Below are 57,475 nucleotides of genomic sequence, written 5' to 3' on the forward strand. Positions count from 1 at the left end.
CCTACTGAAGGTTTAGGACAAATATACGTATGTTTATAATGCGTTTTTTCCCCGCGCGTGCTGAGTTCGGCAGCCGATGATCGATCTTGCACACGCTATCATGCGGACCCAAGTGTTCAAGATTGCCTCATTTTTGCCTAAAATGCTATAGCTCTCCCGCCGGATAACAGGCCGGACGGTCTCAAAATGTATAGGATCAGCAGTTTCAAACGTTCAGCCCCTCAGTTGACCTTGGGCAGCATAGCGCTAGCCGCGGTTACACTGACTTGCGTGTACTTTCAGGCGCATTTCGCCGCCGCGGCGTTCGCCTATTTGTTAGTAGTCTTACTATTTTCGTTGATGGGCAGCTTCATTGCTTCATCAGCGCTTTGCATCGTCGCAATCGCTGCTCTCGCATACTACTTTGCGCCGCCGGCGTTTAGTTTACGAATCGATGATCCCCGCGATGTTCCTGTGGTTGTTGCATTTCTTATTGTCTCTGTTGTCGGAACGTACCTGATTGGAAAACTCCGCCAGGAAAGAGAGGCTGCACGTGTGGCTGCGGCCAAGCTTCAGCGGAGTGCCTCGGATTTGGAGGATCGTGAAAAACGGTGGCGCGCAATTTTCGAGCACAATCCAGCCATGTACTTCATGGTCGATGAGGCCGGCATTGTCCTCAACGTCAATACGTTGGGCGCGACACAACTGGGATTTGCTTGTGCAGAACTATTGGGCCAATCCGTGCTCGACGTATTTCTGGAGGAGGATCGCGCATTCGTCCGCAAATGCATTCAGACGTGTCTTGAGGATGTTGGACAATCGCGCACTTGGGACGTCCGGAAAGTCAGGAAGGACGGTTCTGTATTGTGGGTGCGTGAAAACGCCAAGGCCATGCTTTGGGCCGGCGACCGCCCCGTCATCCTCATGGCGTGCGAAGATATTACGGAGCGCAAGCAGACCGAGCTTGCGCTGCAGCGGAGCGAAGCGCATTTGGCTCACGCGCAGGAGTTGAGTCATACAGGCAGCTTCAGCTGGAACGCCTCTACCGGCGAGGCCTTCTGGTCTAAGGAGACATTTCGGATTTTCCAAATCGATCTTCAGACGACACCGGCGCCACAACTCGTCATTGAGCGCACGCACCCAGATGATAGGGCTTCTGTCAAAGAGATTATCGATGAAGCGATGCGAGACCTGAGGGATTTCGAGCACGAGTACCGGCTGCTGCTACCTGACGGCTCCGTGAAGCACATCCATGCGCAGGCACGAGTCACGCGAACCGCCTCTGGTGAAATTGAGTTTGTTGGGGCAGCCACCGATATTACGGCAGCTAGGCGAGCAGAACAGCAGTTGCGCCGAAGCGAGGCCTATCTGGCCGAGGCTCAGCATCTCACTCACACAGGCAGCTGGTCCTGGGACGTCCACACACGAGATTTCGTTTATCGCTCCGCTGAGGTCGACCGCCTGTTTGGCTTTAACCCACAAGAGCCGGTTTCGCTAGAGACTATTCGATCGCGCATCCATCCGGAAGACTTGCCAGGGTTGCAGGAGGTGCAGCGTCAGGCGATTGACCAGGAGCACGAACGGTTCGAATATGATTTCCGTGTTATTCTGCCAGATGGCGGGATAAGGCGCATACACTCCGTTGCACACGTTGTCGTCGGCAGCGATGGTAATGTCAGCGAGCTGATCGGAACACATATGGATGTTACCGAGCAACACGCAGCTAGGGAACGCTTGGAAAACACGCTTGTAGCGCTGCGCGAGAGCGAACAGCGCTTTCGCGACTATGCCGAGACTGCTTCCGACTGGCTCTGGGAAACCGGGCCAGATCATCGGGTCACTCACTTGTCCGAGCACACCAGCGCTGCGGGAATTTTGGCGACAGGGTTAACGGGCCTGCTTCGCTGGGACATCGCGTGCGACATGGAAGAAGAACCGGAGAAGTGGCGTCAGCATCGGGCGACGTTGCAGGCACACCTGCCGTTCCGGGATCTCATCTACCGTACCGTAAATAGGATGGGATCTCCGATCTACGTCCGCACTAGTGGCAAGCCCTTCTTCGACGGAAACGGAAATTTTTTGGGCTATCGCGGCGTCAGCACTGACATCACCGCTACCATTCGCGCTGATCAGGCCGAACAAGAGCTGCGAAAGGCACAGGCGGAGCTTGCACATGTGACGCGTGTAACGACCTTGGGAGAAATGACAACTTCTATCGCCCACGAGATAACCCAACCACTCGCCGCTATCCTCAGCAACGCCGATGCGTGCCTCGGCTGGATGGCTCGCGATGTTCCCAATCTTGCAGCCGCGCGCTCTTCAGTCGAATGGATCATAGAAGATGCAATCCGGGCAAGCGAGGTGATCCGTAGTATTCGCGCACTCGCGAAAAAGGGCGAGATCGAGATGGTGCCGCTCGACATTAATCAGGTGGTTAGGGACGTCAGCGCGCTGGTAACACGAGAGCTGGTGAGCCACCAAGTGACGTTGCGAAGCGAGTTGGCGTCTGCGCTGCCTAGGGTCCTCGGTGATCGAATTCAGCTACAACAAGTGATCATCAATCTGGTGATGAACGGAATCGAGGCCATGGACGCAGTTACAGACCGGCCGCGTGAACTTCTGATTCAATCATCTACGGACGATCTGGGGTACGTGCAGCTTTCCGTGACCGATTGCGGCGTCGGGATCGCCGAGAATGACGCGGACCGCGTCTTGGACCCCTTCTTCACCACCAAATCGAGCGGCCTAGGAATGGGCCTTTCGATCTGCCGGTCGATCGTGGAAGTTCACGGAGGACGAATTTCAGTGGTTCAGAAAAATGGACCGGGCGCGACGTTCCAGTTTGCCCTTCCGCTGCATAAGGAGGCCATCTCGTGACAGGACGATTTGACTGGAGAGGCCAAGGCGGACATACCGAGGCTTCGACGAAGGCAATCGTCTTTGTCGTCGAGGATGACATCTCTATGCGTCGCTCGCTTACGAACCTTTTTCGATCGGTAGGCTTGGAGGTCGTGGCGTTCGGATCGGCCCGTGAAATGCTGCAGAGCACAATGCCGGACGTCACAAGCTGTCTAGTTCTTGATGTCCGGCTGCCGGGCCTGAGCGGCCTTGACTACCAGACCGAGCTCGCCAGGTTGAACATACACATCCCAATCATCTTCATTACCGGCCATGGCGACATTCCCATGACCGTCAGGGCCATGAAGGGAGGCGCGGTCGATTTCCTCAGCAAGCCCTTCCGCGATCAGGAACTGCTTGATGCCGTCGTTGCGGCGACCGAACGCGATCGCAAAAGACGAGAAGCTCAGCGAACCGTGGCGAACCTGAAATCTCTATTTGAGACCCTAAGCCCGCGAGAACAGGCAGTGATGAAACTGGTCGCGACGGGGCTGATGAACAAGCAGGTAGCCGCCGAACTTGGGCTCGCCGAGATCACCGTCAAGATCTACCGGGGACACGTAATGAAAAAGATGCGTGCCCGCTCGCTGGCTGACTTGATCAGAATGAGCGAGACGCTCGGAATTAGCGCCAATCACACTGAACAAACCCAAGTATGATTTTACAATTCCATCACTTAAGCCCACTTTCGCGAAAGTGGCTGACGGTTTGGCAGCCGCTGTACTGCGTCGGGAGGGCTCATCTTGTCCACGCCTTTGATTTCCGTCGTTGACGACGACCCCTCGGTCCGTGCGGCGACAGAAAACCTTTTGAAATCGCGTGGCTACGTCGTGCAGATATTTGCCTCGGCCGAGGCGCTCCTGCGGTCGCCGCGGTTGAACGAGATATCCTGCGTCATAACTGATGTGCAGATGGCAGCGATGAGCGGGCTGGAGCTGCTGGCAGAGATGCGGACGCGTGGTTACCAAGCACCCTTCATTTTCATTACAGCTTTCCCCAACGAGCGCGTACGCGCGTCAGCCTTGGACGCCGGAGCGATCGGCTTCCTCGCCAAACCATTCGGCGTACAAGAGTTACTCAAGTGTCTCGACAGCGCACTGCAGGCATATGGCGACCGAGGCCGCATCTGATTCGATCAACTGCGCGTTCTTGTCCGATCTAACGACGATCACGCACCGGGCAACCTCTTTGCGGCCGGAACCGCGACCTGCCCTAACGTTATTAGGAGCTAATTCTTGCCCGCCAAAGCATTACCGGCTACTGTCGGCTGCAAAACAACCTTTGACCTTGCGAGAGACGGAGGGTACGCCGGCTCGATTCATTCCAGGTCGTGATCAAAGTAATGCCGGCCCAGAGCGATCAGCGCCCCTAGCATTTAACTCCACCTGGAGCGAAGCTATATGCTCCATTGCAGAGCGGTTCCCGAGAGCGCTCGGCAAGCACGAGATTGGTTGTGCTCAGCCCAGCCGCGGTGACGACGAAATGGAGCTTCGCCAGGACGCCCCTCATGTCTTGGTCACCGCTTTTCCGGTGAAAGCGCTTTGAACGATGCCCAGCCCAAGGAATTGTTACGTCCGCTGACGCGTGCGGGTTGGACTTGTCTATAGGGCCGCCGCTTCGTTATCGATTCCCAGCGCTCCGGCTATCGTCAAGCTCCCACATCATGTGTGGCAGACCTCTGGTCCAACCCGTCAAACGTGCTCGGCGCAACACGTCCCCACCACGGCCGGGCTATCACACAGGTGTCCTCGCCGCAGCGAGCATCGGCAGCAACTGGTTTGTACTGTAGCCCCCAATTTCTTAGGGCAAACAAATCAGTCAGCAACTGCTAAGCTAAGGAGGACCGAGGAGACAGCATTGATGTCTCCTGTGTCAGAACGTAACCTAAGTTCGTCTGAGCTATGCGGGATTTTGGGTGACGAGGCGATCAGGCGGCGTGGTTTTCCGGCACTTGGATGACCTCGATGCCGTTTTCGAATCTGACACCTGCGCTGACGTTCGGCAACTGATTTGTGCCTTTCAGCCGCCGCCAGGTCTTTGATGCGGCGCAGAGCAGCTTGAACACCATCAACTTGGCAGTCGTTGACGATAACGAACCTTTCGTGCGCACCGTTCTGTGCCGGACCGTCGCGAACACGCTTTCGATGGGATTCGTCGTCCGCAAGTGGTCCCAATGCTCGGCGGGGAATTCGTAGAACGCAAGCATTGCGTCGCGATCTTTCGTCAGGCACTCGACCGCCTTGTCGTACTTCGCTCCGTATTTCTCGGCAAAGACATCGATCGCCACTTCGGCCGAAGCTCGGTTGGACGCCAAATAGACCTCGCGCAGATCCTTCTTCATGCTGGCCTGTACCGACACTGCGACTTTGTTCAAGATATTCGCGGTTTTGTGCACCCAGCACCGCTGATGTCGCGTGGCGGGAAAGACCTCGTCGAGCGCCTTCCAGAAGCCGAGCGCGCCGTCACCGACGGCGATTTCCGGGGCGATCTTCAGCCCACGGGTTTTCGCCTCGACGAGCAGTTCGTGCCAGCTCTGCGTGCTCTCGCGCACGCCGACCTGGAAGCCGATGAGTTCCTTCTTGCCTTCCGGCGTCGCGCCGATCAGCACCAGCATGCATTCGCTGTGGTCTTCCATGCGAGCCTGCAGGAAGACGCCGTCCGCCCACACGTATACGTACCGGCGCGCCGACAGATCGCGCTTCTGCCAACGCTCGTACTCGAGCTGCCACTCCGTCGTCAGTCTGGAAACCACCGCCGGAGAAAGATTCGGCGCATCCTTGCCCAGGAGCGCCGCCAGCGCCTCCTGGAAGTCGCCCGTCGAGATGCCTCGCAGGTACAGAACCGGCAAAAGTGCATCCAAGCTCTTCGTGCGCCGTGCCCACAACGGCAGGATCGCCGAGGTGAAGCGGATCCGCTCGCCATCGCTGGTCACCGCGCGATCGCGAATCTTTACCCGGGCGACTTCGACGGCGCCGATCCCCGTCTGGATCGTCCGCACTGGACCATGGCCGTGCCGCACGAGGCGGTCGCGGCCATCGGGACGCTTCAAGCCCTTCATCGCGGCGAGAAACGCCTCGGCTTCCATCTCGACAGCCTGCGCAAGCAGCTGCCGAGCACCAGATCGCAAAATATTCGTCAGTGGATCGTCGATCTCATCGGGCTGACGCAGTGGGACAATGTTGCTATGCTCGTTCATGGCGTATCGCTCTCCTTGAGGTTCTGGCAGGCTCGACACCCGCCTCGATACGCCGCCTATCTCATTCCGTCATCACCCAGTTTCCCGCATAGCTCGTCTGCTGGGTTGAGCTGGCCGCTTCCGGAGGGAATGACCGATGAAGACCTGGAGCTTTTGCTTTTCCCGGCCCCACGACCAGCGTCTCAGAGCCCGCAGCGGCCGGTGCCCGACTGGAGCTACATCGATAAAGAGCTCCGCCGGCGCAACGTAACCCGTCGCCTGCTCTGGGAGGAGTATCGCGCCGTTAATCCCGACGGTTTCGGGTACACGTGGTTCTGCACTACCTACGAGGCCTGGAAGGGGCGGGTCCGACCTTCGATGCGGCAGATTCATCTGGGCGGCGAGAAGGTGTTCGTGGATTTCGCCGGCGACACCATCGACATCGTCGATCCCCTGACCGGGGAAGTGCAGCCGATGAAGCTGTTCGTCGCGGCGATGGGCGCTTCGAACTACACCTACGCCGAGGCCTGCCCCAGCGAGAGCTTGGCCGACTGGATCCGGGCCCACGTCAACTTGTTCACGTTTTTGAGCGGAACGCCGACGTTCGTGGTCTGCGACAACCTCAAAGCCGCCGTCAGCAACCCCGACCGCTACGATCCCGGCCTCAATCGCACTTATGCCGAGATGGCGAGCCATTACGGCACCGCCATTCTCGCCGCACGGCCGCGGCGCCCAAAAGACAAGGCGAAGGTCGAGGTCGCGGTGCAAATCGCCCAGCGCTGGATTCTGGCCCGGCTGCGCAATCAGCGCTTCTTTTCCCGGGCCGAGCTCAACGCCGCCATCAAGACACTCGTCGACGAACTCAATGCTCGTCAAATGCGTGGCTTCGGCTCAAGCCGCGCCGAACTGTTTGCCGAACTCGACAAACCCAAGCTAACCCCGCTGCCAGATCAGCCTTATGCCTTCGCACGCTGGAAGCGCTGCCGCCTCGCTCCCGATTATCATGTCGAGGTCGACGGCCATTGGTACTCCGCGCCGTATCGTCTGATTGGCGAGCTGGTCGATGCCCGTATCGACGATCGGACGGTCGAGATCTTCCACAAGGGCCAGCGGATCGCCAGCCATGCCCGCGCGCCCAACCGACGCGGACACACCACCATCGCCGACCACATGCCCAGCGCCCATCGCCGCTACGGCAAATGGACCCCCGCCGCGGTGATCGCCGCCGGCGAGCGGATCGGTCCTTCGACAGCAGCGTTTTTCCAGGCCGTGATCGACGCCCGGCCCCATCCAGAACAAGGCTTTCGAACCTGCCTTGGCATTCTGGCGCTCGTCAAAAGCTACGGCGCCGACTGACCGGAATGGCCAAGGCCTTCGAGGAGCAGCGCCGATCGCCCGATCTCGAAGCCCTGCCGTTCGAAGATCGCATCGGCCTGTTGGTCGACCGCGAAGCCGCCGAACGCGACACCAGGCGGCTCACCACGCGCCTCAAGATCGCCGCACTGCGCCAGACTGCTTGCGTCGAGGACGTCGATCTGCGCACCCCGCGGGGCATCGACCGCGCCGTTTTCGCCAAACTCGTCGAAGGTCGCTGGATCGATCGCCACGAGAATTTGCTCGTCACCGGGGCAACCGGCCTGGGCAAAAGTTGGTTAGCCTGCGCGCTCGGCCACAAGGCCTGCCGCGACAACCGATCAGTCCTCTATCATCGCGTTCCAAGGCTGTTCGAGGCGCTCGCGCTCGCGCGCGGAGACGGACGCTACGCCCGGCTCCTCAAAAGCCTCGGCCGCGCTCAGCTTCTGATTTTGGATGATTGGGGACTATCGGTGCTCACCGCCGCGGAACGCCGCGATCTGCTCGAAATCCTCGAGGACCGACATGGCCGCGCATCCACCATCGTCACAAGTCAGCTCCCCGTGGACACCTGGCATGGAGCCATTGGGGACCCCACGGTCGCCGACGCCATTCTCGATCGCCTCGTCCACAACGCCCACCGCCTCCAGCTCACCGGAGAAAGCATGCGAAAACGCAGCGCCAAAACCATCACCCTTGACGGCAACCAGAACACTGACTCTATCTCCCATCGGCCGTAGCGGGCTGCTCACGATCGTCTGAATTCAGTGCTCACGATCGCGCGAAATCGATGCTCACGATCCGTGAAATCCGCAGTCTGCTGGGCGATCGCCTGCTCGCGCGTCAGGCGGGCCATTTCGACCGTCGAGACGCTGCCCGATTTGATCAGTGACGAGGCCCGCTCGACGGCGGCCACTGCCTTCTCCCGTCGCGCGGCCGCGGCCTCGATCGCCGACTGGATTTCGGCAATGCGCGCCTGGAGCTGGAGGATGCGACCGTCGCGGAACTGGGCCGCCTGGCGGGCGAGGTCCTGTTGCGCCGTCTCGGCGGCCGCAAGCTTGGCGGCGAAACTCGGGCGCTCATTTTCCATCCGGGACATCTGCCGCCGAAGATCGTCGAGCCGCACGCGATCGCCACGCGCGTTGACGACATGAAGGATCGCGTCGCCCTCATGGACCACGCTGAGTTGCGTCGAGCCTTGCGGCGGCTTCGCGCTCACGGTGCCGTCAATCGGCGAGCGCAACGTCACGATCCTGGCATTGACCACGGCCGCAACGCTCGAGGTCTGCAGCACGGCCTTCAGCGGCAACCATCCGAAGACGGCCACAATCGCAAGGCCAATGCCGACCTTGAGCAGGCGGCGAACCGGCGCGAGCCTGCAGGTACTTCGGGATGGGAAGCACTATCGCTGACGGGCTCGCTCACCGGCTCGTCGTGCGCCGGCTGCAACCGATCCTGCAAATCGCGCTGCAACCCTCGTGCGCCCGATTCCTCGTCCTTGCTGACGGACGTATGATCTTCGGGAACGGGCTTCTGCTGTTCCTGATTCTCTCCTTTTGTGAGACGTCAAGCCCAACATATTGCTTCATAGCCCCTCCGATTCGTGTGATTGCGTGCAGGCTTGAAGATAGCGGACCTTTCGTCCCGCGGGCGCCGACCGCAATTATGTCATCGTGTGGGGTCCGGACGCCGATCGGCGTCCCAAGTACTTGATTGACTTCGCGCGTACGGGGGTCAATGTTCAGCGTCGATTCACAGCCAACTCTATCTCGCCCACGGCGACATCAGCCCCTGAGTCGGTTTTGCAGTGCCTGCCGATCGACGACGAGCTGGTCCAGGTGGACTGTCTGCCCTCCTTGCTCCAATTGCCTAACCAGCGCCCGCGTCCCGTCCACGACAAAGACGCCGCAATCATAAGTGTTCTGCTGCTGGGCCATGCCGGCTGGCTCCAGGCGGAGGTGCAGCCTACTTGCGAGATGCTCTGCATGCTTTTTGTTGAGTCCCCTGTAGGAATCGTAGTGGTAGGCGACCGGCTGCCCCCGGTCACTGCGATCAACGAACAGCAGCGACCAATGGTTGCCGAGGTTATTAGGATCTTCAGGGTTGGCATTAATCACGGGCAGGAACAGGAAGTCGGCTGTATCATTAAATTCATCATCATGGACGATGCGCTGGAACTCGGTTTGCACGACGCCATCGTCGTTAGAGCCCAGATAATTTAGGACGATGAGGGGATTCACGAACCGCGTCCGGGCGGCGAGATCCGGATCGTTCCTCTGCAAATCCTGCTCCTGGAGCCGGTAATCCCTGTCGATATGCTCGTCGCCCAGCCATTCCGTGTCCTCGAGCACCAGCCCGTGGCCGTGAGACGAGACTGTCGGATCTAAAGCCCCGATCTGAGCGTTGGCGGAGGTGATCGGAAACGGCCGTACAGAATTAGCATCGTCGCGTGATTCGGACGGCGTGGGCGCAGTCAGATCAACCAATGGAAAACCGCGGTAGGTGTCCGAGCGCGCCCTGGCAGCGGGCGCCGGCGCAAAGTGAGCATCGTCGCGCAATTCCCACGGCGTGGGCGCATCCAGATGCACCAATGACTCAAGGCCGCCGTAGATGTCTGAGGGAGCCCTGCCGGTTGATGGTGAGGCCGGTTCTTGCATCTGCCGTCGCGCCAGCTCCTCGCGCAACCACGCCAAAGCTTCATCATCCGAGAAGGCTGGCGCCGGAGAAAGCCCCTGCGGCGAGCCGGGCTGTCGAGCGCCCTGGTGATGCCCCGGTACTGGCCCGGCAAACAGCGGCCGAAAGTCAGGCGCCGGGGCCCAAGCATTGTCACGCAACTCGAATGGTGTGCGCGGATTCGGATTAACCGCTGCCTCAAGACCGGCGTAGGTGTCTGAGCGAGCCCTGGCAGGATGCGCTGGCGCAAAATGAGCATCGTCGCGCAACTCGGACGGCGTCGGCGCATTCAGATCAACAAATGGCTCAAGACCAGCGTAGGTGTCTGAACGAGCCCTGGCAGGATGCGCCGGCGCAAAGTGAGCATCGTCGCGCAACTCGGACGGCGTCGGCGCATTCAGATCAACAAATGGCTCAAGACCAGCGTAGGTGTCTGAACGGGCCCTGGCAGGATGCGCTGGCGCAAAATGAGCATCGTCGCGCAACTCGGACGGCGTCGGCGCATTCAGATCAACAGATGGCTCAAGCCTGCCCTTAGCATGTGACGGGGGCCTGGATGGTGATGCTGGTTCGTGCAGCTGTTCACCCAACCAAACCCAAGCTCCCGCGCTTGGGCTTGCCGGCGTTGAGGGAAGATCCTGCGCCGAGCCGGGATGCCGATCGCCCCACGCGGCCGGCGAGCTCGGCTGCTCAGGGCCTGGCAGCCCCAGCTCTCGGTTCGCCTCGATGAGTTTTAAGTAGCTGCGAAGATGCGACAAATCGGGACGGTATCTTGCGCCTCCGGTCCGTTGGAACGCCAGCACATCGTTGTCCAGCGTTAACTGCTCCTTGCTAGAGCCGTTAAGTCGCCCGATGATGCTCCCTTTGCGATTCCCTTTAAGCCACGCACTCAGCGCGCGAAGACGTGTCGCCCGCTTTTGCGCAGACCCCTTATCCTTCGCAGTTTTAACATGTTTCAGAGCTTGGCTCAGCGCGCCCTCGATGAGGGGCGCATCTTCTGGATGAGGAACCAGGCGACGTGGGGCACCGAGGACGCGGGGTTCGGGAGCTTCGGCTTCTTCACCCCCACGCAAGAGCCGCCGGAGAACATCCAGGGCCGATGTAATGCGGTGCTGGGGGTCACGGCCCAATCTCCGGTACGCCGCAATTTCCTCATCCAGCGGTGTACCTTTTCGTAGCCGAGAAGCTACGGACCCCCCATGCTCTGCGTTGACCCAGCGAACAAATCTCCCAAGCCCGGAAACACTGTTATTGATGGCGCCTGGGGTGAGCTTGCGCCGCTTGGCGTCTACACGAAACCTCGCCAAGAGCTCCGCGTCTTCCCCCGAGAGCGGCTCGCCGATCAGCTCGTTTTGCGACAGCATCGGAGCCTGCATCTGCGATGGGGACGCCGCCAGTTGATGGGATGGCGTCTGCATCAGCTGCCGCTCAACGGCGACGCCCTGCGGATTGCTTAGCGTCTTCTGCCTCTTCGCTGATCTCAACTCCCCTATATCATGCTCATTGATGACGAGAACCTGCTCGCCTGGCCCGAGCGGGTTCCTGTGACGTTTATCCGTCAGTTCGTCGTCATGGTGGCGCCAGTTCAGGGACCCTGCAGCATCCAATGCCAGGCCATGCGGCGGTGAAACCCCATGGTCGGCGCGGGGCAAGTTCAAGTCACGAAAAGACCCTCCTGCATCCGCTGCTTGTTGATGGTGCGCAATTGTCTCGATAGGCGGCGAGGAGCTGGGTCCGTCCATCGTCTCCAAAAGCAGATCCTGCTGGTTCGCAGGCAGAGTCTCCGGCCAGCTGATAGCTCCGCTCGAGCTGTGCTGTGCAGTCGCGGCCCGGGTCCGGCTCGGCTCAGCGCGAACCGCGCCTTCGAAATCAGGAACGGGGCGAATATGAGGCCGGAGCTCGATCGCTCTAGCACCCGCCGGCGACCTCAGGAGATGAGCCAGTGCGGCCCCGGCTTTTCTGCGGCCACGGGGGTCCGCCTCCTTATACTGGCTGACATCATTATCCAGCGAGCCGTCGCCAAGTCGAGCAGCAATGCCGGGCTTATCGTTCTCACGGAGGTAATCACTGAAATCGATAAGAAGAGTTGCATACTTCCTGACGGTGTTGGCGGTGCCTGACGCTGCATCTTCCTTGTACCCTTTGATGAGATCCGCATCTTGGGAATAGGGATTCAGCTCAACCCGGCTTGCAATCGGCGCGATGCCGCCCGGCGATTGGGAGGCTCGAAGATGAACCAGTGGCGTAGCGATGGCCTGCCCCTCCTGCTTGCCGAACTCCAGGGCATCCTCGACCAGCGACTCTTCGGAAAGCCGGGCAGCAATGCCCGGCTTTCCGTTCTTTACGAGCCAATGCCCCAATCCGAGAAGACAACGTACATTGCGCCTGACGGTGCGCTCGGAGGCCCCAGCCTTGAAGAGTGCCGGCCCGAGCCCCTCAATAAGAGACGCATCGTCGGAATAAACAGGATCCATGCCGCTTCCTGCGAAAACCAAATTTGCATGGCCGAGCGGCAGCGCCGACGCATTCAGCGTCGTTCCACCGCCTTCACCGTGCGGAGCCGGCGTATATGGTTGCCCGCTCGCCCGCACGATGGGTCGCGCCTCAGATCGCGATGCATCCGCTTGATAGGCGCGGACCTGCATGAGCACGGGAGCGGACAGGACAGCGACCTCGCTCAGCTGCCGCTGAAAGGCCGCCGCCTCTGCCGACGAGTCGGCTGGAGAGGCATCTTGCGCGTCCACGCTATCCGTTTGTTGCCCCCCCCGATTCATTGAGACGAATTTCATGTGTACTCACTTTCGAAGATGAAGAGCCTGGAGCGCTGATCGCATGCGCCTGGACTTGAGACGACACATCGCCGGCATTTGACGGTTCAGCTGCCAAGGGAAAGGAAGTTGGGGTCACGACGCTCCCGATCGAATTTCAATCGGACCCTGTTGTCGATCTGTTCGAGGAAGCCCGCGCCGGCTTCGAGCTCATCGAGGATTTCCTCTCGGTGAGAAACGGTCCACTTGATCGTGTCACCACAGCGACGCTCTGGCGCGGGACACCCAGGTAACTACATCCCGAGGCGCGCGAACTGCATCGACGCGTGCTCCGCCTCGGGAAGGGGATGCCACGGCTGGCCGCCAGCTGCGGTGCGCAACAAGGACCTACAGAACGCCGGCGTGAGCTTGCCGCGGTGGATCACGACGTTCTCGCGCCCCGTCGCAGCTCGAGCGCTCTGCCAGTCCTGATTGTAGCCGCGCTGGTCATTTGACTTCACGTGGCAAGCGGCGAACCCGGCATCGCTCAGCGTTGCCAACTGCCTGGCATGTACCGGCCGCTTGGTATGGATGTGCACCCACATCGGGCTTGGCGTCGCGCCATTGCGCAGGGCCTTGGGCTGCAGCTTGATCTCGAACAGTGTCCCCGGATCATCCTTCAAGGCGCGCGGTGAATTCACAGCCGCCAACTCCCCGGCCGCTCGCAACTGTTCAAGATACTTCTGGGACGGAAACGCGTAGGTCTTCATGCAATCGATCGTGATCACCGCCTTTTGCGCCGTGAAAGAGTTTGCCTGTCCCTGCACCTCGGACAACATCGCCTTGAGCCGGGCTATTTTGTCGTGCACTTCCGGCACTTGCGCAGGCGTGAGTAGGACACGTCGGCGAGGCTCCTCCAGCGCGGCTACACTGGCCTCAATCTCGGAGGCCTGTGTCTGCAGGCGCTTAACGACGAGATCCACGGCGTGATCGGCGTCCTCGGGCTTCCCGTGGCGCGCTTGCGAGACCGCGCTTTGCTGAGCCGGCAGATCGAACTGCAAAAGTTCGTCCAATCGCTTGAGTAATCCGGTCAGTGCGTTCCTGGAGGGCGGAGCCTGCAATATCTCCAGGTGCCCGGTCGCCGACGATGACGCCCTCGCGAGTGCCGCCTCCTCCGCGCTCGCGAGTTTCTTCGTACCCAGATCCGAGAGTACGATCACCTTGACTGTCGGGGCCGTGGCAGCGTCGGGCGTGGCGAGCTGCGGCTCGCGCGGCCCGGCCGCCGAACTTCGCTCGCCTGCGGCCGGTGCGCGCTTGCCCTTCCCCGCCCTGCGGGCCGCGCCCCCCTCAACCACTACGGCAGTCCGGGCCGTCGGCTCAATCACGGCGGGCGTCTTTGGCTGCACGTCCAAAAGACGCGTGACGTCGTCCGCGGTGACCCATGCACCATCCGCGATCTGGCCCAACAGTTTTAATGGAAGGTCGGCATCCGTTCCGGCGTCCCTTAGCCTGGTAACGATTCCGTGCACCCCTGAGGCAAATTCCGAAAGCCGCTCCATGACTCCTTCCAGAACGGTGCAGTGGTCTGCGTCGAGTGCCGCTCCGTTGCTGCTCAGAACGGCTTCGGACGCCGAGTTAAATGCCGGAAAAACATCCTCGATAAAGGTCCCGAGCAGACGCACCCGCCCATCCTCACCCATGAGGGCGTCGCTTACAGCTGGTTCGAACGTGCTCGCCCGCGACTCAATTAGAAGCTGAGCAAGAGCAACCTGCGATTGCAGATACACGCACTTCGTATAAAGTGCCCAGCCGGTCTGCAGGCGTAGTGCGGCCTCTTCGGCCTGCCGCATCTCGGGCGTGGTGCTCGGCAAGTTGGCGGTGGCCGCGCAGACGGACTGCATCCGTTCCATGCGCAATGCCTTCTTTCCCCACCCCTCCATGCAGGCCTCGTAGTGCTTCGCCACGCTGGATACCGCTCGGCTCAGCTGGTCAGGCTGAGCGTTGGCAACTCGCATATTCTTGAGCAAGGCTGTTGCTTTCTTCCTGCTCTTCTCCAGGTCGCCGATAATCCAGGTGGCCACGATGTCGCATTCGTTTCCCGCAGCGATAGTTTCCTCGCGGAGTCGGCGAGCCCGACCGTCGGAAAGAAGCCCCCGCGCCATGTCCGGGGGGAGGCTCGCGTAATAGCCCAGAACTTCCGAGCCTGCCTTGACGACTTGATCGATCAGCTCTTGCGCCTCCGACGGGTTCGGGTTCCGGGCTCGTGTGGCTGCATTTTTAGAAGCATCAAGCCCCGCAAGCAGGCTGCGCATTTTTTGCTTCGCTGCCTTGATTCCGTCGCCACTTGAGGAAATCTGGACTGCCACCGCCGAAGCTGGTGGCAGGCTCACGAGCGGAGCCGTTCCATCTCGAGGCCCGGAGCGCATCCGCTCCACGACAGAGTCGAAAGATTGCCCGCCCTCCCCGGGGGCGGGACCGAGCTCCGGGCTCGAACTACTCGATCCCCATGCGCTGTCGGCTCCTGCGGGCCCAACGTGCGATTTACCAGCTCGGCCAATGCCTGTCATATTCCACCTCCGATAAAGTCGAGAGTGCGCAGCCAGTCTGCATAGACTGGCTGGCTGACGAGTAGCTGACGTAGGGCGCTTCTCCCCGATTCACAGGAAAACCCGGATCACCGTGGGGTGCAATTCCATCGCGCCTGGCGTGCTGCTGGAGGCAGCGGGGCATCGTCAACTTAATCGACCGCGAGCCGAAGGAGGCGCTTCTCAAAGGTTCGAGATTCGGCGATAGCGCTTGTCGCGGAGATCTCGCGCCAAGTCGCAAAGGCTCGCCCGCGCGAAGCACGACGGAAGTCGGCAGTGACGGCTCCAGAATAGGGGATGTGGAAAAGGTTCGCGACCTGATCGTGAACTGACAGAAACCGTTGAGCCTGACGGGACGATTTGAAACGCTCCATGATCCGCTCGCGCCGCCGCGTCGGCTGATGAGAATTCTCGGCCCAATTGTTGAGAGCTTTGTGCTGGCGATGTTCGACGTGAAAGCCCATCTTCGCCCTCGCAGCGCCGTACGAACGGAGCTTGTCCGTGATTGTCCGTCGTCAGATGGTCGTTCAGCCGCCGGCGGCATACAACGCGCCGGATTCGAGCGAATGGTGGCGGAGGTTTGCCTCGGCAGGGTTGGTGCGGTTTGCGCCCGCGAGGTCTCGCGCTTCGCCCGCAACAGCCGGGATTGGCAGCAACTCATCGAGATGTGCCGCGTGGTCGATACCGTTCTGGTCGATCAAGAGACCATCTATGCGCCAAGGCACGGCAACGACCGCCTGCTGCTCGGGCTCAAGGGCAGCCTCAACGAGTACGAGCTGGATCTGTTGCGCCAGCGCTCGCTCTCGGCCCGCTACGAGAAGGCGCGCCGGGGCGAGTTGGTTGTGACAGCGCCCGTCGGCTTCGTGAAGGCCGGCGACCGTTATGAGAAAGACCCGGATCGGCGTGTCCAGGAGGCGATCAAGCTGGTGTTCGACAAGGTCGAGGAACTGGGCAGCGCGCGACAGGCGCTCTGCTGGCTCCATGAGTACAATCTCGATCTGCCGGTGAAGCAGACCAACGGCGACACGGCCTGGCGGCGACCAAACTACTCTGCCATCCACCGGATCATTGAGAACCCGGTCTACGGCGGCGCCTATGCCTATGGTAAGACAGCTGTGGCGGCGGGATACAGCACCGCTGGCGTGAGCCTGAAGATCCGCCGCAAGGCGCGGAACGAATGGCTGACGCTGAAGCCCAACACTCACGAAGGGTATGTGAGCTGGGAGAAGTTCGAGGCGATTCGCACCATGGTCAGCAGCAATGTTCCCACCAGTCGGCATCACGGCGCGCCCAACCATGGTGACGCGTTGCTGGCCGGTCTGATCCGCTGCAAGCGCTGCGGTCGCAAGCTCACACTCCGGTACTCCGGCATGGAGAACCATATCCCGCGCTACAGCTGCAACCGTGCCTGGATGGATAATGGCTGGGCCCACTGCATCGCCTTCGGCGGACTGCGCGTCGATGACGCCATCGAAGAATCGCTGCTTGGAGTCGTCGGTCCGGGCGCTGTCGCCGCCGCAACCGCTGCCGCCAAGGGAGCCAGGGAACGGCGCGATCAGGTACGCGATGCTCTCAGTCGCGACCTCGAAGCGGCGCGCTATGCCGCCGACAGGGCTTTCCGGCAATACGATGCCGCTGATCCCGCGAACCGGCTGGTGGCCAGTGAGCTGGAAGCGCGCTGGAACAGGGCGCTCGCTCACGCGGCGGAGGTTGAGGCCAAGATCGCCATGCATGATGCGGCCACGCCCGCACCCCTTGCCGATCCAGTCTCGCTCGGCGTTCTGGCCTCGAACCTCAAAACGGTCTGGGATGCGCCGACGACGGATGCTCGCCTCAAGAAGCGCATTGTGCGCACCCTCATCCATGAGGTCGTGGCCGATATCGACGACGCGGCCTCGGAGATCGTTCTCATCGTCCATTGGGTGGGGGGCGCCCACAGCGAGTTGCGCTTGCCGAAGCGCCGGCGCGGACAGCGCAACAGCACCTCTGCCGATATCGTCCAGGCCGTGCGTCAACTGGTGCTGATCGCCAGCGACGATCTGATTGCCGGCCTCCTCAATCGCAACGGCCTCAAGACCGGCAACGGCAATCGCTGGACCCGCGAGCGCGTCACATCAATGCGCTCGAACTACCACATCCCGGTGTTCAAGCCCGCCGAGGACGCGATCGAGCCATGGCTCGGGGCTTGGCAACCTTGACCATCACGCTACTCAACAAAACAGGTTATCGAATCTAGTACCCGGAATCAGAGCTGAGTGATACGGCGGCCTTTGAAACGGCGTTGACGGACCTTTTTCTTGGTCCAGACGAAGGGCTCGGCTCTGTCGTTGTATGCGTTGACGTAGGCATCGATGTGTTCCTGAAGCTGCTTGAGGCTCGTGAAGGAGGTGCCGCTGAGCGACTGCCCCTGCAAGATGGAAAACCATACTTCGACCTGATTGAGCCATGACGCACTTGTCGGCGTGAAATGAAATTGCACGTTGGGGTGGGCCTTGAGCCAGTCCTCGTTCTTTTTATGGGTGTTGAGGTTGTCGAGGATGACGTGAAGCTTGCGGTTCGGAAAAGTCGCGGTGACGCTGTTCATGAAATCGAGAAACTCGACGCGGCGCCGGCGTTTTGAATGGGTCGCGATGATCTTTCCGGTGGCGACTTCGAGCGCCGCAAACAATGTTGTGGTGCCATGCCGCTTGTAATCGTGGCTTTGGCCGGTTAAGGCGCGGCCATTGGGCAACTTCAGATAACCCTGCGCTCGCTCCAAAGCCTGGATCGAGGGCTTCTCGTCCACGCACAGCACAATGGCCTTCGCCGGCGGCGCGACATAGAGGCCGACAACATCGGCGGCTTTGGCCGTAAAGTTCGGGTCGTTGCTCTCGCACCAGGACTTGCGAGCCACCAGGTCAATCTTGTGGCTGCGCAGGAACCGCCAGACATATTGGACATCGACATCGCCCAGCGCCTCGGCCAGCAGGGGGCCGGTCCAGCGCGCAAACCCTTGCGGTGGCGGCTTATCCAGCAGCTTCAGAATCCGCTTGTCGGTCGTCTTCGTATAGATCGGCTGCTTGCCAGGCCGCGGCTTGTCTTGCAGCCCTTCAAGGCCATGGTCGGCATAGCGATGCCGCCAAAGGCTGACAATCCGCGGCTGGACCCCAACTTCCTTGGCGATCGACCGGGTGCTGCGCCCATCCGCCGCCAACAGAACTATCCGCGCCCGCTTCAAATCGCGCTGCAACGTCACCGGTGAGCGACAGCACGCCTCAAGCACCTTGCGATCTTTCCTCGAAAGGTGGACTTCTCTTGCTTCGGGTATCATCCCGACCTTGAATCACGACTCACGTTCCAAGAAAAGTGGGTACTAGTCAGGCTCCTGGTCGGCCTGGGGCTTCGGTTCGCGCAGCACGATTTTACCCAAAACGGCCAAGCCGGGCGCGATCACGATATTGAAACCCTTGCCGTCATCGTTCGGCCAAGCGGCGCCGATCCGCGTCCATGTAGAATTTCGGCCGTCACCGGCCACAGCGAAGGCATCGTGCGTGGGCTTTCGACTTTCAGACATGAGGTTTCCTTTTCAAAACGAGGGATGTTCATCATGACCGACAATCCGCGCCAGGGCTCGGCGCGGGATGACTTCTTTCGGGCCTCGGCGCTGCAACTGCTGACGGCGTTGATCGCCGATGTCTGTTTGTCCGGTCATACGGAAAAGAAGGATCAGCACCTCCGCCAGGTCCGCGCCAACCTGTCGGAGCCGGAGCCGAAGTTGCGCCAGCGGCTTCAGACGATTTACGACAACTCCGAGTCCGGATTCGTGAAGGAGAATGTCGCGCCCTTCATCGCCATGACGCCAGAGACCTTCAGCGGCGTCTACGCCAATGCGGTGAAGGAAACCCACTGGCTCTCCTATGGCAACTATGCCGCCCTGGTGTCCGGATCGAGCTTCACGACGGCCGAGCTCGCGGAGGGCCGGACGGACGTCTTCATCAATCTCGACCTGAAGACCCTGGAGAACCATGCCGGCCTCGCCCGCGTCATCATCGGCTCGCTGCTCAACGCCATCTACAATCGCAATGGCGAAGTGACCGGCCGGACCCTGTTCCTACTCGATGAGGTCGCGCGTCTCGGCTACTTACGCATTCTCGAAACCGCGCGTGATGCGGGGCGCAAATACGGCATCACCCTCTTGATGCTCTACCAGTCAATCGGCCAGATGCGCGAGGCCTATGGCGGCCGCGATGCCACCAGCAAGTGGTTCGAAAGCGCATCCTGGATCTCCTTCTCGGCGATCAACGACCCCGAGACGGCGGACTACATCTCCAAGCGCTGCGGCGACACGACGGTCGAGGTCGATCAGCTGAGCCGGTCCTCGCAGACGTCGGGTTCCTCCCGGACGCGGTCCAAGCAGCTCGCGCGCCGGCCGCTGATGCTGCCGCATGATGTCTTGCGCATGCGAACCGACGAGCAGGTCATCTTTATTGCGGGCAATCCACCGCTGCGATGCGGACGCGCCATCTGGTTCCGGCGCACCGACATGCGCGCCTGCGTCGGCGAAAACAGGTTCTATCGGAGAGACGCTGGTCGGCGTCGCTGATTATCGCGAACGCGGCGATGAGAAAGACGTGGGCGGCATCCAAACGACCGGCTGGTTCCCAGGCAGAGAAAGAAAGGGCGTACGTGGAAGGGCAGTATTGTCTGGGAACGGAAAGCCGAGACGGAGCGCATCCAGCAACGACGGCATACCGGGCTCGATGCTCGGCTCGTCGTACGAGCCGGCGCATCATCTCGCCCGCCACCTGTAAGCCGCCTAATTTTTGATCCAGACGTAGGGCTCCACGCTGTTGATTTTGCAGGTGGCGATGAGCGAAGCTATGCGCGCCCATGAACGACCACCTTCGTCGTGACCAGCAAATGAACTATTTTTACGCGTCAGAGTCAGCGGCCTGATTTGATTTTCGACGGGATTGGTGTCCATCTCAACGCAACCATCGTCGAGAAACAAGGTGAGGCCATCCCAATGGTTCAGGAGATAGGCGATCGCCTTGCCCATCTCGCTGCCCGGCGACAGGCGAGCGGCTTGCTCGCGCAGAAACCTGTCGAGTTCAGCGACGAGCGGCCGTGATCGCTCGTTACGGGTCGTTTGCCGAGCCGGGGCGTCGGCGCCACGGATCTCCTTCTCGATCGCATAGAGTGCGGCGATGCGCGCGAGAACGGCTTCGGCGATGGGTGAGCCGGCTTTCGGAGTCGCTGCGATGATCTTGCGCCTTGAGTGGGACCAACATGCGGCCAGCCGCAGCGGCACGCCGCCTTTGCGCTTGGGCCGTGCGAGCCGATGATAGCCCTGGTATCCGTCGACCTGAAGGATGCCGTCGAAGCCCTCGAGGATGCGCTCAGCATGGTCACCACCGCGTCCTGGCGCGTAGTGGTAGACCACGATTGGTGGATCAGCGCCGCCGTGGCCGCGATCGTCGCGCAGGACAGCCCACAGATAGCCGGTCTTCGTTCGGCCCCGGCCCGGATCGAGCACAGGCGCCCTGGTCTCGTCTATGAACAAGCGGCCCGATTGCTTCATCACGACGCTCATGCGCTCGACCAGCGGCGCGAGGTGGAAGGCGACCGTTCCCATCCAGTCTGCCAGAACGGCGCGATCGATGAAGATGCCATGCCGAGCCAGAACCTGCGACTGACGATAGAGTGGCATGTGCTCGCTGAACTTGGCGACCGCCACCTGCGCCAGCAGCGCCTCGGTGGGGATGCCACCCTCCACGAGATGGGCGGGCGCCGGCGCCTGAGCAACACCGGTGCAGCCCTTTGCGCAGGCGTAGCGCGGTCGCACCGTCTCGATCACACGATACTGGGCGGCCATGACATCGAGACGGCGGGAGCGATCCTCGCCGATCTGGACCATCCGGCCGCAGCCGCAGGGACACTCGAGGTTCTCGGGTTCGATCACCTGCTCGATGCGCGGCAGGTGCGCGGGAAAGGCACGGGCAGCGCGCCTGGTCCGGCCGCTGGACGGCGCCGTGCCGGCGCGGCGCGCACGATCGTCCTGGCGTTCCTGGACTTCGGCGATGGCAATCTCGATGTCCTCGAGAACCAGTTGCATCTGATCGGGATTGAACTTCTCCGAGCGTTTACCGAAACGTGCGCGCTCGTACTCCTTCACGAGCAGTTCGAGGCGTTCGACGCTCTCTTTGGACGCAGCCAGTTCACTCTCGACATGAAGGCGCGCCGAGCATTCATCGTCTGCGCGACGACGCTCGGCTTCAATCATCGCTTCCTGCGCGCGGAAGAGCGCGCGCAAATCGGCGGGCAGCGCTGCAAGACGGGCGGGATCAATGGGGGACGGCGGCACATCCGCAAGCTATCATCCCAAAGCCCCGCGCGAAACAGGTTGTCGGGTCTGAGTCAGTTCGCCGCAGCTGGCGTCGCGACAATCCGTTCGCCCACTCGCTTCCAGTTCAGCCCTTCAAACAGCGCTTCGAACTGCACGCGCGTCAGATGCATGACGCCGTCGCTGATCTGCGGCCACTCGAAACGACCATCGCGGCCAAGGCGCTTGTAGACCAAAACGAGGCCCGTGCCGTCCCATAGCAAAATCTTCAGCCGGTCGGCGCGCTTCGAACGAAAAACCACGATCAGGCCCGAATGCGGATCGAGCCCAAGCGTGTTTTGCACAAGACCGGCCAGCGCGTCGTGCCCGCACCGGAAGTCAACAGGACGCACAGCAAGCACAATCCGCAGTCCCTGCGCCGGAATGATCATGCGCCGCGCTCGATCGCAGTCACGATCTCCGCGATCCGCACCGCCGACACGTCCGCATCCAGGCGGACCGAAACCTTGCCAATCGTAATCTCGACGGGCCCTCGCTCTTGCCTGACGCCACTGGATCGCTCAGCTCGATCGACACGAAATCCGCCGCGTCGTCCGTGACCAATGCGAGCCGGCCAGCACGCGCCAATCTGCGCCACGTCGTCAACTGCTGGGCCTTCACACCATAACGCCGTGCGACATCACATACCCGGGCGTCGGGCTTCATGCTCTCGAAAACAGCGCGCCCCTTGATCTCCGCAGACCATAACCGGCATCCAGAACGCGTCCGGCGCGTAAGCTTCCCCACAAAGCCATCAGCTTCGGCTTCCTCCCCCGATTGTTCCATCGCCTTCAGTCTCCTCTCGGCTCTCTGACAAGCCAAGGATCGCAGAGCGAAAGCCGAAGCGAAACCAGTCAATCAAATGGGAGAAAAGCTCCGCTTACAATTTTTGCTCGTTCAGACCGACACAAATTGCTCAAAGATTCGTGGAGAGAAAAGCAGATGAGCGATGAGCCCGACCTCGAGAGCAGAGTCGTTGCAGCGATACGACACTATCGTGCGGCGCTCGACGTGGCGGAAAACCTGGAACGAGAGGACGCGTGCGCGCATCGAGCGCTGACGAGCACCCTGCTCGATTTGGAGCGTGCCCTGCGAGGCGAAGCGGCCCCGCATCTCAACAACAACCTGTTTGAGACCGGCTCCACGGCGGTTGCACGGTCGGATAAAACATGGGCCGACCTGGTCGAGGCGACTGCGAGATTGGATTCGGCCCGTCGAACCTTAGCTGCTCTGGAACGGCAGTTGGGATATCTTCCAAAAGTCTCGAGGGGAGCGGATCACAAGTGAGGTTAGATAAGAGTCTCGCACGATCGGAAGGTTTCCCGACCATTTCAGAGCGGCGGCGGCAACGCTCTGACGGGCTCGTGTCCCAGCCAAAATCCCGCGCCCAAAACAGACCTCTCTGCGTCCTCGTGTTTGGGACCGCCGAGGTACAGCGCGCGAATCGGGACCTTGCTGGATCCCAACCTTCCAACTTTCCCGCCGCCTCGCCGCGTCCTCCTATGCAGGAATAGACCTCGACGCACTGGCTCGATCGTCCTGTCGAGCGTGCACAGTTTCTGATGACGCTGACCAGCGCGAGTCCTGGTTGAGTTTCTTCTGCTTGTGACTCGGCGTGGAAACGGCATTGCAGCCTCTTCGATCTTCGGCGCGGCTGCGATCATGTGATCAAGCTCTAAAAAGTGGTTCGACGACAGGCAGGCGCTTGAGGCCAGCGTCAACGTTGTCGGAAAAGTGGAAGCCGTGCCGGCTCACACCGTAATCAAAACAGACGTCAAGCGCCAATCCAAGGGCCAGAGCTGCGCTTACGATCAACGTCGAACCGATGCGTTCGAACCACCAATCTCATTGGTGGCGCCTGCTCCGGTGCGATCGATGACCCAGGCCACCATGTAGCCCTTGGCCTGCTCGGTCTGCACCTGCCGGAGGGCCTCAGAGTAGGTTAGTAAGGGCTCTTGCGCCGGGTAGACGGCGCGGTCGGTCGGGGTGACAAAGTGATGGCAGCACACGCGATAGTCTTTAGCCTCGAACATCGGAATCCTCCTCTCGCCTCAGGTTGCGCGGCCATACGCGCTTTCAGATACTGCCCTACCACAGAGAATGCGGCCTTTAAGAGGCCGCGCGCTTCTTCAACACCCCATAAGGTTGGTCGGGCTGCCAGACGCAGGTCGGCGATGTCCGACCACATCGCGCGCTTGATTCTCTGCAGCAGCACCGGCAAAGAAGTGCCCGGGTGTCATTCCATAATTCACCCGTGTCCGGACTTCGATTTCCCGTTCGTCCGCAATTGCTCCGTCGATCGCTCAACGGCTGCACCGATGTCACCTAGTCAGCTTTCAAACCTTGCTGAGGCTGCTGGATCGACAATGCTTGGACCGAGCTCCGGCGCGATTCAGTGAGCTTCTCGATCAGTTCAGACTGCGGTCTCGGTTTTGCCGCGAGACGGTGGGGTTCAAATCGGGCCGTGGAGCCTCCACATCATCGCCACAGTCCGAAGACACCCGCCTGGTGCAATTGATGTAGCGAGAGAATGAATCGTTTGGCCCTGATCGATTCATAGAAAGCATTGGACCTCGCTTCCACAGGAAGCGAGAATCCATGCATGCCGAACCTTAAGCTAGGGCCGCTTCACCTTCGCCGCATCGACATCACCCGCAACATGCGGCGGTTTTACTTGCTTTCGATCCAACCGACCTTGTTCGGCGGGGTCTCGCTGATCCGCGACTGGGGCCGGATCGGCACGACCGGCCAGACGATGGTGCAGACTTTCGATGCCAGCGCTGAAGCGGGCGAAGCATTCGGACGGCTGGAGCGCGCCAAGCGCAGGCGCGGATACACCTCTGCTGAGGAGAGAGTCTGAGGTTTCGTCAATTTCCCGGGGATTACGGATCCACTTACGATGCCTGGAACGTGAAGTGACAGAAACCGTTGAGCCTGACGGGACGATTTGAAACGCTTCATGATCCGCCGCGTTGCCGCGTCGGCTGATGAGAATTCTCAGCCCGATTGTTGAGAGCTCTGTGCTGGCGATGTTCGACGAAAAAGCCCATCTTCGCCCTCGCAGCGCCGTGCGAACGCTTGTCCGTGATCATCACGCGCGGCGGCGTGCCGGCGGATTTCAAGAGCTTCTTCATGAGCCGCTGGGAAACCGGAAATACAACCAAACGGCATAGCTGATCACTTCCGATGGGAAGCGATGGCGGCGATAAAGAGGGTCCCGGGCGGTCGGCATGCCGGTCGTCTACCCCTCGGCCGCTCCAATTCGTTAACTTGACGGTACCCGCTGCTCGTCGACAGCGATGGCACGATCATCGCGGGCGAAGGCCGATACCTGGCCGCGCGAAAGCTCGGTCTCCTCGAGGCGCCGGTCAGCTGACCGGTCTTTCCGAAGCGCAGCGTCGCGCGCTCGCCCTTGCCGACAACCGCATCGCGCTGTCGGTGGTCCGGCGGCTCGTCGGATACGGGCGCTTCGACGGGGGCGAGACGGCCCGCGTGATGGCACGTCTCTACGCCGCGGCGCGCCTGCTGGTGAACTTCTTCCAGCCGTCATTCAAGCTCAAAGAGAAGCGCCGCGAGGGTCCGCCCACGGCGACATCAACCCCTGAGTCGCGCTTGCAGTGCCTGCCGATTGGCAACGACGTTGCTGAGGTTCAGCTGGTCTGGCTCCCGTCCTTGCGCCAATTGCCTAACCAGCTCCCGCGTGCCGTCCACGACAAAGACGCCGCAATCACAAGTGTTCTGCTGCTGGGCCATGCCGGCGGGCTGCAGGGCGAGGTTCAGCCTTTCTGCGAGTTGTCTTGCATGCGTCTCGTTGTATCTCCCGTAGGAATCGTAGTGATAGGCGACAGGCCGTTGCCGGTTGCTGCGATCAACGAACAGCAGCGACCAATGCCTGCCGCGGTCCGTAGCACTGGCATCGTTCACTGGCAGCAACAGGAAGTCGGCTGTATCGTTATCACGCCGATCATGGACGATGCGATGGAATACGCGTAGCACGTCGCTCTCCGCGCCCAGGCGCAGCCGCAGCGCTTCGAGGGGATCTACGAACCGCGTCCGGGCGGCGAGATCCGAATCGCTCCTCTGCAAATCCAGCTCCTGAAGCTGGTAATCCCTGAGGATATGCTCGTCGCCCAGCCATTCCGTGTCCTCGAGCACCAGCCCGCGGTTATGGGACAAGGCTATCGGATTCAACGCCCCGATCTGAGCATCGGAGGAGGTGATCGGAAACCGCCGCACGATATCGTCGCGCAATGGGGACGGTGCGGGCGCGGTCAGATCAACCAATGGAAGACCGTCGTAGGTGTCTGAACGAGCCCTGGCAGAAGGCGCTGGCGCAAAGTGAGCACTGTCATCCAACTCGGCCGCATCCGGATCAAGCAGTGCCCCAAACCCACGATAGAGATCCTGAGCCCTGGCAGTTGATGGTGATGCCGGTTCTTGCATCTGCCGCGCAAGCTCCTCGCTCAACCACGCCAAAGCGTCATCGTCCGAGTGGGCGGACACCGGAGAAAGCCCCTGCGGCGAGCCGAGCTGTCGAGCGCCCTGGTGATGCCCCGGTACCGGGCCGGCAAACGGCGGCGGAAAGCCAGGCGCCCGGCTCCAAGCATTGTCGCGCAACTCAAATGATGTGGGCGAATTCGGATTAAACGATACCTCAAGACCGCCGTAGGTGTCTGAGCGAGCCCTGGCAGAAGGCGCTGGCGCAAAGTGAGCACTGTCATCCAACTCGGCCACATCCGGATCAAGCAGTGCCTTAAATCCACGATAGAGATCCTGAGCCCTGGCAGTTGATGGTGATGCCGGTTCTTGCATCTGCCGCGCAAGCTCCTCGCTCAACCACGCCAAAGCGTCATCGTCCGAGTGGGCGGACACCGGAGAAAGCCCCTGCGGCGAGCCGAGCTGTTGAGCGCCCTGGTGATGCCCCGGTACCGGCCCGGCAAACGGCGGCGGAAAGCCAGGCGCCGGGCTGCAAGCATTGTCACGCAACTCAAATGATGCGGGCGAATTCGGATTAAACGACACCTCAATACCGCCGTAGGTATTTGAGCGAGCCCTGGCAGAGTGCGTTGGCGCTGCTTCCACGGTCGGCCGGGCAGGTTCCTGCCCAGCTTGGACTATGTCCTGCGCCTGCTCAGGAGGAACCTCGGGCCACGATGGGCCGTCTTCCACCATTAAGCGCAGATCCTGATCGTAACCTTCCGGGAGGACCAATGGCCGACTGACAGCTCGCTGCCGCGCGCTGTGCTGCGCAGCGGCGCCCCCGACGTACGTCGCGACCGCATGCGGCGCCGTGACATCTTCGTAGCCGCTCCGCAGCAGCATCGGCTGCGTCTCCCATGACGACGTACCCTGTTGATGGGTAGGCGCCGGTGTCGGCTGGCCGCCTGAATTGGCGATCTCGCTCAGCTGCCGCTCGCCGGCAACGCCTTGCGGATTGTTTAGGGTCCTCTGCCTCTTCGCTGGCCTCAACTCAGCTGTGTCATGCTCATCGTTGATGAGGACCTCCTCGCTTGGCAGGCGGTTGCTCCTGGCAAGCGCAGCCATCGGCTCGTCCGGGGACTGCTGGCGGTCGGGCTCTCCGGGATCCGGTGCCTGGTCATGGCGCGCGGCTGGCTCGAGAGATGACGACGAGCGGGGTTCGTCCATCAGCCCCAAAAGCAAATCCTGATCGCGGCCTTCCGCGGGAAGCTCCTCTGGCCGACGGCCAGTTTCCTGCGACGCGCTGTGCTGCGCAGCGGCGGCGTCGACGCGCCTCGGCTCCATCAGTACCGTGTCTTCGGGATTGATAAAGGCCACGTTCTGGGGGTGAGGATTCAGCTTAGCGCGTCGTGAGATCGGCACTTCGCCCGTCGACCGCAAGGTCCGGAGATAGTCGATTGCCTGAACGAGTCTCTTTGGATTACCCTCTCCGGTGAACTCGAGCACCTCACCGCCATCGGTCAGCGACTTATTGTCGAGCCGATCACGAATGCTCGGTTTTCTTTTGCGAAAAGCCAACGGCTAAAGCTACGAAGAGAACCTCCGTGCTGCTCGGCAGCGGATTTGCTGAACCCGCCCTTGATGAGGGCCCTCTCAAGCCCCGAAATAAGGGGAGCATCCACGGAATAAAGAGGCTGCTTCCTCTTCCCTATCACAATCCAAGTTGACTGCGGCGCCGAGGACGACGCGCCGGGTTCATCCATCAGCCCCAAAAGCAAATCCTGATCATGGCCTTCCGCAGGAAGCAATTCCTCTGGCCAACTGCCACCCTTCTGCGACGCAATGTGCTGCGCAGCGGCGTCGCCGACCCGCCTCGACTCCCTCAGGGCCGCCTCTTCGGGATCAATATGGCGCTCGTGCTCCATCGCCTCAGCGCCGGCCTGCGATTTTCGGAGACGAGCCAGTGCGGCACCAATCCTGGAATCAGCACCGGCGACCTTCCTATAGCTCTCGACATCTCCATCAAACGACGTGCCGAGCCCAGCAGCAATGCCCGGCCTGTTGTTGTCACGCAGGTAGTCGCTGAAACTGCGAAGAGCAGTTGCATCCTTCCTGCTTGCATCCTTCTTGCCGGTATCTGTCGCTGCTTCGTTTTTGTACTCTTCGATGAGAGCCGCGTCCTGGGGATAAGGATGCAACTCAGTGCGGCCTGCGATCCGCACGACTCCGCCCGTCGACTGCGAGGTTCGGAGATGAACTATCGCCGCAAGAAGCCTTAAGGGATTACCCTTTCCGATGAACTCGCGCGCATCAGCGGTCAGTGACTTTTCGTCGTCGAGCCGAGCAGCAATGGGATCTTTGTTATTTGCGAAGAGCCAGTGGCCAAAGCTGAGAAGAGTACGTACATAGCCCCTGGCAGTGCGTTCGGCGGCGTTCCCATTACGGAGGGCCTCCTCAAGCCCCGAAATAAGGGGAGCATCCTCGGTATGAAGAGGCTGCTTGTCGTGCCCTATCAAAATTCCAGTTGACTGAGCCGGCTGCGGCGCCGAGGACGACGGGCCGGGTTCGTCCATCCGGCCCAAATCCTGATCGTGGCCTTCCGCAGGAAGCAATTCCTCTGGCCAACTGCCAGCTTTCTGCCACGCACTGTGCTGCGCAGCGGCGTCGCCGACCTGTCTCGACTCCATCAGGGCCGCGTCTTCGGGATCAATATGGCGCTCGAGCTCCATCGCTTTAGGGCCCGCCTGTGATTTTCGGAGATGAGCCAGAGCGGCACCGATCCTCGAATCAGCACCGGCGTCCTTCTTATAGCTCTTGACATCTCCATCCAGCGCCTTGCCTGAAAGCCGACCAGCAATGCCCTTCTTGTTGTTTTCACGCAGGTAGTCACTGAAACTGCGAAGAGCCGTTGCATCCTTCCTGGCTTCTTCCTTCTTGCCGGTATCTGTCGCTGCTTCGTTTTTGTACTCTTCGATGAGAGCTGCGTCCTGGGGATAAGGATGCAACTCAGTGCGGCCTGCGATCGGCACGATTCCGCCCGTCAACCGCGAGGTCCTGAGATGGTCTATTGCCCTAAGGAGTGTCGCGGGACGCTTTTCGAACAACTCGCGCGCATCAGCGGTCAGTGACTCTTCGTCGTCGAGCCGAGCAAAAATGCTCTTTTTGTTATTTGCGTAGAGCCTCTGGCCAAAGCTGCGAAGAGAAGATAGATAGTTTCGGACGGTGCGTTCGGCGGCGCTCCCATTCCGGAGGGCCTCCTCAAACCCCGCAATAAGGGGAACATCCTCGGAATGAAGAGGCCGCTTCTTGTGCCCTATCGCAACCCCAGTTGACTGAGCCGGTTGCGGCGCCGAGGACGGCGGGCCGGGTTCGTCCATCGGACCCAAAAGCAAATTCTGATCATGGCCTTCCGCAGGAAGCAATTCCTCTGGCCAACTGCCAGCTTTCTGCAACGAACTGTGCTGCGCAGCAGCGTCGCCGACCTGCCTCGACTCCTTCAGGGCCGCGTCTTCGGAATCAATATGGCGCTCGAGCTCCATCGCCTTAGCGCCCGCCTGCGATTTTCGGAGATGAGCCAGAGCGGCACCGATCCTTGAATCAGCACCGGGGGCCCTCTTATAGCTCTTGACATCTCCATCCAACGCCTCGTCTGAAAGACGAGCAGCAATGCCCTTCTTGCTGTTTTCACGCAGGTAGTCGCTGAAACTGCGAAGAGCAGTTGCATTCTTGCTTGCATCCTTCTTGCCGGTATCTGTCGCTGCGTCGTTTTTGTACCCTTCGATCAGAGCTGCGTCCTGGGGATAAGGATGCAACTCAGTGCGGCCTGCGATCGGCACGATTCCGCCCGTCGACCGCGAGGTCCTGAGATGGTCTATTGCCCTAAGGAGTGTCGCGGGACGCTTTTCGAACACGCGCGCATCAACGGTCAGCGACTCTTCGTCGTCGAGCCGAGCAGCAATGGGATCTTTGTTATTTGCGAAGAGCCACTGGCCAAAGCTGCGAAGAGAATATAGATTATTTCGTGCGGTGCCTTTGGCGGCCCCGCCCTTGATGAGGGCCTTCTCAAGCCCCAAAATAAGGGGAGCATCCTGGGAATAAAGGGGGCTTTTGCTGAGCCTTCTCAGAATCCCTTTTGACTGAGCCGGCTGCGGCGTCGAGGCGGCCGGCATTGCTCCATCACCTTCACCTGAACTGCCGATCTCGCTCAATTGCCGCTCAAAGGTCGCCGCGGCTGCGGACGGAGCCGCGGGTGAGCTCTCTTGCGGGCCCGTGCTGTCCGATTGTTCACGCACCCGCTTGGTCGAGGGGAAATCCATCCGTTCTCACTTTCAAAATATGAACCAGGGCTTCGATCTGGCATGCTGGCGATCAGCAACAAACCACCCTTTACAGCCCTCGATAGACCCGCACCGGGAGCATCTGCGGATTTCACGGATCGTGTGCATCGATTTCGCGCGATCGTGAGCACTGAATTCAGACGATCGTGAGCAGCCCGCTACGGCCGATGGGAGATAGAGTCAGTGTTCTGGTTGGCCGTCAAGGGTGATGGTTTTGGCGCTGCGTTTTCGCATGCTTTCTCCGGTGAGCTGGAGGCGGTGGGCGTTGTGGACGAGGCGATCGAGAATGGCGTCGGCGACCGTGGGGTCCCCAATGGCTCCATGCCAGGTGTCCACGGGGAGCTGACTTGTGACGATGGTGGATGCGCGGCCATGTCGGTCCTCGAGGATTTCGAGCAGATCGCGGCGTTCCGCGGCGGTGAGCACCGATAGTCCCCAATCATCCAAAATCAGAAGCTGAGCGCGGCCGAGGCTTTTGAGGAGCCGGGCGTAGCGTCCGTCTCCGCGCGCGAGCGCGAGCGCCTCGAACAGCCTTGGAACGCGATGATAGAGGACTGATCGGTTGTCGCGGCAGGCCTTGTGGCCGAGCGCGCAGGCTAACCAACTTTTGCCCAGGCCGGTTGCCCCGGTGACGAGCAAATTCTCGTGGCGATCGATCCAGCGACCTTCGACGAGTTTGGCGAAAACGGCGCGGTCGATGCCCCGCGGGGTGCGCAGATCGACGTCCTCGACGCAAGCAGTCTGGCGCAGTGCGGCGATCTTGAGGCGCGTGGTGAGCCGCCTGGTGTCGCGTTCGGCGGCTTCGCGGTCGACCAACAGGCCGATGCGATCTTCGAACGGCAGGGCTTCGAGATCGGGCGATCGGCGCTGCTCCTCGAAGGCCTTGGCCATTCCGGTCAGTCGGCGCCGTAGCTTTTGACGAGCGCCAGAATGCCAAGGCAGGTTCGAAAGCCTTGTTCTGGATGGGGCCGGGCGTCGATCACGGCCTGGAAAAACGCTGCTGTCGAAGGACCGATCCGCTCGCCGGCGGCGATCACCGCGGCGGGGGTCCATTTGCCGTAGCGGCGATGGGCGCTGGGCATGTGGTCGGCGATGGTGGTGTGTCCGCGTCGGTTGGGCGCGCGGGCATGGCTGGCGATCCGCTGGCCCTTGTGGAAGATCTCGACCGTCCGATCGTCGATACGGGCATCGACCAGCTCGCCAATCAGACGATACGGCGCGGAGTACCAATGGCCGTCGACCTCGACATGATAATCGGGAGCGAGGCGGCAGCGCTTCCAGCGTGCGAAGGCATAAGGCTGATCTGGCAGCGGGGTTAGCTTGGGTTTGTCGAGTTCGGCAAACAGTTCGGCGCGGCTTGAGCCGAAGCCACGCATTTGACGAGCATTGAGTTCGTCGACGAGTGTCTTGATGGCGGCGTTGAGCTCGGCCCGGGAAAAGAAGCGCTGATTGCGCAGCCGGGCCAGAATCCAGCGCTGGGCGATTTGCACCGCGACCTCGACCTTCGCCTTGTCTTTTGGGCGCCGCGGCCGTGCGGCGAGAATGGCCGTGCCGTAATGGCTCGCCATCTCGGCATAAGTGCGATTGAGGCCGGGATCGTAGCGGTCGGGGTTGCTGACGGCGGCTTTGAGGTTGTCGCAGACCACGAACGTCGGCGTTCCGCTCAAAAACGTGAACAAGTTGACGTGGGCCCGGATCCAGTCGGCCAAGCTCTCGCTGGGGCAGGCCTCGGCGTAGGTGTAGTTCGAAGCGCCCATCGCCGCGACGAACAGCTTCATCGGCTGCACTTCCCCGGTCAGGGGATCGACGATGTCGATGGTGTCGCCGGCGAAATCCACGAACACCTTCTCGCCGCCCAGATGAATCTGCCGCATCGAAGGTCGGACCCGCCCCTTCCAGGCCTCGTAGGTAGTGCAGAACCACGTGTACCCGAAACCGTCGGGATTAACGGCGCGATACTCCTCCCAGAGCAGGCGACGGGTTACGTTGCGCCGGCGGAGCTCTTTATCGATGTAGCTCCAGTCGGGCACCGGCCGCTGCGGGCTCTGAGACGCTGGTCGTGGGGCCGGGAAAAGCAAAAGCTCCAGGTCTTCATCGGTCATTCCCTCCGGAAGCGGCCAGCTCAACCCAGCAGAGCGGGCGCGGCTCAGGTAGCTGTGCACAACGCCGTTGCTGACGCCCACGCTCCGCGCGATGGCCCGCTCTGGCAGGCCTTGAAAATGTTTTAACCGAAGGACTTCCTTGATCCGGCGCATCGACAATCTCTGGGTAGGCATTGGACTTCCTCGTTAACCACGAGGTCATCCCTAAGCCGGTTGAGTTGTCGGCCGAAGCGCTGCAAGGCTCCGAAAGCCTTGCTCACGATCCCGCGAAACGCGCAGTCCTCGGCCGAAACTGGCCGAGGTTCATAGTAGACCGTGCTGCGAGCCAGCTTCAGGACCTTCGCCTGGCGCACGATAGAAAGATCATGACCGCGGTCGATCATCGCTTTGCGCTCAGCAGGCCCGCCTTGGTGAGCGCGCCGGACAAAAAATCGTTTTCCAACGCCAGCTCGCCGATCTTGGCATGTAACGCCTTCAAATCGACCGGCGTCTCGGCCGATGTCTTGTCATGCCCAAACACGCCGGCGGCGCCTTCCAGGAGCTGGTTTTTCCAGATCGTGATCTGGTTCGGATGAACATCAAACAGTTGCGCCAGCTCCGCCAGTGTCTTGTCTCCTTTGACCGCAGCCAAAGCAACCTTCGCCTTGAATGCCGGAGAATGCGTCCGGCGGCTCTTCTTCGTCATCTTCGCTCCTGATTCGCAGCAAGAATCCTCGCCGCTGTCAGGCAGAAAATCCACTCAAGCTACTGTCCGAATTTGCGGGGCCAGCTCTATAGTTTCCATTCATTCGCGCAGACCCCCGAGCCACAGCTGTAGCAGCGGCATTGGAGGCGGGCAATTGTGCATCATTCTCGTTGAGCTTCAGCGCCAACTCCACCAGACGGCGGAATCGCCAGTTTGCGGCCATCTCGAGGCACCCAGGCAGACTTGACTTACAATGCAGATGCATTACATTGGGATGTCGTGACGACGCAAGGAGCCGCTATGGCCAAGACCGCCGAAATCCTCGAGATCCCCGCGACCATCACAGACCGCGGCCAGACGACCGTGCCCGCCGCCATCCGCAAAATGCTGGCCCTGGGAAAGCGCGACCAGGTCGTGTTTCGGGGGCTCGCTGACGGCACCGTTGTGATCGCGAAGAAGCAGTTGAGCGCCGACCACGGCGATCCGGTGATCGGCACGTTCCTCGCGTTCCTGGCCCGCGACATGGGGAGCGAGCCAGCCCGGATCCGGCCGGTGCCGAAGTCGCTGGTCGCGCGCGGCAAGGGCTTGGTCAAGGGTGTTAAGGTCGATCTCGACGCGGCGCTGCCGGAAGACGATACGTGAGCGACGACACCTTCGGGGTTAACGGTTGGACGGTCTACGCCCATCCGCTATTTCTCGACCAGTTCGAGACTATGATCGCGGCGGTCGAGAAGGCGCGCAAGAAGGATCCGAAGGGATACAAGAAGAAGCGCGCCGCGAAGCTCCTGTCGGCTGTCTTGAAGGTGGCGTTCGACGACATTCCGAGTGACCCAACGCGTGACGTCTATCGGCAGGGCGGCACTCTCGGCGACGAGTACAAGCACTGGTTCCGCGCGAAATTGCTGCAGCAGTTCCGCCTGTTCTTCCGCTATCAGCAATCGGCGGACGCCAAGATCATCGTTCTCGCCTGGGTGAACGACGACTCGACGCTGCGCGCCTACGAGAGCGCGAACGACGCCTACGCCGTGTTCAGGAAGATGCTGGACCGCGGAAACCCGCCGGACTCGTGGAACGAACTCGTAGCCGCGGCCTCGACTGGCGAATCCAAGACGCGTCTATCGCGCTCGACGCGCGGGAGATGACCCCAGCTGGCCTCGTTCGGCCGCGACCGCCCGCTGATCCGGCCCGCGCCGCCGGCACCGGTCTGCAGCGAGAGACACGATTCGGCCAGGAAGAGTCCGTGAAATGCCCACCATCCAGCTGTCGGCTACGCCCAAAGGCAGCGGCGAATGCGCCGACTGTCCGGCGACATCATCATCAGCATTCCACCTGTTAAGCCGTGTAGACGGAGGCGACATTTCAGCCCTCCGATGCGGGTGAACCGGTTCGTGTTCCTCAACCTTCCAATACTTCAGCCTCGATCCCCTTTACCTGCGGGCATCAATGCACCTCCGACCTGCCCGCGGGTTCCCGTCACCAGTATCCGCCCGTACAATGGAAGTTTTGGATGTCGGCAAGCAGCGGCGCGGCCGCGTCCTTGGCCGAGAGCGACGGCTTTTTGATACCCCAGTTTATACCGATCACCGGGTCGTCCCAGCGGATCGAAACCTCGTTCTCCGGATTATAGAAATCATCGCATTTGTAGAAAAAGTCCGCGGTCTCTGAGAGCACACAACGAAACCGTGCGCGAATCCGCGCGGAACCCATAGTTGCCGCCGGTTATGCTCGCTTAATTCGACGGCAACGTAGCGTCCGAAATTCGGGCTCCGGACGCGGACGTCGACCGCGAGGTCGAGCACCTTGCCCCTCATTGATGGATGTCCAGACAATCGGACTCGCGGCGCACTAAGCGGAGTTGAGTGAACGCTAGTGAGGCTCGCGACAATTAACTACAGTCGCCTTAAGATCGTGGAGCATGCCCGTGATCCCGTCGATGAGCTCGTCGATTTGATCCTTGTTGACGATCAGAGGTGGGCATATCGACAATGCATCGTCTACATTCCGCACGATGATCCCTCGCTCGTGCAGCAACCGGCTCGCAATGCTGCCAACATCGCCCGGAGTAGTAGCGGCGACTTTCCGTTTCTTGTCCAGCACCAGCTCGATTGCCGCAATAAGGCCAACGCCACGGACCTCCCCAACGAGTGGATGGTCAACGAGCGTGCGCAGCCGTTCCTGCATGTAGGCCCCGATGTGGCCAACGTTCGCAATCAGACCCCGCTCCTCGATGAGTTTGAGGTTTTCGAGCGCTACGGCGGCTCCGACCGGGTGACCACCGCCCGTGAAGCCATGAGCCAGCAGTCCAACCTTATTGCTCTCGTCCGCGATTGGTTCGAACATGTAGTCATTCATTATGATCGCAGATAACGGAAAATAACTGGACGTGAGCTGCTTCGACACCACGATTACATCGGGCGCGATGTTGTAGGTTTCGCAACCGAACATTTTTCCTGTCCGGCCAAAGCCGCAAATCACCTCATCAGCGACCAAAAGGATGCTATGCTTTTTTAGCACACTTTGAATTTTGTCCCAGTAAGTCGGCGGCGGAACGATGACGCCGCCCGCGCCCATGACAGGCTCACCGAAGAATGCTGCAATGGTATCGGCACCTTCGCGCTGAATCAGCGACTCGAGCTCCTCGGCCCGACGCGTAGCAAAGGTCTCCTCCGATTCGCCCGCACGGCTGTCCTTGTAGAAATGGGGGGAGCCCGTGTGCATAATGTTGGGGAGCGGCAGATCGAAAGAGCGGTGGTTGTCTGGAAATCCGGTCAGGCTTGCCGCACCGATCGTGACGCCGTGATAGCCGCGCAACCGGCTGATGACCTTCTTGCGCTGAGGCTGGCCCGCTGCATTCGATCGATAGGCGATCAGCTTCAACACCGTATCGTTCGCTTCCGAGCCGGAATTTGTGAAGAACACCTTACTCATTGGCACCGGAGACATCTTCACCAGCTTCTCGGCAAGCGCGATGGAAGGCCCATTCGATCGTGATGCGAAGGTATGATAGAATGGCAGGATTTGCATCTGGCGATGCGCGGCTTCGATAAGCCGCTTTTCGCTGAAGCCAAGACCCGCACTCCAGAGACCGGCCATCGCATCGAGGTAGCGTTTTCCTGCCGTGTCGAAGACGTAGGGGCCCTCGCCGCGTTCAATTATGAGCGGCCCGGCCCGTTGGTGCGACCGCGCGTTGGTATAGGCGTGAAGCTGATAGGCCACATCTCGGGCCTGTTGAGAACTGGGCAGCATGGTCGGCGTCACATCATCGGTTCAGAATTGGATAGGGACCGGAGCATCATGTGGGGAAGCGCCGGTCCGTTTCCGGCTTCTCTGGGCCTTGCGATAGTCGTCGTTGACGATCGCTTTAAAGGGATTCGCTTTTGCCTATGCCTGACCACAGGCTTAACTGGCGGCGCGACGCACTGTCTGGAAGTGATCACAGAAAGGTGACGATGTTCAGCACGACAAAGCGTCGGATTTCCGGGACGCGTTAGTCGCCGACGGGAGCTTCCATCAAACTGCCGGCGGCGTTCAGGCCGTAGAGAGTCGGTGGTCGTAGCGCCGTGGACCGCGGTTACGTATTCGAGCCCACCACGTTCAGGCCGTCCGCTCCGCTAAAGGCCAGCGTGTCATGTGTGTTTAGCACGTTATCCCAGCTGCTGCCGCGCGTCGTCACGGACTGGTTGGGCTCCGAGCCAACACGCGTGATGAGTAACACTGTAAGCAACAACCCGCTCTGATTGACCAGTTTCTTGTGGGCCATCAGTGATCTCCTTGATCTGGTCGGTGTCCCGGCTTTGCGCGGTGATCTGCGACCGAGTTTGCCCCAGAATACCTTAACTCGTTGAGTTGGTCGCCTGCCAAAGCTTGTAGGCTCACTCCCAACCGGCACCGTCAAGTTAACGAATAGGGGTGGCCGATGGGGTAGACGACCGGCATGCCGACCGCCCGGGCCCCTCTTTATCGCCGCCATCGCTTCCCACCGGAAGTGATCAGCTATGCCGTTTGGTTGTATTTCCGGTTTCCCTTAAGCTTGCGCATGGTCGAGGAAATGCTGGCGGCGCGTGGCATTGGCGTGACCTATGAAACCGTGCGCCAGTGGGGACGGAAATTCGGCAAGCCGTTCTCCGATCGGATCCGCCAGCGCGCTCCCGCCCGCGGTGACAAATGGCATCTGGACGAGGTCGTTATCTCGATCGCGGGCGAACAACATTGGCTCTGGCGCGCTGTCGACCAGGATGGCTTCGTTCTCGACGTCTTGATCCAGCGCCGAAGAGACTCGCGCGCTGCGCAGCTTCTCATGAAGAAGCTCTTGAAATCCGCCGGCACGCCGCCGCGCGTGATGATCACGGATAAGCTGCGTTCGTACGGCGCTGCGAGGGCGAAGATGGGCTTTCACGTCGAACATCGCCAGCACAAAGCTCTCAACAATCGGGCCGAAAATTCTCATCAGCCGACGCGAGCGGATCATGAAGCGTTTCAAATCGTCCCATCAGGCTCAACGCTTTCTGTCAGTTCACGATCAGGTCGCGAACCTTTTCCACATCCCCTATGCCGGAGCCGCCACCGCCGACTTCCGTCGTGCTTCGCGCGAGCGAGCCTTTGCGACTTGGCGCGAGATCTCCATGACAAGCGCTATCGCCGAATCTCGACCTCTGAGAATCGCCGCCTTCGGCTCGGCGGTCGATTAAGTTGACGATGCCGTTCCGGGATGCGTGGGGCGAACCGGCGCAGCGGTTCGACCTCGGGCAACCCAATCTTCCAGCCGAATTTGTTGCTCCCTATGCCGAGGCGTTCCGGGGGCATCATGCATCGTCGTCACCTAGCACGCGTCACCAATGCTGGAAAGCACTGAAGTTCTTTGCCCGCTTTCTCGCCGATAGCGGCAGGGTTCAGGCGCCGGCCGATTTGACGACCGAATTGTTCGGCCAATACATCTTATGGCTGGACGCCTTGCCTTCCCGAACCGGCAAACCCTGTGCTCAGCTTTCGCGCTTACTGGCGGCAAGCTAACGGCAATCCATCGTTGCGTCCGTTTCTTGACCTGCGTCGTGAACGCTATGACCGAGGTGCGAGCTGAGTGTATTTCGCCGTGCTTTCGCGAAGGCGCGGTCGGTCGCCATGCGACGCTCGATCATCGGCGCAATCAGTTTAGCAGGCTCGGTCCGCGTCATCAGACCTACGCTATGCGTCAGGATCTCGGCGTAGCTTCTGAGATCCCTAAAGACCGCCGCCGGCAGCTCGGTCGTGAGCTTGACTGGCTTGTCGTCTTCAAGCGGCCCAAGCTTGAGCTTCGTCATGGCGCTCCTCCATTGCTGTAGGGCGCCAGCACCAAATCGCGCGTGCCGATCACGCGGACCGGAAACCTGGCCGGATGGTCAGCGTCGGCTGGATGTTGAGCTGACGCTGCACGACCAATTGGCCGGTCTGGCTGATGCTGATGGACGCACCGCTACGGATCGCTTGAACGAGGTTGTTCTCATTTGGCTCGTGCCGCCTCTGCTCCGACGCTGAGCATGGTCGAGAGAACGGCGGCCTTGAATAGCATGCCCCAGTGGTTGTCGACATCGTCCTCGAGTCCGGCATAACCACCACTGTCGGCGCCCGGCTGGCGCTCCAGCACGATCGAGTTGCCGTCCGGTATGATGATGCGAGTCCAGACCAAGAGGATTCGACTCTGGCCGTCCGCACGGCCGCTTTTTAGGCGATGATCTGACTGGCGTGGGCGCGCTCTCGGTGCAGTTTGGGCTTTGCTTGAACTAGGGTCCAGACTCAATTGAGCCAATATGCGACGAGAGCGGCGAGATGAACAGCGGCCAAAAAATTACGGGCGAGCTTGTCATATCGCGTGGCGATGCGCCGGAAGTCCTTGAGCCTGCCAAAGCAGCGTTCGATGACATTTCGTCCTTTGTAGGCGCGTTTGTTGAAGCGATGGATGACGACACGGTTAGATTTATTGGGGATTAAGGGCTTGGCGCCACGACGAATGATTGCGCCGCGAAGCTTGTCGCCATCATACCCTTTGTCGGCGAGGAGCACGCTCATGGGTGGCGCGAGCGCCAGGACATCGGGAGCCGCAGCGATATCGGCATCCTGGCCTGGAGTCAGATGCAGGACGACCGGCCGGCAGAGCGGATCGCTCAGCGCATGGATTTTTGTCGTGCGGCCTCCGCGCGAGCGGCCGATTGCTTGATTGTGCTCCCCCCTTTTCCGCCGGAGGCACACCGGTGAGCTTTAATCGAGGTCGAGTCGAGCGACAGTACGACGCCGTCTTCGCCAGGCTTGGCCAGCGCTTCGAAGATTGCGCACCATCGTCCTCGCTTGGCCCAGCGATTGAAGCGATTGTAGATCGTCGTGTAAGGGCCGTATTCACGTGGACAATCACGCCATCGTGCACCCGATTGCAGCATGTGAATGATGCCGCTGACGATGCGTCGGTCGTCGTCCCGATCCGGCCCCGTCAGTCCCCTCGGCAGATGCGGTTCGATACGCGCCCATTGCCTGTCGTTCAGCCAAAACAAACCAGCGCGCATTCTCTCGCCCCCGAATCAACACGTAGGCAAGAGAATCACGTGGCGCTATTTAGGTACAGACCCTAGAACATGTCTCCGCGCAAAGCGCTCGATGGAGTCGAGCGGGTTCGCTCAAACGGCGCAATTGCCTTTCCCTAGAAGGTTTCGATCGACTAGGAATTGTTTTCAGACTCGAAGACAGCGTTCGATTATACTGGCCAGCCCGCTCAACGCGTAGCAGATCACAAAGAATATGCTCAGCACGCCCAGATAGATCTCGATGGCGTGTGAGTCTCCGGTTCCGACATACGCTAGTCTTTCTATCATTTGACGCGCCGATCCCAAGAGATCCGACACCCCAACAACGGACGTCAGTGCACTCGCCTGGACGAGAACGGTGAGCTGCCCGACGTAGGGCGGCAACGCACGCCGAAATGCTTGTGGCAAAATGACGAACACAAGCGCTTCCGTTGCGCTCAAGCCAAGCGCTCGGGCGCCCTGCTCTTGGCGATGTGGAATTGAATCCAAGGCGCCTCGAAAGACCTCACCGATGTTCGCCCCGCCCCAGAGCCCCAATCCGATTATTGCGGCCGTGAGTGGGCCCGTGCGGAGACCAATTTGCGGAAGGGCAAAGAACACGAAGAGGAGTATCATAAGCGACGGCACGCCGCGGAACAACTCAACGTAAAGCCGTCCGACAAAGCGCGCGAACGTGAGCGTGCTTTGCGACAGAGCCGCGATCAGGAGACCAAGGATTGTCGCCAAAATGACGGTGAGCAGCGAGATCCACAAAGTAACCAAAAGGCTCTTACCAAGGTAAAGGGTGACAGGCCAAACCCAGTTGGTCATTTAACTACTCCCAGCCCCGGAACCGCGAGCCTGCGCTCGAACGTACGAGACAAAGCGCTTATTATGCTGCACCCCAGCAGGTACATGAGACAAGCGATTCCGAAGGTCTCAAACACTTTAAACGTATCTGACACGATCCGGTTGGCGACATAGGTCAATTCCTGATAGCCGACGACGATCATGAAGGAGGACGACCTGAACTGCGTGATCGCCGTGGTTGTTGTTCCGGTGATCGCGATGCGCAACGCGATCGGGAGTGTGATGTCAAGAAAGGTCTGGAACGCCGGCAAGCCGAGAGCGCGAGCTGCCGTCACTTCGCCTTTCGGCACAGCTTCGAATGCGGCCCTGAAGACCTCCGTTTGATAAGCACCGCCCCACAATGCGAGCGCTAGCCAGGAAGTCTCGAACGGCGTCAGACGGATGCCTATGTCGGGTAGCGCGTAGAACAGAAAGAGCTGGCTCCGGAAATCTGGACAGGGCGATGAGTGGAGTTTCTGCCTGACGGCGGGCAAGATTGTCCCGCGAATCAGGAGAGACGATGAGCAGACGAGCCCGCCGGCAGCACGCACTCGCATTCAAGGCCAAGGTGGCGTTAGCGGCGATCAAGGATCAAGGGCGAGATGACGCTGGCCGAGCTGGCTGAGCATTTCGACATGCATCCGAACCAGATCACGCAGTGGAAGTCCCAGCTTCAGGAAGCGGCGGCCGAGGTCTTTGGTCCTCGCGGTGGCAACAGAACGAGCGAGCCCGCGGGGGACGTGAAAACGCTGCACGCCAAGATCGGGGAGCTGACGCTTGAGAACGATTCCTAAGAAACGGCAGCATCTACTTTCGGCTCCAAGGGCAGGTGAACAAAGCCGAATGCCTTGGCACGCCGCTGCAAATTGTTGACCACTCGCGTCCGGTAGCGCGTCTCGTAGGACGAGGCCCCGGGATCGACATAGTCCATTCCGTATCGCACAGCATTGTAGAACAGAACTGCGATCTTCCGGGCCGTGGCGGTCACGGCCTTGGTCTTGCCAAAGCACTACTGCCGCTTCACAGCATAATGGCTGATCAGCCGTCGCAGTTCAGTTTCCGCCGCTGCGGTTGAACCAATACCTCGCTCAGGCAGTTGCTTGATCCTTCGATCTGGATGAAGGACCGCGTGGTCAAGCAGCAGACGCCGCTTCACAGACTGAGGCCGCGTTTGTTGAGCACCGTGTCCCTCAGAGCACCCTTGATCTCGCGAGCGATGTCCTTGCTGACCTGGGGTCCGAACTCCCGCTCGGCATCCGCAACGACATCGGCCTCAGCGCCGATCAGTCCCGCTTCAACGAGCTTTTGCTTCAGTCGGCCCGGGAACTCCTCCTCCAAGGCATCGGCGAGCTTTTCCTCCATCGTGGCATGGTGTTCCGGTTCAATGCGGAGCACCACATCGTCCCAAGGTTTCCAGTCCGTCGCCAAATAGTCGGCGAACCCCGTCGCCTCCTTGCTCCGCACAGACGTCTCAGCCCTGTCAATGTCTTCCTCGGTGAGGTGAGAGTCGTAGAAGTAGTTCATGTCCGGGGCGATGTGCTGCAGCCCCAGCCGCTCGCGCAGCGTGGCCTGATAGGCAAGGTAGACCTCGATTTCGTCGACGTTGTTGATGGTGCCGCCTGTGCGGAGCGATTGGACCTTCTCGCGCGCGATCCCCCCCAGTGCCTCCAAGCGGAACATGACACGGCCTAGATCAACGAGGGCCGCTACCCCCTCGTTATTGTCATAGAGCCCGTTCTCGACGTTGGCGATCAGGCGCGCGGTTTGCATGCCGTTCCAGGTCAAAGTTCTGCGATCCGCGCAGCTCTCGTTGGCGTCAAGAGCAAGCTGGAAGTACTGCGCGCGCAATTGCGGGTTGGCCGCTGCCTGCCGCAGATCATTGGCCACCCCCTGCTGGAATCCTTCGTTCCCAGAGTTCACGGTATTCCGCAGCCCGTTGAGGAAGTCTGCGTATTGCTGGGCACCGGGTTCTTCTGCAAAGCTCTGCCACTTGGCCACCACCTCGGGATCGCCCTCCTTCGGATCCCCGTTGAGCCAGTCCGCTACTGCCTCGGGAAGAGACTCCGCAGCTACTGTCTCGAGAGGAAACGGCGCAACGGCGGCGTCCTCCCACTGATCTTCGTGCGTCTCAGACAAATCAAAGACGACCCTCGGGCCGGCATACCCATCGGTACTTTGGATTGTGTCCAGGTTCATCAGCATCTCCTGGGGCAGCGGATTGCCAGACACAACCACCTCCGCAGCAGCCCCCAACTGCGTTAGCAAGCCCGTGGGTAGGCTGGTTAGCTGGTTATCGTTAAGGTAAAGTCTTCCGAGACTGGTCGGGAGAGTCTCGGGCAGGCTCGTCAATTGGTTTACACCAACGTCAAGGCTTCCGAGACTGGCCGGGAGAGTCTCGGGCAGGCTCGTCAATTGGTTTACACTAACGTCAAGGCTTTCGAGCCTGGCCGGGAGGGCCTCGGGCAGGCTCGTCAATTGGTTGTTGCCGACGTTGAGGCCCTCGAGCGCGGCCGGGAGGGTCTCAGGCAGGCTGGTGAGCCGATTGCTCCACACGTCCAGCAAGGCGAGCCCGGCCGGAAGCGCGGGCAAGCTGACCAACTGATTCCCATTAACATTGAGCGAATTGAGCGCGTCAGGGAGAGTCTCGGGCAGACTGGTCAGCCGGTTGAAGGACGCGTCGAGCGAGTGGAGCCCGGCTGGAAGTGGAGGCAGGCTGGTGAGGCGCAGCATTGCAAGATTCAGCTCGCCCTGATTCCAAGCATTCACTCGCCTTACAGCCTCTTGTCGATCCTCGAGCGGGTTCTGCCCCTCTTCGGCAGCCCACTCCTCCAGCATCTGGTCGTGCCCCCCCTCCGCAGGAGCAGAATCCCCGAGATTTGCCGGATCGTCAGCGGCGAGCACCGCGTGGGTCAAGACTCCAACCCACTGCGCCTCCTCACCTTCCCGGTCCTCGCGGCCGGAAGATTCGGTGCTGCCATTACCGCGCTGAGCCTGCCCTGCATCAAAGGGATCCATTTCCTGCTCCTTGTCGGACTGAGCAAATTATGCGACCTCTCGGCCCACATCGAACGTTGCAGCCTCTAAGACATTTAGCTTACGTCGAGCTGACGAGCGTTGAACCATGTTGAGGAAGCGATCTGCGCAATTTGTGAAGGAGTTCGGCTTCGATTCGGTGCAGCCTTTCGGCTTGAGCCAGATGAGGTCAGAGGGTACCGTCAAGTTAACGAATTGGAGCGGCGGAGGGGGTAGACGAGCGGCATGCGGACTGCCAAGGACCCTCTTTATCGCCGCCATCGCTTCCCACCGGAAGTGATCAGCTATGCCGTTTGGTTGTATTTCCGGTTTCCCTTAAGCTTGCGCATGGTCGAGGAAATGCTGGCGGCGCGTGGCATTGGCGTGACCTATGAAACCGTGCGCCAGTGGGGACGGAAATTCGGCAAGCCGTTCTCCGATCGGATCCGCCAGCGCGCTCCCGCCCGCGGTGACAAATGGCATCTGGACGAGGTCGTTATCTCGATCGCGGGCGAACAACATTGGCTCTGGCGCGCTGTCGACCAGAATGGTTTCGTTCTCGACGTCTTGATCCAGCGTCGAAGAGACGCGCGCTGCGCAGCGGCTCATGAAGAAGCTCTTGAAATCCGCCGGCACGCCGCCGCGCGTTATGATCACGGATAAGCTGCGTTCGTACGGCGCTGCGAGGGCGAAGATGGGCTTACACGTCGAACATCGCCAGCAAAAAGCTCTCAACAATCGGGCCGAGAATTCTCATCAGCCGACGCGGCGACGCGAGCGGATCATGACGCGCTTCAAATCGTCCCGTCAGGCTCAACGGTTTCTGTCCGTTCACGATCAGGTCGCGAACCTTTTCCACATCCCCTATCCCGGAGCCGCCACCGCCGACTTCCGTCGTGCTTCGCGCGAGCGAGCTTTGCGACTTGGCGCGAGATCTCCATGACAAGCGCTATCGCCGACTCTCGACCTCTGAGAATCGCCTCCTTCGGCTCGGCGGTCGATTAAGTTGACGATGCCCTGCGTCGAGCCGGCGGCGGGCGCCGATCTCGGTCTGCTGGGCGATTGCCTGCTCACGCGTCAGGCGGGCCATCTCGACCGTCGAGACGCTGCCCGATTTGATCAGGGACGAGGCCCGCTCCACAGCGGCCGCCGCCTCTTCCCGTCGCGCGGCCGCGGCCTCGATCGCCGACTGGATTTCGGCGATGCGCGCCTCGAGCTGAAGGATGCGGCCATCGCGGAACTGGCCCGCCTGGCGGGCGAGGCCCTGTTGCGCGGTCTCGGCGGCTGCCAGCTTAGCGGCAAGGCTCGGGCGCTCGTTCTCCTGCCGCGACATCTGCCGCCGAAGATCGTCGAGCCGCACGCGATCGCCACGCGCGTTGACGACATGAAGGATCGCGTCGCCCTCATGGACCACGCTGAGTTGCGTCGAGTCTTGCGGCGGCTTCGCGCTCACGGGTGCCGTCGATCGGCGAGCGCAACGTCGCGATCCTGGCATTGACCACGGCCTCGACGCTCGAGGTCTGCAGCACGGCCTTCAGCGGCAACCATCCGAAGACGGCCACGATCGCAAGACCAATGCCGACCTTGAGCAGGCGGCGAACCCACCGGCCCGAGCCTGCAGGTGCTTCGGGATGGGGAGCACTATCGCTGACGGGCTCGCTCACCGGCTCGTCGTGCGCCGGCTGCAACCGATCCTGCAAATCGCGCTGCAATCCGCATGCGCCCGCGTCCTTATCCTTGGTGACGGAAACTTTGTCTTCAGGAGAGGGCTTCTGCTGCTGTGCCTGATTCATTGACCGGCCCCTGAATTGTCAGTGCGGGCGGGGTTCAGAAACCGTAATCCTGAACGGCCAATGTGCTTTTGGGGTGCCCCTTCGACATGGGAGCACCGTCCCACCGAACGGGGCCGTTATACGCTGGCCCATTGATGGCCACTGATACTATCTCGCTTGGATTTCTGAGGCCCAACCCTATGGTTCTGTACAATTGCGTCGTGCTCGCGATCGTGCGCTTCATCTGCATCGAGCAGCCGCGGCGCCGCAAGGCCGAGCGTTTCGAACGCGACGAGCCGATCCTAGTTCACGAAGGCGCCGAGCCGCGGCTGGTGCGGATGGCCGACATCTCGATTTCGGGCGCGCGCTTCATCGATCCCGCCCCGCCGCCAATCGGCGCCTCGATCAAGTGCAATGTCTATGGCCAGAACGTGAGCGCGACCGTTGTCCGCCGCACTCGCGACGGCTTCGGCGTCCGTTTCGAGGACGCGGTTGCGACGCGGATCAATGTCGTCCGCGCATTCTATGCCGGCGAATATGTCCGCGCCTTCCGCAGCGTGCGCGCGGCGCCGGTCGGCAAGGCGTTGCTGATGCGGCTGTTCGGCTAGAGCGGTATGAATGAGGTGGGCCTGGAGCAGTCCCATCCGTCGTCATTCGCAATTGCGCAGCTTAGTGCCGGTCGTGCTGACAGTACTCGCCTTGCTCGTGTGACCGCCCGAAACCACGGTGGGCGCGATGACGGTCCAAGAGTTGGTGACCATACTGCAAGCGCTTCCCGACCAAAACGCCCCTTCGAAAGCACCTTCGCTACCGTGCGCCACCGCACCATCCGATCCAAGGGTTGCCTGTCGAACATGACTGCGCTTGCGATGGTCTTCAAACTGATCGATTATTCCCGCTGAAAGCCGCCGCTGCTCCCTAGCTCCCCGACGAACCGTCGATGCTTCTCCAACCATTCAGGTGAACGAGCTGCGATAGCTTGAACGCACACTTGAACGCATTCATCACAAATAGCAGCTGCTCCGTCAGGAGCGGTGACGATCGCAAGAACATGCTGCGCCTCCATTCCACAGAAAGAACAGATTACGTCCGAGGTCATAGTCGCTTCTCATTCCTGTGATGGGGACACTGAATAGTACTACCTGCAGGACCGAGTCGCGAGCTATCGCCGAATTTTGGTGACCGCCGGGGCCGGTCAGGCGGCGGCGGTTGTGGGCTGACGGTCGGTCGGCTTGGCGATGACCTCGATCCCGTCTTGAATGTCATGAGGGAGTCTCAATATAGACTATATCTACTCCCGATCTGTCAAGACACTCCGCCTTACACACGGCTTCTCTTGCTCAACCTTGAACCGGAAAATACTTCCGGCTAAACCCCGTTCGATGACATCTAATCGTGTAGGCACAGATCTCACTCCGTTGAGAGCGACAGTATATCCCTGTTCCTGTAACAGTACGGCCGACCATTTTTGGTAGGTCCATCGGGCGCGTTTGCGTCATCACCGGGGTTATTGAGCGTCAGACCGACTTTCTAAAAACAGAATTGTCAATCCTTTCCGGCGTGCAACACCAAGAACTGGTTATGGCCATCGAGACGGCGCCAGCTTTTCTGCGCGCCCTTGGCTGAGACTTTCTTGTTCGAAGCCGCTCTCCGTTTCAGTCAGCTTCCGGAGCGTGAAAAGCGGGCCCGGATAGTTCTGTTGGCAGCGGATGGGGAGGGTCGTCCTGCCCCGACAGACGCGACAGCACCGCCGCCCAGCCCGCCGGCACCGTCAGGAACAACGTCGTGCCATGCTGCCGGCTCAGCCGCTTCAAGTCCCGCGTCAGATCCGCATCGATGACAACAGGAACACTGGCCCCCGGCAAACGACTGCTGGGCCGGCCGCGCACGGTCCGTCGGCAAGACAAGACGGGCCGTGCCTGACAGGGCGTTGCGCCAATACTTCGCCTGCTTCTGCAGCCGTTCCCCGACAGCCACTGCCGTTGCCAGGCGGCATAATCCGGATACTGGATCGCCAACGGCGGCAAAGGATCGTCCTGTCCAGCCTCGAACGCCCGGTAAAGCCGACTGAGTTCATGCACCAGCACGCCCAATCGACCGCCGTCCGAGACGATGTGATGCTGGGTCAGCAGGAAGACGTGTTCCTCATCCGACATCCGCACTAGCCCGTCCTATTCGTGAGAGTGCGGCATTTGGGCCCGATTGATGCGGCCGCACATCTTGTCTGACGAGGCGCACAGGATTGCCTTCGGCTTTTCACCGCCTGACGACCCGTACTTTGCAACGCGCTTGAGGGATAGGTTGGGCGAACGGGGGGCGGACGCCCCGCCGGTCAAGGACTGAGCGGCAGCAGCGCGCCGGGCAAGCCGCGGATCAGGTCGGCTTCGGGACATGCCGCGGCGAACGCAAGGCGAATGCGGTTCGTGGTCTCGACCACACGGGCAGCGAGTTTCAAGAGACGAAGACGCAGCGTCGCGAACTCGGCAGCGGCCAATTCCCGGGCTTTGGGAATGGCGTCGCGCACGGTCAGCATCAGCCAATAAGCGGCCGTATGGAGCACGAGACGGACCTGGTTGGCGAGCGCCGAACGGCAGCTGGTGCGGTCGGAGGCGAGCTGTGTCTTATGCAGCTTGATCAGATTCTCGGCTTGGCCGCGCGCGCAATACAGGCTGTCGTAGATCCACTCGGCCGAGCCGACATCGAGGCTGGTGACGACGAAACGGATGTCGAGGCCGAGCATCGTCGCCTCAATACGGGCGACGGTGCGGCGTTCGCGATCCCAGGACTTTGCCTTATGGCGGGTCTCGGTATAGCCACGCAGAACCGGCAGGGGTACCGTCAAGTTAACGAATTGGAGCGGCGGAGGGGGTAGACGAGCGGCATGCGGACTGCCAAGGACCCTCTTTATCGCCGCCATCGCTTCCCACCGGAAGTGATCAGCTATGCCGTTTGGTTGTATTTCCGGTTTCCCTTAAGCTTGCGCATGGTCGAGGAAATGCTGGCGGCGCGTGGCATTGGCGTGACCTATGAAACCGTGCGCCAGTGGGGACGGAAATTCGGCAAGCCGTTCTCCGATCGGATCCGCCAGCGCGCTCCCGCCCGCGGTGACAAATGGCATCTGGACGAGGTCGTTATCTCGATCGCGGGCGAACAACATTGGCTCTGGCGCGCTGTCGACCAGAATGGTTTCGTTCTCGACGTCTTGATCCAGCGTCGGACGCGCGCTGCGCAGCGGCTCATGAAGAAGCTCTTGAAATCCGCCGGCACGCCGCCGCGCGTTATGATCACGGATAAGCTGCGTTCGTACGGCGCTGCGAGGGCGAAGATGGGCTTACACGTCGAACATCGCCAGCACAAAGCTCTCAACAATCGGGCCGAGAATTCTCATCAGCCGACGCGGCGACGCGAGCGGATCATGACGCGCTTCAAATCGTCCCGTCAGGCTCAACGGTTTCTGTCCGTTCACGATCAGGTCGCGAACCTTTTCCACATCCCCTATCCCGGAGCCGCCACCGCCGACTTCCGTCGTGCTTCGCGCGAGCGAGCCTTTGCGACTTGGCGCGAGATCTCCATGACAAGCGCTATCGCCGACTCTCGACCTCTGAGAATCGCCTCCTTCGGCTCGGCGGTCGATTAAGTTGACGATGCCGTGCCAGGACACACCGTGATCAAACAGACGTCAAGCGCCAATTAAAGCGCCGCAGAGCTGCGCTTACGATCAGCGTCGAACCGATGAGTTTGAATCACCAATGTCATCTGGTGGCGCCTGCATCGGCGCGATCGATGACCCAGGCCACCATGTAGCCCTTGGCCTGCTCAGCCTCCACGTGCATCGGCGATCTGTTCTTCTTGCCCGGCGGAATCCTGAATATCCGAGTGCTCGAGCATGGCCTTGCCCATGTCATGGATAGGCACGAAGGCCTCAGACTCCGCGTTGCCCGAACCGACGATGGTCTACGTCTGACAATCGGACCTTCCGTGGCCGAACGCCTCGTGGAGGAGATCGATCTTGTCGGAATGACCGGCCTAGAATGCCGGCCTTACCGCAAGAACGACCAGGCGTTTGTCGAACAGAAGAACGGAGCCGTGGTCCGAGAGATGGTCGGTTACATTCACGCGCGTATGGTAGTTTTCAATGCGCCGTTTTCTTACAACCTTACGACCTTAGATTTGAAGATCGCTCTCGCGAGTTTTGGTCTGCATCTCTTTGAGCCGTGTCAACTCCGTTTCGCAAGGCTGGGCTGTCTCGGTCAGCTCAGCGCTTCCATGCTTGACAGCCCGTACGTCTTAAGGGCCCCTCCAGCTTTGCTCCGATAAAGCGACGCGAGCGCCAAAGCGGGACCCAATCGCCTCTTTCAATTGGCATTGCCGGAATGCCGGCTATCCTGTAAACGGGCCGCGCACCGTTGCCGGCCGTCTTTGAGCGGTCGCCCGCAGCGGGGCCTGTAGCTCAATGGTTAGAGCCGGCCGCTCATAACGGTCTGGTTGCAGGTTCGAGTCCTGCCGGGCCCACCAGTGAGTTCAAATTGTGGTGCTGTGAGGCCACTTTTAGAACGACTCGATTTGGGCCTTTAGAGCGACTCGATTTCGTTTTAAGAACGACTCGATTTCACATCCTTCTGACGGTGTTGACGAATTTGGCTCCGTTTTTCTCGCCGATCCTTGAGCGCAGAAAAACCGAGGGGGGTCCTTCCGCGCCCGTGTCGGTCCGCGGACTACGGAAGAGTGACTCGATTAGCGGCGACCTACGGCTTTGATGTTGACCGGTCATTCTCTGGAGCAAACTGCGTCGTCAGTCGCTTGAGGTTCGACATCAACTGGTCACGGACCTCGTCCTGGCCCATGCTCCACAGTTCAGCGAGCATCGGTTCGGTTTTCGCCACGTCCCAAGGAAAGAGCGAGCGCCCCTCTGCCTGCGCGAAAGGCCCATCTGACTCGGTCAACATTCGTTCGCGCGGCATTAGTGCAGCCAACCCGCGACCTCGTTCGCCGTTGAGCATGGCCGGACCGACGCTGAACCAGCAACCTTGGTCAATCGCCCGCTGCAGTTCGCGGCGCGATCCCGAAAACCAATGGAGCACGGAGATGCCGGAATCGGGCCGCGAGGCCAGTGCATCGAGGACGGGGCCTGCTGCGCGGCGGCTATGTACCGTCATGATGCGACCGCCGGCCGATCCGCACATTCGCAGGATATTGTCGAACACCCGACACTGCGTGTCCCACGTTGCCTTCAGTTCAGGGCCGCCGTCGAGGCCGATCTCGCCGACGTATCTTGTTCGCGGCAACAAATCTTCAAACAGCGCGAGTTCGCTCCGGCGTTCGTGAGCAAGCTGCGGATGCAGACCGAGCGCGGTGCGAATACGGGAGGCTCCCTCGGCGAGTGCGGCTGTCCCGGTCCAAGCCGACGGCGTAGTCGTCACGGACAGAACGAACAGATTGCGCTCGACGCACTCCTTCGTCGTCGCTTGAGGATCCGGATAGAGGTCGAGATGCGCATGTAGATCGATCACTTAACACCGTATTTCGCATGCAGATGCCCGAGTTCGGCGAGCCCCCGACGTAGCATATCCCGCAGTGCCTCGCGATTCTCGATTCGCGGCCATGACAGTGCGCTCCCAAGCCACTCTTCGAACCCCCCATTTTGTGCGGCGGCCAGAGCCATGCCGACAGAACGAACGTCGTCGAAGCCCGCGTGCTGCTCGTCGTCGCGACCGATATCTTCAAAGACGTACTGGGTCAGATCCGGTTGCCCCCAGGCGAGGAAGGCGGATCTTCGAACTTGGCAAGGTACGCATCGGCCGCAGTGGCTATATTTGAATTTCTGAAATCGACCGCAACTCGTCGAACGCACGGCCAATGTGCGCAGCAACGGCTGATTGTTGCATTCCTTCAGCATCTCTCCCTTCGTCTTGTTGGCGTAGGGAGTGCAGAGCGCCGCCCGGATGCCAGCGGCGTCGAGAAGATCCTGAAACAACGCCAGGAACTGGGGATGCGCCGTTCGTGTGCTCAGGCTTCCGATCCGGCTTCCGGTCAGCGGTGGATTTATCGCGATGAACCCGTTTTCGCAGACATATAGGGGAATGGCCGCTCCCTCCTGATAGGGCGCCAGGGCCGTCGCGACGAGAACTCCGAAGGCGAGAAATATGATCGAACGGGCGCGCTGCGAGGTATCCTTCGGTTTTGGTACGACCGCATTGTCGTTGAGCTGTATGTGTCTCAGACCGCCTGCGATCGCATGCGCGAACTCTTCCTGCTTCTCAGAGTCACCGCGCACGATCTTACTGATGAGGAGGGGCAGCGTGCCGGCAGCAGCGAGGTCAATCGTTCCGATCAGACTGTCGAGGCCGCCCGATAACAGCGCGACGCAATCCTGCGGCGGCCGGACCACACGCGCCGGCTGGGGAGCTGCCGCTCCGCCCGCGATGAAGCGCAAGCTCCATCTGTCGGTCGTCAAGAACGCCAGCGCATCGGCGATCAACGGCGCAACTCCATTCCAGAAGCCCGGTTCGGTCACCGCGATCTCCAGATCGAATTCGCGAGTCCATCCATCCGGACTTTGGGTTCGCAGCCCGGCGGCATCCGCCACCATGACCGAGTTGGAGATGGAAAGGAGATCCCATGCGCGCCTATCGGGAGCAAACCGTTCTTTCCGGACGTCGCCGCGTAAAGCGGCGCCTACGCTCGCTCGACCAGGGACGCCTGCCTGGCCGTACAGCACTACCCTGAGCGTGCCCGCCTCATCGAAGCGGCCGACGTCCGCCGGAGCGCACAACAGCCTCATTCTTCGTATCCTTCGAATACCTCGAACGTATCCCGAAGCGCCGCTTGCACAACGCTCGCAACGCGTCCCGTCGTAAGGGTTCGCCCCTGGTCCCTCAACCGCCGGAAAGCCGCCGCTACGGATTCCGCGATGTACGCCCGCATCTGCTTCAACCGGGACATTGCGACCGTTGCGGTCGGGGCCCGTTCGAGAAGGTGCTTGCCAACGTCGAGTTCGAAGCGCCGGGCGACATCGATGGCGGTGAATTTTTCGATGACGAACTCACGTTCGACGTCCGACAGATTGAGCAGGTCGGCTTCCGGAAACTCCTTCAGCAATTCCGACATTGCGTCGTGCATGGCGGCACGCTCCGCTTCGGCATCCTGAGTTCCGTCGACCGGCCTGACCGCCTCGATGATTGCGGTCGCTATCTCTTCCGTCGACCGCCCGGCCAGTACGGCCGCGTCGATCGGCGCGTCGGCGGCGCCTGAGGCGGTCGAGTAAAGCGTGTAGCCGAGCGAACCAGCGGTTTGTGCAGTGGCACCAAACCTCTGGGTCGCTGGATTCGAACCGCCGTACCCGTTGCGGATATAGTGCCCAAGCCCGCGTCTCAGATCACGCGCGTCACCAGAGCGCGCAAAGTCTCCCAGACTGGCACGGGTGCCGCCGAATCGCTTCTCGGGAGCGATGGGCGACGGCTGCAGCAGCGGCGGCACTGCGGGCGGTGCAGCAGAAACCGGGGGCACTTGGTCCGGAGGCGCGCCGTCGGGCGGTACATCCGGCTGTTCGTTGGGAAGCTCCGGAGGAGGTGGCACCGGATCCTGGGGCGCGGCCGGCGTCCAAGGCGGCACCAACGGGACGCCCGGGCCCGGGCCCCCGCTAGACTGCGACGTTCCCATTCGCCCTCGTCTTGTTGATGGCGTTCTTCACGGGTTTAGAAACGTCGCCCGACGAACCCCACACCTCAAGAAGCGACGCCGCCCAAGGGCGGTCGCTGATCTTCGGCACGATGCTAGGCTGAATCTGCTGGTGAGGGCGCGCCTCGAGGAACGCCGCCAAACGCGGTCCCTGGACCGGATCGGCATCGGCGAGCGCAATGCAGGCCGTAAGTATTTGCGGCGCGCCCCACTCCTGTTCCTTGCGGGCGCGCTCGAGAAGTCGATCCATAATCACTGTGGTTTCGATCCGGGGCACCCGGACCAGGCGGTCCCTCAACCGAGCTGACATTTCCGGATGTTCGAGCATCGCCGCGAGAAGTTCGGCGCCGTCGGAGGACAGGCGATCTTCAGGAGTGATCAGCGGCGCATGCTCGCGGCTGACGTAAAGAGCCCCGCGGAGATCGACGTCATGCAACGGCGGCGAAAGCGCCAGCCATTCGCGCACGAAGTCGCCGGTCCACGGATCCTTCGTCTCCAGGTCGCGACCGGCGGCCGCTGCCTCCTCCCAGTCCTTCAGGAACGCGGGCTTTCCTTCCGCGTCCGTCGTCACATTCTTGACGAGCTCGGCATAGGCTTTGGCGTCGCCGATGCGCTCGAACAGAAGGAGCTTAGCGAGGACCGCCTCATCCACGCCCACACCCTGCGCCTTGGAGATGGTCATGCGGATCGATAGCGCGTTCAGGAAGCGCTTGATCAGGCGGGGATTGCCGACAATTCCGGACGCCGTTGTCATGAGCGAAGACAGCCGCTCGGCAGTGTCGAGTTGCCCGACCAGCGATCCCGGTAAGCCGATGTCAAGCGAGTTGACGAACGCGCGGTCCACCTTCTTGCCCTGCCAAGTGCTCTTCAGTTGACGGATCACGGCGGCGCGAATCTTCTCCTTGTCGGGCTCGGGCAGGTCGCTGTTGTCCACGAATAGCAGCATCATGTATGCGCGGACCTCCTGCGTGCCGAGTTGCGGCACGCGGATCGGAACCTGGATCAGCTTGTCGAAGTAGTTCGTTACCATCAAGTCATTTTCGAAGCCCGCGAAGTGCTTGCGGACTGCGTGCTTGATCATGTCGTTGTCCGCAGCGATGACGAAGGCGGTGTTCTTGAGGAATAGGAAGAGGCGGATGGCTTCGAGCGTCGAGATCGTTGTCTCGGGCAGGCAGCGGTCGAGATCGTCGATCAACACGACAAGCGTGATACCGAGTTCTTCAAGGGTTTGCTCGAGCGTGTCGCGCAGAGCCTGAATTTCCTTCGGAGGAGACGTTTCCTCCTTCGGTTTTAGAAGCTCGCCGCCTTCCTTGACGGCATCGCCGACGGCCTTCTTCGCCGCATCGGCATCGCTCTTCCCGAAGCCCTCGCTCCACATCTTTCTGCCGAGTTCGAAGAACTCGCCGGCGGCCCCGACCGGCGGAACGCCGAAATAGATCGAAGCCGCCGACGTCGTTGCGAGCTTCGCCACCCGCAGCCACTTCACCCGCTTAGCAAGAGCGGCAACCTTTTCGAGCGCTGTCTCGCGGCTTTCGGCCTCGTTCGCAAGCTTGTCCGCAATGACGTCCATTAGGGCGGCGCGCGCATCGTCGTACCCTTGGTAGAGCCACGCGTTGAATTCGACAAAGACGTATTTGTCGAGGCCCTTTTTCCCGCTCTTGTCCTCGCGGGCAGCTACTGCGGAGCGGGTCAACTTGATCATCGACGACTTGCCGATGCCCCAGGCACCGGACACGCCGATCGAGATCGGGCGGCCCTTCGCTTGGACAATGATCTCGGCCACAGTCTCCGCAACGCCAGAGAAGTTCAGGAAATCACGTTCGGTCTCGTTATCAGCCCACATGTAGCCCCACCCGCGCATCCCAGCGGTTGTAATTGTGCCGGTTCCAGATGCCTAAAATTTAACTTATCGTCCAGATATAGTGGTCTTTGGGGCCATTTCCAGCAAATGTTGCGTTTTTTCCCTGCAACCATATGTAGAGCTATTGAAACTCCCGCGCTGCGAGTGGTCTGTAGAAAACGTAGTGATTTCAATTAACTGGGATTTGCAAATGGCAGACGATCTGCTCAACGACACGAAGACCTACCCGGGCATGGCACACTGGTTCGATCCAGTGCTGTTGCTCCAGTTACTGAACAACGTCGTTGTGTCGTCCATATTTGGACAGTACGCGGACAGGCGATTGGTGATCGCCGCTCTCGATACCGTGCCACCCGAGGAGCACTCGAAGCGGGCGGAGGACTTCCGTTCACGCCTCAAGACGGACCAGCATGGCGGTGTATGGATCGACTGGGTCGCCGACCTCGGTGACGGCTTCGACAGCACCTACGCGGTAGCGAGCCTGCTCGCCAGTAAGGATCTGAAAATCGGCGAGACTCTCCTGCCGCGCGGCCAGGCGCTCATCATGGGCGGTGATGAAGTCTACCCCAAGGCGACACGGGAGGCTTATGCGAATCAGCTAAGGCAACCCTATGCGTGGGCGGCTCCCGATCCAGACAGGAAGAACGACGATGGCAGACCGCTGCTCGCAATACCCGGCAACCACGATTGGTACGACGGTCTCGTCCTCTTCCTCGCGCTTTTCTGCAAAGAGAAGCCGTGGCATGTCGGCGCGTGGCGCTCCTACCAGCGCCGCAGCTACTTCGCCGTCCGACTAACCGAGACATGGTGGCTTTGGGCGACTGACATCCAACTCGCCGACGACATGGACGGGCCACAGGCTGATTACTTCAAGCAAATCGCTACCGCCATGCCAGAGAATTCCAGGATCATCTTGTGCAGCGCCGAGCCCGGCTGGCTGTACACCGATAGCAATCGCAAATCCTGGGAGATCATGGAGTATGCCGCCGGCATCGCGATAAACGCCGGACGCGGACATACCATTCCGGTGCTGCTATCAGGCGATACCCATCACTACAGCCGCTACGTGGGCAAAGACGGCCGCCAGTACGTCACGTCCGGCGGGGAGGTGCCTTCCTGCACCCGACACATCAACTCTCTCAGGATGTCTCGGTAAACTTCATCAACCATCGCGAGGATCTGAAGCTCGGTACGATGCCAGACCCCGAGCATCCGGAGAAGACGACCGCCGCTGCCTATCCATCATTCTCGACGAGCAGGTGGCTCACGTTGCGCAACGCGTTCTTCGCCTTCACGAACTGGGACTTCTCTTTGCTGATGGGCGGCATCTACTTCCTGTTCGCATTGCTGATCTCGTTGCGGGACCAGCCCGACATCTACGCGCTGATCGCAGCCATTTTCGGCGCGTCCTTGATCGGCTACACGTTCAAACAGGAGGTTTCCCGGAAATTCAAGATATGGGCCTCTGCCGCCGTGCATGCGGCCGCCCACGCTTTCGTTCTGATCTACGCGGCGCGCTACGCGATCGCATTCAACAACGCGCACTTCGCTTGGAGCGGTGAATGGTGGGAGATTTGGAAATGGTTCGGTCTTCTGGCCATGGAGATGGTGCCCGTCGGCTTCCTTGTCGGGAGCACACTGTTCGGGCTAAATATGCTCATCACGTGCCTGCTGCTCAGAATGAATCGCAACGACGCCTTCAGTTCACTCCGGATCGGCGCCTACAATAATTTCTTGCGCTTCCGGCTGACCGAGGATGGGTTCGACATGTACGTGGTAGGGCTCGAGAGCGTTCCTAAGCGGAGGGACTGGATCGCCAACAAGAAGCACGACAAGAACCGACCCGACCCGGAGATTCCGGTATTTGTCCCAACCCACGATCTCAAACCACATCTTGTCGAGAAGATTTCGATTAGCTTTGCACGAAAGCGGGCCGACGCGGCGGTGCTTTGAGCAAAGTACCGCCGACAAGGAGTTTCCCCAACACGGCTAACCTTCGCGACCGAACTCAGAAGTTGGTGCCGGATCCAACGCCTCTTGCTCCATGTGGCGCACATCTGACCCGAATGCCAACCACTCCGCCAAGGCGCGGATCTCGCTGTCTGACTTTGCGATGGAGGCCAAACTCGGATCCGCATCGGCCGGATGACCTGATTGCTTCGCCAACTCCTCACTCATCAGGTGCGGACGGGGGCCGCGTGGAAGGCTCTCCTCGAGGTACCGGAAAATTCGCACTCCGCCGGCATCCACGTCACCCCAGTGAAGGAACGGCACGTCGTCCGGCACGCTCGTCAGGACCTTCGACAGAAGCTCGACGACCCCCGCCGACGGAAACCCGCCGGTGTACACGACCAGGCTGCCGTCCTCGATCTCGCGGACCTGCCGATTGAAGCTTGCGTAGTTCTCGATCGTCAGCACCGCTTTCGGCCGCTCCAAAACCGACAGTTGCGAGATCATCTCCGG

At 60.7% G+C, this 57,475-nt stretch carries 42 protein-coding genes, 1 tRNA gene and 14 pseudogenes (1 of these 57 only partly in view); 21 read left to right on the plus strand and 36 right to left on the minus strand.

Annotation, left to right across the window (positions count from 1 at the left end; genetic code table 11):
- The first annotated feature begins 186 nt into the window (after nt 1-186).
- The 3 genes from BJ6T_RS38775 (at nt 187) to BJ6T_RS38785 (ending at nt 4,007) form a co-directional block, all read left to right on the plus strand.
- A complete protein-coding gene (locus BJ6T_RS38775; RefSeq protein WP_011084527.1) occupies nt 187-2,856 on the plus strand; it encodes a PAS domain-containing protein in 2,670 nt (889 codons plus the stop codon).
- Nucleotides 2,853-3,536: a response regulator transcription factor gene (locus tag BJ6T_RS38780; RefSeq protein WP_011084526.1), complete on the plus strand. Its 684-nt coding sequence runs from the start codon at nt 2,853-2,855 to the stop codon at nt 3,534-3,536. Before BJ6T_RS38775 ends, BJ6T_RS38780 begins: the two co-directional genes overlap by 4 nt.
- 84 nt (nt 3,537-3,620) lie before the next feature.
- Nucleotides 3,621-4,007, plus strand: coding sequence for a response regulator transcription factor (locus BJ6T_RS38785; protein ID WP_014497989.1), 387 nt, complete (start codon nt 3,621-3,623; stop codon nt 4,005-4,007).
- A gap of 797 nt (nt 4,008-4,804) precedes the next feature.
- On the opposite strand, the gene BJ6T_RS38790 is transcribed toward BJ6T_RS38785, so the two are convergent.
- A complete protein-coding gene (locus tag BJ6T_RS38790) occupies nt 4,805-6,073 on the minus strand; it encodes an IS256 family transposase (protein WP_014497990.1) in 1,269 nt (422 codons plus the stop codon).
- A gap of 39 nt (nt 6,074-6,112) precedes the next feature.
- On the opposite strand from BJ6T_RS38790, the pseudogene istA (BJ6T_RS38795) reads away from it, so the two are divergent.
- Nucleotides 6,113-7,405: pseudogene (istA, locus tag BJ6T_RS38795) on the plus strand (IS21 family transposase); the annotation flags it as partial.
- 8 nt (nt 7,406-7,413) lie between these two features.
- Nucleotides 7,414-8,145, plus strand: coding sequence for an IS21-like element ISFK1 family helper ATPase IstB (istB, locus tag BJ6T_RS38800; protein ID WP_014497992.1), 732 nt, complete (start codon nt 7,414-7,416; stop codon nt 8,143-8,145).
- Between the two features lie 8 nt (nt 8,146-8,153).
- Here the strand turns inward: istB (BJ6T_RS38800) and BJ6T_RS38805 are convergent, their stop codons facing one another.
- The 4 genes and pseudogenes from BJ6T_RS38805 to BJ6T_RS38820 form a co-directional block, all read right to left on the minus strand.
- Nucleotides 8,154-8,732 carry a hypothetical protein gene (locus BJ6T_RS38805; RefSeq protein WP_011084521.1) on the minus strand — a complete coding sequence of 193 codons (579 nt, stop codon included), beginning with the start codon at nt 8,730-8,732 and terminating at the stop codon, nt 8,154-8,156.
- 457 nt (nt 8,733-9,189) lie between these two features.
- The gene (locus BJ6T_RS38810) at nt 9,190-12,867 is read right to left on the minus strand and encodes a Ulp1 family isopeptidase (RefSeq protein ID WP_014497993.1); all 3,678 of its coding nucleotides are present in this window, start codon (nt 12,865-12,867) and stop codon (nt 9,190-9,192) included.
- 272 nt (nt 12,868-13,139) lie between these two features.
- Nucleotides 13,140-15,392 (minus strand): T3SS effector XopP-like protein, encoded by a 2,253-nt coding sequence (locus tag BJ6T_RS38815; protein WP_014497994.1) that lies wholly within the window; start codon nt 15,390-15,392, stop codon nt 13,140-13,142.
- A 181-nt stretch (nt 15,393-15,573) separates the two neighbouring features.
- Nucleotides 15,574-15,925 (minus strand): annotated as a pseudogene (locus tag BJ6T_RS38820) (DDE-type integrase/transposase/recombinase); the annotation flags it as partial.
- Here BJ6T_RS38820 and BJ6T_RS49895 point away from each other — a divergent pair.
- A pseudogene (locus BJ6T_RS49895) lies at nt 15,854-16,657 on the plus strand (recombinase family protein); the annotation flags it as partial. The pseudogenes BJ6T_RS38820 and BJ6T_RS49895 overlap by 72 nt on opposite strands.
- A complete protein-coding gene (locus BJ6T_RS49900; RefSeq protein ID WP_502221196.1) occupies nt 16,658-17,608 on the plus strand; it encodes a recombinase zinc beta ribbon domain-containing protein in 951 nt (316 codons plus the stop codon).
- Between the two features lie 47 nt (nt 17,609-17,655).
- Here BJ6T_RS49900 and BJ6T_RS38830 read toward each other — a convergent pair whose 3' ends face one another.
- The gene (locus BJ6T_RS38830) at nt 17,656-18,720 is read right to left on the minus strand and encodes an IS630-like element ISRj1 family transposase (RefSeq protein ID WP_011084514.1); all 1,065 of its coding nucleotides are present in this window, start codon (nt 18,718-18,720) and stop codon (nt 17,656-17,658) included.
- A 270-nt stretch (nt 18,721-18,990) separates the two neighbouring features.
- Here BJ6T_RS38830 and BJ6T_RS38840 point away from each other — a divergent pair.
- Nucleotides 18,991-19,992: pseudogene (locus BJ6T_RS38840) on the plus strand (type IV secretory system conjugative DNA transfer family protein); the annotation flags it as partial.
- A 213-nt stretch (nt 19,993-20,205) separates the two neighbouring features.
- On the opposite strand, the gene tnpC reads toward BJ6T_RS38840, so the two are convergent.
- From tnpC to BJ6T_RS44720, 3 genes are read right to left on the minus strand one after another with little or no spacing between them, the layout of a single operon-like run.
- Complete coding sequence (gene tnpC / locus BJ6T_RS38845) at nt 20,206-21,753, minus strand: IS66 family transposase (protein WP_014497998.1); 1,548 nt, start codon at nt 21,751-21,753, stop codon at nt 20,206-20,208.
- A 53-nt stretch (nt 21,754-21,806) separates the two neighbouring features.
- Entirely contained in the window at nt 21,807-22,163 is a 357-nt protein-coding gene (gene tnpB, locus BJ6T_RS38850) for an IS66 family insertion sequence element accessory protein TnpB (protein WP_011090953.1), read from the minus strand.
- 19 nt (nt 22,164-22,182) lie between these two features.
- Nucleotides 22,183-22,557: a transposase gene (locus BJ6T_RS44720; RefSeq protein ID WP_011084671.1), complete on the minus strand. Its 375-nt coding sequence runs from the start codon at nt 22,555-22,557 to the stop codon at nt 22,183-22,185.
- A 156-nt stretch (nt 22,558-22,713) separates the two neighbouring features.
- Between BJ6T_RS44720 and BJ6T_RS38855 the strand changes: the two genes are divergently transcribed.
- Nucleotides 22,714-23,058 carry a hypothetical protein gene (locus tag BJ6T_RS38855; RefSeq protein ID WP_011084509.1) on the plus strand — a complete coding sequence of 115 codons (345 nt, stop codon included), beginning with the start codon at nt 22,714-22,716 and terminating at the stop codon, nt 23,056-23,058.
- Between the two features lie 524 nt (nt 23,059-23,582).
- Here the strand turns inward: BJ6T_RS38855 and BJ6T_RS38860 are convergent.
- The gene (locus tag BJ6T_RS38860) at nt 23,583-23,804 is read right to left on the minus strand and encodes a hypothetical protein (protein WP_014497999.1); all 222 of its coding nucleotides are present in this window, start codon (nt 23,802-23,804) and stop codon (nt 23,583-23,585) included.
- 569 nt (nt 23,805-24,373) lie between these two features.
- On the opposite strand from BJ6T_RS38860, the gene BJ6T_RS38865 reads away from it, so the two are divergent.
- The gene (locus tag BJ6T_RS38865) at nt 24,374-24,631 is read left to right on the plus strand and encodes a WGR domain-containing protein (RefSeq protein ID WP_014498000.1); all 258 of its coding nucleotides are present in this window, start codon (nt 24,374-24,376) and stop codon (nt 24,629-24,631) included.
- A 50-nt stretch (nt 24,632-24,681) separates the two neighbouring features.
- Here BJ6T_RS38865 and BJ6T_RS38870 read toward each other — a convergent pair.
- The 5 genes and pseudogenes from BJ6T_RS38870 to BJ6T_RS38890 form a co-directional block, all read right to left on the minus strand.
- Nucleotides 24,682-25,003: pseudogene (locus BJ6T_RS38870) on the minus strand (DDE-type integrase/transposase/recombinase); the annotation flags it as partial.
- A 362-nt stretch (nt 25,004-25,365) separates the two neighbouring features.
- A pseudogene (locus tag BJ6T_RS49475) lies at nt 25,366-30,506 on the minus strand (Ulp1 family isopeptidase).
- 201 nt (nt 30,507-30,707) lie between these two features.
- On the minus strand, nt 30,708-31,418 hold the full coding sequence (istB, locus tag BJ6T_RS38880; RefSeq protein WP_014497929.1) for an IS21-like element ISFK1 family helper ATPase IstB: 711 nt from the start codon (nt 31,416-31,418) through the stop codon (nt 30,708-30,710).
- 8 nt (nt 31,419-31,426) lie between these two features.
- A pseudogene (gene istA / locus BJ6T_RS38885) lies at nt 31,427-32,803 on the minus strand (IS21-like element ISFK1 family transposase); the annotation flags it as partial.
- A 98-nt stretch (nt 32,804-32,901) separates the two neighbouring features.
- Nucleotides 32,902-33,314, minus strand: a pseudogene (locus tag BJ6T_RS38890) (transposase); the annotation flags it as partial.
- A 300-nt stretch (nt 33,315-33,614) separates the two neighbouring features.
- Between BJ6T_RS38890 and BJ6T_RS38895 the strand changes: the two are divergent.
- Nucleotides 33,615-33,956, plus strand: coding sequence for a type II toxin-antitoxin system PrlF family antitoxin (locus tag BJ6T_RS38895; RefSeq protein WP_014498004.1), 342 nt, complete (start codon nt 33,615-33,617; stop codon nt 33,954-33,956).
- Nucleotides 33,953-34,456 carry a type II toxin-antitoxin system YhaV family toxin gene (locus BJ6T_RS38900; protein WP_011084500.1) on the plus strand — a complete coding sequence of 168 codons (504 nt, stop codon included), beginning with the start codon at nt 33,953-33,955 and terminating at the stop codon, nt 34,454-34,456. The genes BJ6T_RS38895 and BJ6T_RS38900 overlap by 4 nt, the downstream gene beginning before the upstream one ends.
- A 331-nt stretch (nt 34,457-34,787) precedes the next feature.
- Here the strand turns inward: BJ6T_RS38900 and BJ6T_RS49775 are convergent, their stop codons facing one another.
- From BJ6T_RS49775 to BJ6T_RS38915, 4 genes are all read right to left on the minus strand, one after another.
- Nucleotides 34,788-34,985, minus strand: a complete 198-nt coding sequence (locus tag BJ6T_RS49775; RefSeq protein ID WP_018648901.1) for a dTDP-4-dehydrorhamnose 3,5-epimerase family protein — start codon at nt 34,983-34,985, stop codon at nt 34,788-34,790.
- On the minus strand, nt 34,895-35,125 hold the full coding sequence (locus tag BJ6T_RS42850) for a dTDP-4-dehydrorhamnose 3,5-epimerase family protein (RefSeq protein WP_244651854.1): 231 nt from the start codon (nt 35,123-35,125) through the stop codon (nt 34,895-34,897). The genes BJ6T_RS49775 and BJ6T_RS42850 overlap by 91 nt, the downstream gene beginning before the upstream one ends.
- A gap of 55 nt (nt 35,126-35,180) precedes the next feature.
- Entirely contained in the window at nt 35,181-36,560 is a 1,380-nt protein-coding gene (locus tag BJ6T_RS38910; protein ID WP_014498006.1) for an aspartate aminotransferase family protein, read from the minus strand.
- 325 nt (nt 36,561-36,885) lie between these two features.
- Nucleotides 36,886-37,074 (minus strand): hypothetical protein, encoded by a 189-nt coding sequence (locus BJ6T_RS38915; RefSeq protein ID WP_014498007.1) that lies wholly within the window; start codon nt 37,072-37,074, stop codon nt 36,886-36,888.
- Nucleotides 37,075-37,248: 174 nt separating this feature from the next.
- On the opposite strand from BJ6T_RS38915, the pseudogene BJ6T_RS38925 reads away from it, so the two are divergent.
- Nucleotides 37,249-38,002: pseudogene (locus BJ6T_RS38925) on the plus strand (IS6 family transposase).
- Between the two features lie 7 nt (nt 38,003-38,009).
- Nucleotides 38,010-38,324, plus strand: a complete 315-nt coding sequence (locus BJ6T_RS38930) for a hypothetical protein (RefSeq protein ID WP_011084497.1) — start codon at nt 38,010-38,012, stop codon at nt 38,322-38,324.
- On the opposite strand, the gene BJ6T_RS38935 is transcribed toward BJ6T_RS38930, so the two are convergent.
- From BJ6T_RS38935 to BJ6T_RS38955, 5 genes and pseudogenes are all read right to left on the minus strand, one after another.
- Entirely contained in the window at nt 38,321-38,611 is a 291-nt protein-coding gene (locus BJ6T_RS38935) for a DUF2274 domain-containing protein (RefSeq protein WP_011084496.1), read from the minus strand. The genes BJ6T_RS38930 and BJ6T_RS38935 overlap by 4 nt on opposite strands.
- Nucleotides 38,608-39,009: pseudogene (locus tag BJ6T_RS44725) on the minus strand (TraB/TrbI/VirB10 family type IV secretion system protein); the annotation flags it as partial. The gene BJ6T_RS38935 and the pseudogene BJ6T_RS44725, both read right to left, overlap by 4 nt.
- A gap of 74 nt (nt 39,010-39,083) precedes the next feature.
- A protein-coding gene (locus BJ6T_RS44730) for an IS5 family transposase (protein ID WP_240537934.1) occupies nt 39,084-39,844 on the minus strand; the annotation gives its coding sequence in 2 pieces (ribosomal slippage) (nt 39,084-39,505 and nt 39,505-39,844; 762 coding nt in all).
- 165 nt (nt 39,845-40,009) lie between these two features.
- Entirely contained in the window at nt 40,010-40,672 is a 663-nt protein-coding gene (locus tag BJ6T_RS38950; protein ID WP_014498011.1) for an amino acid ABC transporter permease, read from the minus strand.
- A complete protein-coding gene (locus tag BJ6T_RS38955) occupies nt 40,669-41,184 on the minus strand; it encodes an ABC transporter permease subunit (protein ID WP_014498012.1) in 516 nt (171 codons plus the stop codon). The genes BJ6T_RS38950 and BJ6T_RS38955 overlap by 4 nt, the downstream gene beginning before the upstream one ends.
- 26 nt (nt 41,185-41,210) lie before the next feature.
- Here BJ6T_RS38955 and BJ6T_RS38960 point away from each other — a divergent pair.
- Nucleotides 41,211-41,478, plus strand: a pseudogene (locus tag BJ6T_RS38960) (transposase); the annotation flags it as partial.
- 2 nt (nt 41,479-41,480) lie between these two features.
- Here BJ6T_RS38960 and BJ6T_RS44735 read toward each other — a convergent pair.
- Nucleotides 41,481-41,693, minus strand: a pseudogene (locus BJ6T_RS44735) (IS110 family transposase); the annotation flags it as partial.
- A 149-nt stretch (nt 41,694-41,842) separates the two neighbouring features.
- On the minus strand, nt 41,843-43,705 hold the full coding sequence (locus BJ6T_RS38965; protein ID WP_011084490.1) for an NEL-type E3 ubiquitin ligase domain-containing protein: 1,863 nt from the start codon (nt 43,703-43,705) through the stop codon (nt 41,843-41,845).
- 243 nt (nt 43,706-43,948) lie between these two features.
- On the opposite strand from BJ6T_RS38965, the pseudogene BJ6T_RS44740 reads away from it, so the two are divergent.
- A pseudogene (locus BJ6T_RS44740) lies at nt 43,949-44,707 on the plus strand (IS6 family transposase).
- Here BJ6T_RS44740 and BJ6T_RS38975 read toward each other — a convergent pair.
- Nucleotides 44,652-45,155 (minus strand): hypothetical protein, encoded by a 504-nt coding sequence (locus tag BJ6T_RS38975; RefSeq protein ID WP_223153751.1) that lies wholly within the window; start codon nt 45,153-45,155, stop codon nt 44,652-44,654. The pseudogene BJ6T_RS44740 and the gene BJ6T_RS38975 overlap by 56 nt on opposite strands.
- Nucleotides 45,106-45,495 (minus strand): hypothetical protein, encoded by a 390-nt coding sequence (locus tag BJ6T_RS48905; RefSeq protein WP_014498016.1) that lies wholly within the window; start codon nt 45,493-45,495, stop codon nt 45,106-45,108. Before BJ6T_RS48905 ends, BJ6T_RS38975 begins: the two co-directional genes overlap by 50 nt.
- 179 nt (nt 45,496-45,674) lie before the next feature.
- Between BJ6T_RS48905 and BJ6T_RS38980 the strand changes: the two genes are divergently transcribed.
- Nucleotides 45,675-46,082, plus strand: a complete 408-nt coding sequence (locus tag BJ6T_RS38980) for a PilZ domain-containing protein (RefSeq protein ID WP_014498017.1) — start codon at nt 45,675-45,677, stop codon at nt 46,080-46,082.
- Between the two features lie 281 nt (nt 46,083-46,363).
- Here the strand turns inward: BJ6T_RS38980 and BJ6T_RS49780 are convergent, their stop codons facing one another.
- The 3 genes and pseudogenes from BJ6T_RS49780 to BJ6T_RS38990 form a co-directional block, all read right to left on the minus strand.
- A complete protein-coding gene (locus BJ6T_RS49780; protein ID WP_080593929.1) occupies nt 46,364-46,573 on the minus strand; it encodes a ClpX C4-type zinc finger protein in 210 nt (69 codons plus the stop codon).
- A 556-nt stretch (nt 46,574-47,129) separates the two neighbouring features.
- Nucleotides 47,130-47,630: a condensation domain-containing protein gene (locus BJ6T_RS44755; RefSeq protein ID WP_028160640.1), complete on the minus strand. Its 501-nt coding sequence runs from the start codon at nt 47,628-47,630 to the stop codon at nt 47,130-47,132.
- A 176-nt stretch (nt 47,631-47,806) separates the two neighbouring features.
- A pseudogene (locus BJ6T_RS38990) lies at nt 47,807-48,301 on the minus strand (IS1380 family transposase); the annotation flags it as partial.
- Nucleotides 48,302-48,355: 54 nt separating this feature from the next.
- On the opposite strand from BJ6T_RS38990, the gene BJ6T_RS38995 reads away from it, so the two are divergent.
- Nucleotides 48,356-49,111 carry an IS6 family transposase gene (locus tag BJ6T_RS38995; protein ID WP_014498020.1) on the plus strand — a complete coding sequence of 252 codons (756 nt, stop codon included), beginning with the start codon at nt 48,356-48,358 and terminating at the stop codon, nt 49,109-49,111.
- Between the two features lie 802 nt (nt 49,112-49,913).
- Nucleotides 49,914-49,989 (plus strand) — tRNA-Ile (locus BJ6T_RS39005).
- A gap of 230 nt (nt 49,990-50,219) precedes the next feature.
- Here the strand turns inward: BJ6T_RS39005 and qatD are convergent.
- From qatD to BJ6T_RS39025, 4 genes are all read right to left on the minus strand, one after another.
- Nucleotides 50,220-50,984: a Qat anti-phage system TatD family nuclease QatD gene (gene qatD, locus BJ6T_RS39010; RefSeq protein WP_014498022.1), complete on the minus strand. Its 765-nt coding sequence runs from the start codon at nt 50,982-50,984 to the stop codon at nt 50,220-50,222.
- Nucleotides 50,981-52,255, minus strand: a complete 1,275-nt coding sequence (gene qatC / locus BJ6T_RS39015) for a Qat anti-phage system QueC-like protein QatC (protein WP_014498023.1) — start codon at nt 52,253-52,255, stop codon at nt 50,981-50,983. Before qatC ends, qatD begins: the two co-directional genes overlap by 4 nt.
- Nucleotides 52,252-52,950 carry a Qat anti-phage system associated protein QatB gene (qatB, locus tag BJ6T_RS39020; RefSeq protein WP_224517554.1) on the minus strand — a complete coding sequence of 233 codons (699 nt, stop codon included), beginning with the start codon at nt 52,948-52,950 and terminating at the stop codon, nt 52,252-52,254. Before qatB ends, qatC begins: the two co-directional genes overlap by 4 nt.
- Nucleotides 52,951-53,113: 163 nt before the next feature.
- A complete protein-coding gene (locus BJ6T_RS39025) occupies nt 53,114-54,994 on the minus strand; it encodes a KAP family P-loop NTPase fold protein (protein ID WP_028160578.1) in 1,881 nt (626 codons plus the stop codon).
- 208 nt (nt 54,995-55,202) lie between these two features.
- Here BJ6T_RS39025 and BJ6T_RS48910 point away from each other — a divergent pair, with 208 nt between their 5' ends.
- Together BJ6T_RS48910 and BJ6T_RS48915 are read left to right on the plus strand one after the other, a co-directional pair.
- Entirely contained in the window at nt 55,203-56,168 is a 966-nt protein-coding gene (locus BJ6T_RS48910; protein WP_014498026.1) for a metallophosphoesterase, read from the plus strand.
- A 38-nt stretch (nt 56,169-56,206) separates the two neighbouring features.
- On the plus strand, nt 56,207-56,965 hold the full coding sequence (locus tag BJ6T_RS48915) for a hypothetical protein (RefSeq protein ID WP_014498027.1): 759 nt from the start codon (nt 56,207-56,209) through the stop codon (nt 56,963-56,965).
- Between the two features lie 36 nt (nt 56,966-57,001).
- Here BJ6T_RS48915 and BJ6T_RS39035 read toward each other — a convergent pair whose 3' ends face one another.
- Nucleotides 57,002-57,475 carry the end of a Wadjet anti-phage system protein JetD domain-containing protein gene (locus BJ6T_RS39035; RefSeq protein ID WP_014498028.1) on the minus strand. It continues 732 nt past the right edge of the window, so only the last 474 of its 1,206 coding nucleotides appear in the window; its start codon lies off the right edge, out of view — the gene reads right to left on this strand; its stop codon occupies nt 57,002-57,004.

The sequence above is a fragment of the Bradyrhizobium japonicum USDA 6 genome (genome assembly GCF_000284375.1).
GTDB classification, from domain to species: Bacteria; Pseudomonadota; Alphaproteobacteria; order Rhizobiales; family Xanthobacteraceae; genus Bradyrhizobium; species Bradyrhizobium japonicum.

Excerpts from the sequence above, each read along its gene's own strand:
- BJ6T_RS38775 (WP_011084527.1), top strand. The coding sequence starts at position 187 with ATGTATAGGATCAGCAGTTTCAAACGTTCAGCCCCTCAGTTGACCTTG.
- BJ6T_RS38790 (WP_014497990.1), bottom strand. The coding sequence starts at position 6,073 with ATGAACGAGCATAGCAACATTGTCCCACTGCGTCAGCCCGATGAGATC.
- istB (WP_014497992.1), top strand. The coding sequence starts at position 7,414 with ATGGCCAAGGCCTTCGAGGAGCAGCGCCGATCGCCCGATCTCGAAGCC.
- BJ6T_RS38810 (WP_014497993.1), bottom strand. The coding sequence starts at position 12,867 with ATGAAATTCGTCTCAATGAATCGGGGGGGGCAACAAACGGATAGCGTG.
- BJ6T_RS38815 (WP_014497994.1), bottom strand. The coding sequence starts at position 15,392 with ATGACAGGCATTGGCCGAGCTGGTAAATCGCACGTTGGGCCCGCAGGA.
- BJ6T_RS49900 (WP_502221196.1), top strand. The coding sequence starts at position 16,658 with ATGGTCAGCAGCAATGTTCCCACCAGTCGGCATCACGGCGCGCCCAAC.
- BJ6T_RS38830 (WP_011084514.1), bottom strand. The coding sequence starts at position 18,720 with ATGATACCCGAAGCAAGAGAAGTCCACCTTTCGAGGAAAGATCGCAAG.
- tnpB (WP_011090953.1), bottom strand. The coding sequence starts at position 22,163 with ATGATCATTCCGGCGCAGGGACTGCGGATTGTGCTTGCTGTGCGTCCT.
- BJ6T_RS44720 (WP_011084671.1), bottom strand. The coding sequence starts at position 22,557 with ATGGAACAATCGGGGGAGGAAGCCGAAGCTGATGGCTTTGTGGGGAAG.
- BJ6T_RS38855 (WP_011084509.1), top strand. The coding sequence starts at position 22,714 with ATGAGCGATGAGCCCGACCTCGAGAGCAGAGTCGTTGCAGCGATACGA.
- BJ6T_RS38860 (WP_014497999.1), bottom strand. The coding sequence starts at position 23,804 with ATGTTCGAGGCTAAAGACTATCGCGTGTGCTGCCATCACTTTGTCACC.
- BJ6T_RS38865 (WP_014498000.1), top strand. The coding sequence starts at position 24,374 with ATGCCGAACCTTAAGCTAGGGCCGCTTCACCTTCGCCGCATCGACATC.
- istB (WP_014497929.1), bottom strand. The coding sequence starts at position 31,418 with ATGGCCAAGGCCTTCGAGGAGCAGCGCCGATCGCCCGATCTCGAAGCC.
- BJ6T_RS38895 (WP_014498004.1), top strand. The coding sequence starts at position 33,615 with ATGGCCAAGACCGCCGAAATCCTCGAGATCCCCGCGACCATCACAGAC.
- BJ6T_RS42850 (WP_244651854.1), bottom strand. The coding sequence starts at position 35,125 with ATGAGGGGCAAGGTGCTCGACCTCGCGGTCGACGTCCGCGTCCGGAGC.
- BJ6T_RS38910 (WP_014498006.1), bottom strand. The coding sequence starts at position 36,560 with ATGCTGCCCAGTTCTCAACAGGCCCGAGATGTGGCCTATCAGCTTCAC.
- BJ6T_RS38915 (WP_014498007.1), bottom strand. The coding sequence starts at position 37,074 with ATGGCCCACAAGAAACTGGTCAATCAGAGCGGGTTGTTGCTTACAGTG.
- BJ6T_RS38930 (WP_011084497.1), top strand. The coding sequence starts at position 38,010 with ATGCCGTTCCGGGATGCGTGGGGCGAACCGGCGCAGCGGTTCGACCTC.
- BJ6T_RS38935 (WP_011084496.1), bottom strand. The coding sequence starts at position 38,611 with ATGACGAAGCTCAAGCTTGGGCCGCTTGAAGACGACAAGCCAGTCAAG.
- BJ6T_RS38950 (WP_014498011.1), bottom strand. The coding sequence starts at position 40,672 with ATGACCAACTGGGTTTGGCCTGTCACCCTTTACCTTGGTAAGAGCCTT.
- BJ6T_RS38965 (WP_011084490.1), bottom strand. The coding sequence starts at position 43,705 with ATGGATCCCTTTGATGCAGGGCAGGCTCAGCGCGGTAATGGCAGCACC.
- BJ6T_RS48905 (WP_014498016.1), bottom strand. The coding sequence starts at position 45,495 with ATGAATCAGGCACAGCAGCAGAAGCCCTCTCCTGAAGACAAAGTTTCC.
- BJ6T_RS38980 (WP_014498017.1), top strand. The coding sequence starts at position 45,675 with ATGGTTCTGTACAATTGCGTCGTGCTCGCGATCGTGCGCTTCATCTGC.
- BJ6T_RS49780 (WP_080593929.1), bottom strand. The coding sequence starts at position 46,573 with ATGACCTCGGACGTAATCTGTTCTTTCTGTGGAATGGAGGCGCAGCAT.
- BJ6T_RS44755 (WP_028160640.1), bottom strand. The coding sequence starts at position 47,630 with ATGTCGGATGAGGAACACGTCTTCCTGCTGACCCAGCATCACATCGTC.
- BJ6T_RS38995 (WP_014498020.1), top strand. The coding sequence starts at position 48,356 with ATGCGGACTGCCAAGGACCCTCTTTATCGCCGCCATCGCTTCCCACCG.
- qatC (WP_014498023.1), bottom strand. The coding sequence starts at position 52,255 with ATGAGGCTGTTGTGCGCTCCGGCGGACGTCGGCCGCTTCGATGAGGCG.
- BJ6T_RS39025 (WP_028160578.1), bottom strand. The coding sequence starts at position 54,994 with ATGTGGGCTGATAACGAGACCGAACGTGATTTCCTGAACTTCTCTGGC.
- BJ6T_RS48910 (WP_014498026.1), top strand. The coding sequence starts at position 55,203 with ATGGCAGACGATCTGCTCAACGACACGAAGACCTACCCGGGCATGGCA.
- BJ6T_RS48915 (WP_014498027.1), top strand. The coding sequence starts at position 56,207 with ATGCCAGACCCCGAGCATCCGGAGAAGACGACCGCCGCTGCCTATCCA.